At 71.3% G+C, this 56,369-nt stretch carries 53 protein-coding genes, 1 tRNA gene and 1 riboswitch (1 of these 55 running past the window's edge); of the genes, 22 read left to right on the top strand and 32 right to left on the bottom strand.

Annotation, left to right across the window (positions count from 1 at the left end):
- Nucleotides 1–219: 219 nt before the first annotated feature.
- Complete coding sequence (locus tag GWK25_RS27710) at nt 220–618, top strand: peptidoglycan-binding protein (RefSeq protein ID WP_215454025.1); 399 nt, start codon at nt 220–222, stop codon at nt 616–618.
- A 39-nt stretch (nt 619–657) separates the two neighbouring features.
- Nucleotides 658–1,512, top strand: a complete 855-nt coding sequence (locus tag GWK25_RS27715; protein WP_215454027.1) for a peptidoglycan recognition family protein — start codon at nt 658–660, stop codon at nt 1,510–1,512.
- 91 nt (nt 1,513–1,603) lie between these two features.
- Here GWK25_RS27715 and GWK25_RS27720 read toward each other — a convergent pair whose 3' ends face one another.
- The 3 genes from GWK25_RS27720 to GWK25_RS27730 all read right to left on the bottom strand — a co-directional run bounded on the left by GWK25_RS27720 (nt 1,604) and on the right by GWK25_RS27730 (nt 3,827).
- Nucleotides 1,604–2,593, bottom strand: a complete 990-nt coding sequence (locus GWK25_RS27720) for an NAD(P)-dependent alcohol dehydrogenase (RefSeq protein ID WP_215454031.1) — start codon at nt 2,591–2,593, stop codon at nt 1,604–1,606.
- Nucleotides 2,594–2,739: 146 nt separating this feature from the next.
- Entirely contained in the window at nt 2,740–3,438 is a 699-nt protein-coding gene (locus GWK25_RS27725; protein WP_374200642.1) for a TetR/AcrR family transcriptional regulator C-terminal domain-containing protein, read from the bottom strand.
- Between the two features lie 315 nt (nt 3,439–3,753).
- Nucleotides 3,754–3,827 (bottom strand) — tRNA-Pro (locus tag GWK25_RS27730).
- 169 nt (nt 3,828–3,996) lie between these two features.
- Between GWK25_RS27730 and GWK25_RS27735 the strand changes: the two genes are divergently transcribed.
- Both GWK25_RS27735 and GWK25_RS27740 read left to right on the top strand, forming a co-directional pair.
- Nucleotides 3,997–4,686 (top strand): transketolase, encoded by a 690-nt coding sequence (locus GWK25_RS27735; protein WP_215454033.1) that lies wholly within the window; start codon nt 3,997–3,999, stop codon nt 4,684–4,686.
- An 89-nt stretch (nt 4,687–4,775) separates the two neighbouring features.
- Entirely contained in the window at nt 4,776–5,681 is a 906-nt protein-coding gene (locus GWK25_RS27740) for a transketolase family protein (protein ID WP_215454035.1), read from the top strand.
- Nucleotides 5,682–5,704: 23 nt separating this feature from the next.
- Here the strand turns inward: GWK25_RS27740 and GWK25_RS27745 are convergent, their stop codons facing one another.
- From GWK25_RS27745 to GWK25_RS27800, 12 genes are all read right to left on the bottom strand, one after another.
- A complete protein-coding gene (locus tag GWK25_RS27745; RefSeq protein ID WP_215454037.1) occupies nt 5,705–6,064 on the bottom strand; it encodes an MmcQ/YjbR family DNA-binding protein in 360 nt (119 codons plus the stop codon).
- 30 nt (nt 6,065–6,094) lie between these two features.
- Nucleotides 6,095–6,727 (bottom strand): GNAT family N-acetyltransferase, encoded by a 633-nt coding sequence (locus GWK25_RS27750; protein ID WP_215454039.1) that lies wholly within the window; start codon nt 6,725–6,727, stop codon nt 6,095–6,097.
- Entirely contained in the window at nt 6,724–7,314 is a 591-nt protein-coding gene (locus GWK25_RS27755; protein ID WP_215454041.1) for a helix-turn-helix domain-containing protein, read from the bottom strand. The genes GWK25_RS27750 and GWK25_RS27755 overlap by 4 nt, the downstream gene beginning before the upstream one ends.
- Before the next feature lie 65 nt (nt 7,315–7,379).
- Nucleotides 7,380–8,279, bottom strand: coding sequence for a LysR family transcriptional regulator (locus GWK25_RS27760; protein ID WP_184902062.1), 900 nt, complete (start codon nt 8,277–8,279; stop codon nt 7,380–7,382).
- A 45-nt stretch (nt 8,280–8,324) separates the two neighbouring features.
- Nucleotides 8,325–9,524, bottom strand: coding sequence for a glycine C-acetyltransferase (locus GWK25_RS27765; protein ID WP_215454043.1), 1,200 nt, complete (start codon nt 9,522–9,524; stop codon nt 8,325–8,327).
- Between the two features lie 51 nt (nt 9,525–9,575).
- Nucleotides 9,576–10,604: an L-threonine 3-dehydrogenase gene (gene tdh, locus GWK25_RS27770; protein WP_215454045.1), complete on the bottom strand. Its 1,029-nt coding sequence runs from the start codon at nt 10,602–10,604 to the stop codon at nt 9,576–9,578.
- Between the two features lie 216 nt (nt 10,605–10,820).
- Nucleotides 10,821–11,378 (bottom strand): GAF domain-containing protein, encoded by a 558-nt coding sequence (locus GWK25_RS27775; RefSeq protein WP_215454047.1) that lies wholly within the window; start codon nt 11,376–11,378, stop codon nt 10,821–10,823.
- Complete coding sequence (locus tag GWK25_RS27780) at nt 11,375–11,974, bottom strand: ATP/GTP-binding protein (protein ID WP_045556838.1); 600 nt, start codon at nt 11,972–11,974, stop codon at nt 11,375–11,377. Before GWK25_RS27780 ends, GWK25_RS27775 begins: the two co-directional genes overlap by 4 nt.
- A complete protein-coding gene (locus GWK25_RS27785; RefSeq protein WP_045556837.1) occupies nt 11,952–12,323 on the bottom strand; it encodes a DUF742 domain-containing protein in 372 nt (123 codons plus the stop codon). The genes GWK25_RS27780 and GWK25_RS27785 overlap by 23 nt, the downstream gene beginning before the upstream one ends.
- A 2-nt stretch (nt 12,324–12,325) precedes the next feature.
- Entirely contained in the window at nt 12,326–12,757 is a 432-nt protein-coding gene (locus GWK25_RS27790) for a roadblock/LC7 domain-containing protein (protein WP_184902050.1), read from the bottom strand.
- An 89-nt stretch (nt 12,758–12,846) separates the two neighbouring features.
- Entirely contained in the window at nt 12,847–15,129 is a 2,283-nt protein-coding gene (locus tag GWK25_RS27795; RefSeq protein WP_215454050.1) for an ATP-binding protein, read from the bottom strand.
- Between the two features lie 386 nt (nt 15,130–15,515).
- The gene (locus GWK25_RS27800; RefSeq protein WP_215454052.1) at nt 15,516–16,694 is read right to left on the bottom strand and encodes an MBL fold metallo-hydrolase; all 1,179 of its coding nucleotides are present in this window, start codon (nt 16,692–16,694) and stop codon (nt 15,516–15,518) included.
- 131 nt (nt 16,695–16,825) lie between these two features.
- On the opposite strand from GWK25_RS27800, the gene GWK25_RS27805 reads away from it, so the two are divergent.
- On the top strand, nt 16,826–18,007 hold the full coding sequence (locus GWK25_RS27805) for a Glu/Leu/Phe/Val dehydrogenase dimerization domain-containing protein (RefSeq protein WP_215454054.1): 1,182 nt from the start codon (nt 16,826–16,828) through the stop codon (nt 18,005–18,007).
- Between the two features lie 67 nt (nt 18,008–18,074).
- Nucleotides 18,075–18,695, top strand: a complete 621-nt coding sequence (locus GWK25_RS27810) for a TetR/AcrR family transcriptional regulator (RefSeq protein ID WP_215454056.1) — start codon at nt 18,075–18,077, stop codon at nt 18,693–18,695.
- Nucleotides 18,696–19,063: 368 nt separating this feature from the next.
- Here GWK25_RS27810 and wrbA read toward each other — a convergent pair whose 3' ends face one another.
- Both wrbA and GWK25_RS27820 read right to left on the bottom strand, forming a co-directional pair.
- Nucleotides 19,064–19,669, bottom strand: a complete 606-nt coding sequence (gene wrbA, locus GWK25_RS27815) for an NAD(P)H:quinone oxidoreductase (RefSeq protein ID WP_215454058.1) — start codon at nt 19,667–19,669, stop codon at nt 19,064–19,066.
- Between the two features lie 93 nt (nt 19,670–19,762).
- A complete protein-coding gene (locus tag GWK25_RS27820) occupies nt 19,763–21,262 on the bottom strand; it encodes an aldehyde dehydrogenase family protein (protein WP_215454060.1) in 1,500 nt (499 codons plus the stop codon).
- A gap of 140 nt (nt 21,263–21,402) precedes the next feature.
- Between GWK25_RS27820 and GWK25_RS27825 the strand changes: the two genes are divergently transcribed.
- Entirely contained in the window at nt 21,403–22,110 is a 708-nt protein-coding gene (locus GWK25_RS27825) for an IclR family transcriptional regulator (protein WP_215454062.1), read from the top strand.
- A gap of 27 nt (nt 22,111–22,137) precedes the next feature.
- Here GWK25_RS27825 and GWK25_RS27830 read toward each other — a convergent pair whose 3' ends face one another.
- The 3 genes from GWK25_RS27830 to GWK25_RS27840 all read right to left on the bottom strand — a co-directional run bounded on the left by GWK25_RS27830 (nt 22,138) and on the right by GWK25_RS27840 (nt 26,569).
- Entirely contained in the window at nt 22,138–24,051 is a 1,914-nt protein-coding gene (locus GWK25_RS27830; protein WP_215454064.1) for a primary-amine oxidase, read from the bottom strand.
- A 68-nt stretch (nt 24,052–24,119) separates the two neighbouring features.
- A complete protein-coding gene (locus tag GWK25_RS27835; RefSeq protein WP_215454066.1) occupies nt 24,120–25,598 on the bottom strand; it encodes an APC family permease in 1,479 nt (492 codons plus the stop codon).
- A 182-nt stretch (nt 25,599–25,780) separates the two neighbouring features.
- A complete protein-coding gene (locus tag GWK25_RS27840) occupies nt 25,781–26,569 on the bottom strand; it encodes an IclR family transcriptional regulator (protein WP_215454068.1) in 789 nt (262 codons plus the stop codon).
- A 115-nt stretch (nt 26,570–26,684) separates the two neighbouring features.
- Between GWK25_RS27840 and GWK25_RS27845 the strand changes: the two genes are divergently transcribed.
- The 10 genes from GWK25_RS27845 to GWK25_RS27890 all read left to right on the top strand — a co-directional run bounded on the left by GWK25_RS27845 (nt 26,685) and on the right by GWK25_RS27890 (nt 36,466).
- Nucleotides 26,685–28,274 carry an acetolactate synthase large subunit gene (locus GWK25_RS27845; protein WP_251829065.1) on the top strand — a complete coding sequence of 530 codons (1,590 nt, stop codon included), beginning with the start codon at nt 26,685–26,687 and terminating at the stop codon, nt 28,272–28,274.
- A gap of 11 nt (nt 28,275–28,285) precedes the next feature.
- Complete coding sequence (locus tag GWK25_RS27850) at nt 28,286–29,806, top strand: aldehyde dehydrogenase (RefSeq protein ID WP_215454069.1); 1,521 nt, start codon at nt 28,286–28,288, stop codon at nt 29,804–29,806.
- Nucleotides 29,807–30,023: 217 nt separating this feature from the next.
- Complete coding sequence (locus GWK25_RS27855; protein WP_215454070.1) at nt 30,024–30,818, top strand: SDR family NAD(P)-dependent oxidoreductase; 795 nt, start codon at nt 30,024–30,026, stop codon at nt 30,816–30,818.
- 91 nt (nt 30,819–30,909) lie between these two features.
- Entirely contained in the window at nt 30,910–31,932 is a 1,023-nt protein-coding gene (locus GWK25_RS27860) for a glycoside hydrolase (protein WP_215454071.1), read from the top strand.
- 2 nt (nt 31,933–31,934) lie between these two features.
- A complete protein-coding gene (locus GWK25_RS27865; protein ID WP_215454072.1) occupies nt 31,935–32,462 on the top strand; it encodes a VOC family protein in 528 nt (175 codons plus the stop codon).
- A gap of 82 nt (nt 32,463–32,544) precedes the next feature.
- Nucleotides 32,545–33,147 carry an amino acid synthesis family protein gene (locus GWK25_RS27870; RefSeq protein ID WP_215454073.1) on the top strand — a complete coding sequence of 201 codons (603 nt, stop codon included), beginning with the start codon at nt 32,545–32,547 and terminating at the stop codon, nt 33,145–33,147.
- Between the two features lies 1 nt (nt 33,148).
- On the top strand, nt 33,149–34,021 hold the full coding sequence (locus GWK25_RS27875; protein ID WP_215454075.1) for an alpha/beta fold hydrolase: 873 nt from the start codon (nt 33,149–33,151) through the stop codon (nt 34,019–34,021).
- A complete protein-coding gene (locus GWK25_RS27880) occupies nt 34,018–35,700 on the top strand; it encodes a bifunctional 3-(3-hydroxy-phenyl)propionate/3-hydroxycinnamic acid hydroxylase (protein WP_215454076.1) in 1,683 nt (560 codons plus the stop codon). The genes GWK25_RS27875 and GWK25_RS27880 overlap by 4 nt, the downstream gene beginning before the upstream one ends.
- Nucleotides 35,697–36,035 (top strand): NIPSNAP family protein, encoded by a 339-nt coding sequence (locus tag GWK25_RS27885; RefSeq protein ID WP_215454077.1) that lies wholly within the window; start codon nt 35,697–35,699, stop codon nt 36,033–36,035. Before GWK25_RS27880 ends, GWK25_RS27885 begins: the two co-directional genes overlap by 4 nt.
- Nucleotides 36,032–36,466 (top strand): carboxymuconolactone decarboxylase family protein, encoded by a 435-nt coding sequence (locus GWK25_RS27890; protein WP_215454078.1) that lies wholly within the window; start codon nt 36,032–36,034, stop codon nt 36,464–36,466. The genes GWK25_RS27885 and GWK25_RS27890 overlap by 4 nt, the downstream gene beginning before the upstream one ends.
- 63 nt (nt 36,467–36,529) lie before the next feature.
- Here GWK25_RS27890 and GWK25_RS27895 read toward each other — a convergent pair whose 3' ends face one another.
- Complete coding sequence (locus GWK25_RS27895; RefSeq protein WP_215454079.1) at nt 36,530–38,020, bottom strand: APC family permease; 1,491 nt, start codon at nt 38,018–38,020, stop codon at nt 36,530–36,532.
- A 369-nt stretch (nt 38,021–38,389) separates the two neighbouring features.
- Here GWK25_RS27895 and GWK25_RS27900 point away from each other — a divergent pair, with 369 nt between their 5' ends.
- The 4 genes from GWK25_RS27900 to GWK25_RS27915 all read left to right on the top strand — a co-directional run bounded on the left by GWK25_RS27900 (nt 38,390) and on the right by GWK25_RS27915 (nt 42,601).
- Nucleotides 38,390–39,376, top strand: coding sequence for a helix-turn-helix domain-containing protein (locus GWK25_RS27900; protein ID WP_215454080.1), 987 nt, complete (start codon nt 38,390–38,392; stop codon nt 39,374–39,376).
- A 182-nt stretch (nt 39,377–39,558) separates the two neighbouring features.
- Nucleotides 39,559–41,487, top strand: a complete 1,929-nt coding sequence (locus GWK25_RS27905; RefSeq protein WP_215454081.1) for a primary-amine oxidase — start codon at nt 39,559–39,561, stop codon at nt 41,485–41,487.
- Complete coding sequence (locus GWK25_RS27910) at nt 41,480–41,965, top strand: hypothetical protein (protein WP_215454083.1); 486 nt, start codon at nt 41,480–41,482, stop codon at nt 41,963–41,965. The genes GWK25_RS27905 and GWK25_RS27910 overlap by 8 nt, the downstream gene beginning before the upstream one ends.
- Nucleotides 41,966–42,016: 51 nt before the next feature.
- Nucleotides 42,017–42,601, top strand: a complete 585-nt coding sequence (locus tag GWK25_RS27915; RefSeq protein WP_215454085.1) for a TetR/AcrR family transcriptional regulator — start codon at nt 42,017–42,019, stop codon at nt 42,599–42,601.
- 351 nt (nt 42,602–42,952) lie between these two features.
- On the opposite strand, the gene GWK25_RS27920 is transcribed toward GWK25_RS27915, so the two are convergent.
- The 3 genes from GWK25_RS27920 to GWK25_RS27930 form a co-directional block, all read right to left on the bottom strand.
- Entirely contained in the window at nt 42,953–43,738 is a 786-nt protein-coding gene (locus GWK25_RS27920; protein ID WP_215457633.1) for an SGNH/GDSL hydrolase family protein, read from the bottom strand.
- A gap of 333 nt (nt 43,739–44,071) precedes the next feature.
- On the bottom strand, nt 44,072–45,106 hold the full coding sequence (locus GWK25_RS27925; protein WP_215454086.1) for a M23 family metallopeptidase: 1,035 nt from the start codon (nt 45,104–45,106) through the stop codon (nt 44,072–44,074).
- 4 nt (nt 45,107–45,110) lie between these two features.
- Nucleotides 45,111–45,269: riboswitch (cyclic di-AMP (ydaO/yuaA leader) on the bottom strand.
- Between the two features lie 302 nt (nt 45,270–45,571).
- Nucleotides 45,572–47,647, bottom strand: a complete 2,076-nt coding sequence (locus tag GWK25_RS27930) for an alpha-galactosidase (RefSeq protein WP_215454087.1) — start codon at nt 47,645–47,647, stop codon at nt 45,572–45,574.
- A 256-nt stretch (nt 47,648–47,903) separates the two neighbouring features.
- Here GWK25_RS27930 and GWK25_RS27935 point away from each other — a divergent pair, with 256 nt between their 5' ends.
- Entirely contained in the window at nt 47,904–48,701 is a 798-nt protein-coding gene (locus GWK25_RS27935; RefSeq protein ID WP_215454088.1) for a tyrosine-protein phosphatase, read from the top strand.
- A gap of 26 nt (nt 48,702–48,727) precedes the next feature.
- Here GWK25_RS27935 and GWK25_RS27940 read toward each other — a convergent pair whose 3' ends face one another.
- The 8 genes from GWK25_RS27940 to shc form a co-directional block, all read right to left on the bottom strand.
- Nucleotides 48,728–48,850 (bottom strand): DUF6126 family protein, encoded by a 123-nt coding sequence (locus tag GWK25_RS27940; RefSeq protein ID WP_184902031.1) that lies wholly within the window; start codon nt 48,848–48,850, stop codon nt 48,728–48,730.
- Entirely contained in the window at nt 48,847–49,479 is a 633-nt protein-coding gene (locus GWK25_RS27945; RefSeq protein ID WP_215454089.1) for a helix-turn-helix domain-containing protein, read from the bottom strand. Before GWK25_RS27945 ends, GWK25_RS27940 begins: the two co-directional genes overlap by 4 nt.
- Before the next feature lie 115 nt (nt 49,480–49,594).
- The gene (locus tag GWK25_RS27950; protein ID WP_215454090.1) at nt 49,595–51,004 is read right to left on the bottom strand and encodes an aspartate aminotransferase family protein; all 1,410 of its coding nucleotides are present in this window, start codon (nt 51,002–51,004) and stop codon (nt 49,595–49,597) included.
- Nucleotides 51,001–52,974 carry a 1-deoxy-D-xylulose-5-phosphate synthase gene (gene dxs, locus GWK25_RS27955; RefSeq protein WP_215454091.1) on the bottom strand — a complete coding sequence of 658 codons (1,974 nt, stop codon included), beginning with the start codon at nt 52,972–52,974 and terminating at the stop codon, nt 51,001–51,003. The genes GWK25_RS27950 and dxs overlap by 4 nt, the downstream gene beginning before the upstream one ends.
- Nucleotides 52,975–53,014: 40 nt before the next feature.
- Nucleotides 53,015–54,172 (bottom strand): flavodoxin-dependent (E)-4-hydroxy-3-methylbut-2-enyl-diphosphate synthase, encoded by a 1,158-nt coding sequence (ispG, locus tag GWK25_RS27960; RefSeq protein ID WP_215454092.1) that lies wholly within the window; start codon nt 54,170–54,172, stop codon nt 53,015–53,017.
- Nucleotides 54,173–54,176: 4 nt separating this feature from the next.
- Entirely contained in the window at nt 54,177–55,208 is a 1,032-nt protein-coding gene (gene hpnH, locus GWK25_RS27965) for an adenosyl-hopene transferase HpnH (protein ID WP_215454094.1), read from the bottom strand.
- Between the two features lie 5 nt (nt 55,209–55,213).
- On the bottom strand, nt 55,214–55,858 hold the full coding sequence (locus tag GWK25_RS27970; RefSeq protein WP_215454095.1) for a 1-hydroxy-2-methyl-2-butenyl 4-diphosphate reductase: 645 nt from the start codon (nt 55,856–55,858) through the stop codon (nt 55,214–55,216).
- Nucleotides 55,858–56,369, bottom strand: the 3' portion of a protein-coding gene (gene shc / locus GWK25_RS27975) for a squalene--hopene cyclase (protein WP_215454096.1). Its footprint extends 1,483 nt past the window's final position; only the last 512 of its 1,995 coding nucleotides appear in the window; the start codon falls outside the window, past its right edge; its stop codon occupies nt 55,858–55,860. The genes GWK25_RS27970 and shc overlap by 1 nt, the downstream gene beginning before the upstream one ends.

The following is a 56,369-nucleotide window of genomic DNA, read 5'->3' on the forward strand; positions in this document are numbered from 1 at the left end:
GATCACCACCGCGCGCCGGACACCGCGTCGTTGCACCCCTCCCCTCCCCTCGCCGGAGACTTGGAACGGTAGCCTCCGCTTATTCGTCCGACACCCACTCCCGCCTGCGTCTTTTCGGCAGGGTCGAACGAGCGTGACAGCCGTCGCGCACCACCGGCACCATCGAGTCACACCGGAACGACTCCGTATGCGCATACCGACGTCTGGAGTGACATCCGTATGAGAAGCAACAGGATCGCGGTGGTCGTCGCCGCCACGGCCGTGCTGCTGGCCGGCGGGATCGACGGGGTCCGGGCCGCGAGTGCCGCGCCCACGGCCGCCGATCACTGCGGCGGCTACTGGGACACGAGCTGGCCCCCTCCGGAGATCGTCCAGGGCGATGTCGACACGACGAGCCCCTCCGCGGTCATGCTCGGGCAGTGCTATCTGAACCTCTCCATGTCGGGCGACAACCTGACGGTCGACGGCCGGTTCGGACCGAACACGCGCCTGGCGACCGTACGTTTCCAGCAGTGCGCCGGCGTCGACGACGACGGAGCCATAGGCCCGGTCACCTGGCCCCTGCTCCGCTCCTGGGCGAACAGCTCGGGCTATGTCTGCGACCTCGACCTGCCCTGACCCCCACTCGCCGGCCACCGCCGCTCCGGAAGGACAGCCATGCATCCGAGGCACACGTCTTCGTACGACTCCACCGACTCCACCGACTCCCCCGGCTCCATCAACTCCCCAGCCTCCTCCGCCTCGCCCGCCGCTCCCGCCTCCTTCGGCGCGTTACGCAGGCGCGCCCTCCTGGGGGCCCTCGGCGCCGTCGCCGTGACGGGAGCCGTCTCCCGCCCGGCCGCGGCGGCGGGCTCCCCGACGGCCGGCTCCCCGTCTGCCACCTCCCGCTCCGCCGCCTATGTCCTGCTGTCCCGGCAGGCCTGGGGCGCGGACGAGAGTCTGCGCTTCGGCGCGGACGGCAACGAGACCTGGCCTCCCGACTACCACCCGGTGCAGACCCTGTCCGTGCACCACACCGGCAGCGCGAACGGCGAGGCCAACCCCGCGGCCCGGGTCCGCACGATCTACCGCGACCAGACGGTCGGTCAGGGCTGGGGCGACATCGGCTACCACTATCTGATCGACGCGGCCGGACGGGTCTACGAAGGACGGTGGTCCGGCACCGACGGGGACCCGGCGCACAACGCGGCGGGACGGCTGGTCACCGGCGCACACATCAGCACGTACAACACGGGGAACGTCGGGATCGCCCTGCTGGGGACGTTCAGCACCGTCGCGCCCACAGCCGCCGCGCGCGGCGCGCTGGTCCAGCTGCTGGCGGAACTCGCCACACGGCACTCCATCAACCCCCTTCAGCAGAAGGTGGTCTACGTCAACCCGGTCAACGGCGCCATCTGGGACGGGCCCGCCATCTCCGGCCACCGCGACTGGGCGGCCACCGACTGCCCCGGCGGCGTACTGCACTCCCAGCTACCGTCGATCCGCGCGGACGTGGCGGCCCTGATGGGGTGACTCGACCGACCCGCTCGCACGATCGACCCGTTCGCACGGCCGGTCGGCCGGTCGGTCGGCCGGTCGGTCGGTCGGTCGGTCGAGGGGGCGCTCACCGCACGGTGATCACCGCCTTTCCCCGGGCGTGGCCCCGCTCCACATGACGTACGCCCTCGGCCGTGTCGGCCAGGGAGTACGTCCGGCCGACGACCGGGGTGAGTTCACCGTTCCCGATGAGCGCGGTGACGGCGAGCAGGTCGTCGTGGACCGGTCCGGACGGGGGCGAGGGCAGGATGGGCCGAAGCCGTCGGCGGGTGAAAAGGTCGGTCACGCCGAGGCGCAGCATGGAGCCCATCGCCCCGAACACATGGCCGGGCGAGCCGCCGCCGTTGGCGACCAGGGTCCCGGCAGGCGTGAGCGCCCGGCGCAGACGCCCGAGTGGGTGGTATCCCACGTTGTCCAGGATCACGTCGTACCGCGTACGTGCGCCGGTGAAGTCCTCCCGGGCGTAGTCGACGGCGTGCGCGGCGCCCAGCGAGCGCACGAGATCGATGTTGCGGGCGCTGCACACCCCGGTCACCTCGGCGCCCAGGGCGACGGCGATCTGTACGGCGAACGTACCCACGCCACCGCCCGCCCCGTTGACCAGCACCCGCTGCCCGGCCCGCACCCGTCCCACGGTCCGGATGCCGCGCAGGGCTGTCACCGCCCCCATCGGTACGGCCGCGGCCTGCTCGAACGTGAGATTCGCGGGCTTGCGCACCAGGAAGTCCGCCCGGGTGCACGCGAATTCGGCGAAGGAGCCGGAGCAGAATCCCATGACCTCGTCGCCGGGTCGGAGCCCGTGCCCGCCGTCACCGACCGCCTCGACCACGCCCGCGGCGTCGATCCCGGCCACCCGGCACTTCGGCCGTGTCAGCCCGACGACCCCCGACAGCCGCGCCACGTAAGGGTCGCCGCGCAGCATGTGCCAGTCGTACGGGTTGAGCGCGGCGGCGCGTATCCGCACCGAGACCCCGTCGGCTCCGACCTCCGGACGGTCGATGTCCGCCAGTCGCAGGACGTCGGGCGGGCCGAACCGCTCCTGGACGATCGCCTTCATCGGTCTCCCCCTCACCTCGCCACCATCGGGTGTACGGCGTACACCCCTTCAGGGCAAAGTAGGTGTACGCCGTACACCCGTCAAGGGGAGCGGTTCAGTCGGACTCGCGGCAAGCCCCGTGGCAATTCAGGGCGTTCATCGACCGATCAGCGCGCGCCGAGGAGTCGTTCCAGTCCGTCCAGCGTCAGGTCCAGCGCGAACTCGAACTCGAACTGGTCGTCACAGCCCGAGCCGACGACCGAATCACGGTCGTGGGCGACCGCCGCGGCCAGCGCGGTGATGTGCGGGTAGCGCGCGGCCATCTCCTCGGGCGGAAGGGCGTCCGGGTCGGGCTCGCGGCCGGAGGAGTCCTCGAACAACTCCTGGGAGAAACCCAGCAAGCGGCTGCCCATGACGTGCATCGCATGATGCGTCAGGTCGATCGGGAAGCCCCCGGCCCGAAAGATCCCGATCATCGAGTCCAGATACCCCATGACCGCGGGCGTGGGAGTGGTCCGCGCCTTGATGCGCGACTCGATCACCTCGGGCGCCCACGGGTGGCGCAGCAGCATACGGCGGGCCGAGAGGACCCGGCCTCGGATGGCGGTCTTCCAGTCGACGCCGGCGACCGGCGGGTCGATCTCGGCGACGAGGACGTCGATCATGCCGTCCAGCAACTCGTTCTTGTTCGCCACGTGCTTGTACAGCGCCATGGGCACGACGCCGAGCGCCTGGGCGATCTTGCGCATGCTCAGCGCATCGACCCCGCCCTGGTCGGCCAGGGCGACGGCGGCACCCAGAACGCGCCCCCTGCTCAAAGGCGCTCGCGACTGTGCGGCGGAGCCCGCCGGCGTGCTCGTCTCCACGATCCCCTCTCATACGGGCGAGGTCGCCGCCCGGAGGCCCACCGCCTTCCTTCGCCGACGGTACAGCGCCTCACCCTCACCGACGGATGATTTTCCGATGGTCCGCACCGGCGCGATCCGCTACCACCAGACCGTCCACCGCGGCTTCGGTTTCGGCTTCACCTGGTCGGCGGGCTTCCCGGTGGCGCATCGCACAGATCCTGGCCGCCATGCGCTGCCGGAGCGCTCGTGGGTGCTTCCGGCCGTCGCGCGACATGCGGAAGGGGCTGTACCGGATCACTCCGGTACAGCCCCTCCATCTACGACTCTCTCGAGTCGGGACGACAGGATTTGAACCTGCGACCCCTTGACCCCCAGTCAAGTGCGCTACCAAGCTGCGCCACGTCCCGGTGCCCGTCTGACCTGGGGTTTCCCCTGGCTGAACGTGCACGGAAACAATACCGCACTCGGGCCGGTGGTCGCGCACGCGTTTTTCGCCGTGAGGGAGGGGAGGCACCCCCGCACCCCCGGCTGCCACGCCTTGACCTGAAGCTTGGTTGAGGTTGCAGGCTCTTCCTCATGACGACGACGTACGGATTCACGGAGCTGCCCGAGCTGATGGGGCTGATGACGGGTGCCGAGAAGCACGGACCGGCGGCCACCTCCACGCTGGACGTACTGTGGGTGCTCTACGACCGGGTGCTGCGGGTGGGGCCGGGGCGGCTGGAGGACCCGGACCGGGACCGGTTCCTGCTGTCGAAGGGGCACGGGCCGATGGCGTACTACGCGGTACTCGCCGCGAAGGGCTTCCTGCCGGTCGACTGGCTGCCCGGCTTCGGTTCCTACGACTCTCCGCTCGGCCACCACCCGGACCGGATGCTGGTGCCGGGCGCGGAGATCGGCAGCGGGTCGCTCGGGCACGGCCTGCCGATCGCGGTCGGGACGACGCTCGGGCTGCGGGCCCAGGGACGGGTCGACCCGTCGGTGTGGGTGCTGATCGGGGACGCGGAGCTGGACGAGGGCAGCAATCACGAGGCGATCGCGTACGCCGGTCCCGCCGGGCTCGACCGGCTGCACACGGTCGTGATCGACAACTCCTCCGCCAGTCACGCGCTGCCCGGCGGGATCGCCGCGCGGTTCGAGGCGGCGGGCTGGTCCGCCGAGACCGTGGACGGGCGCGACCACGAGGCGCTGCACGCCGCCTTCACCGCACCGCACCCGGGGCGGCCCCGAGTCGTGGTGGCCCGTGTCGAGCCGAAGAACGCCTAGCTCAAGGCACGACCGCGAACCGGGCTCACACCCCTCAGCCCGTCCCGGCCTCACAGTTCCGCAACCACCCTGGAAGGACGCACGACCTCATGGACACCATGCGTGATCGCCTCGCACCCGTCGTCTCCGGCCTGCTCGACGAGGACCCCCGGGTCGCGGTGGTCCTCGCCGAGATCGGCCGGGACGGCTTCATGGAGGCCGCGCGCCGACATCCGGACCGGGTGATCAACGTCGGCATCCGGGAGCAACTGCTGATCGGCGCGGGCGCGGGCCTGGCGCTGGCCGGGATGCGGCCCGTGCTGCACACCTTCGCGAGCTTCCTCGTGGAACGGCCCTTCGAGCAGGTGAAGCTGGATCTGGGGCACCAGGACGTGGGCGCGGTGCTGGTCAGCGCCGCCGCGTCCTACGACTGGCCCGCGGGCGGCTTCACCCACATGGCACCGGGCGACGTGGCCGTCCTGGACACGCTCGACGGCTGGACCGTGCACGTACCGGGGCACCCCGACGAGGCCGAGACGCTGATCCGGCACGCGGTCGGCGCGGGCGAGGGCAAGGACGACAAGGTCTACGTACGGCTGTCCGCGCAGTCCAACGAGTCGGCGCTCGCGGTGGACGGACAGCGGTTCCGCACCGTGCGGGAGGGGCGCCGCGGGGTCGTCGTCGCCGTCGGGCCCATGCTCGACGCCGTCCTCGCGGCGACCGAAGGGCTCGATACGACGGTGCTGTACGCGTCGACCGTGCGCCCGTTCGACTCGGCCGCGTTGCGCCGGGCCACCGAGGCGGCGGGCGCGGACGTCGTCCTCGTCGAGCCCTATCTGGCGGGCACGTCGACGGCTGCCGCCAACGACGCGCTCGCCCATGTGCCGCACCGGGTGCTCGGGCTGGGGGTGGGCCGGCGAGAGCTGCGCCGCTACGGGCAGCTCGACGAGCACGTGGCCGCGCACGGGTTGGACGCGGCCTCGCTGCGGGAGCGGATCACGGGGTTCCTGCGGTAGCGGGACGGGCGGGCCCCGGCCCCTCAGTCGGCGGCCGGGAGCCCCAACTCGGGGTGGGCGTCGAGGAGTCGGGGCGGTGCCGACTGGCGCCAGGAGTCGGCGAGGACATCGCGCAGCTCGGCCTCGTCCTCCAGGGCGGACAGGCGCACCCGCACCCAGGCGAACCCGGCCTCGTGGTCGGCGATCCAGAACTTGCCGGGCTCGGCGAGGACCAGCTCGTCCCGCTCGACCTTGGGGCAGCGCACGGCCATGGACGTCTCGTCCTCCGGCAGCGTCGCGAACATCTTCCCCGCCACCCGGAACGTGGGCATGCTCCAGGCGATCTTCTCCGTACTGTCGGGCAGGGAGAGGGCGACTCGTCGTACGTCTTCAGCATCGGGCATGGAACGCACGGTAGCGGTGACCACTGACACTCACCGAGGGGAGGGGACGCCCTCGGACTCGGCCCCTGTCCGGACCCCCGTCCGGGTCCCTGCCCCGACTCCTGCGCCGGTCTCCACCCCCGCGTCTGCCCCTGCCCCCGCCTCCGCCCGCAGCCGCTTGTAGTAGATCGACGTCGGCCGCAACGCCCCGTGCGGGTCCGCCGCGTAGTCGGGGATCGTGCCGATCCGGGTCCAGCCGGCCCCGCCGTAGAGGCGCTCGGCGGGGCTGTCGGTCTCGGTGTCCAGGTGGAGCAGGGTGACACCCGAGTCGGCGGCGGTGCGCTCGGCGGTCTCGAGGAGCTCCCGCCCGAGGCCCCGGCCCCGGGCGTCCCGGTGCACCATCAGCTTGACCACCTCGGCGCGGTGGCGACTGTTGGGCTTGTCGGGGAGGGCAAGACCGACCGTGCCGACCACGCGTCCGCCGTCGTGCGCCACCCACACGGCGAGCCGGCCCGCCGACACCTCGTCGGCACGCCGCTCCCACCAGCCGACGGCCGTCGCACGGTCCAACGGCGCGAGAAAGCCGATCGAGGCCCCGCCGTCCACGGTGTCCACCATCAGGTCCGCCAACCCGTCGACCAGCGAACGTAGTTGGGCACCGTCAACCCGTGTGATCGCACTCATGGCCGCACCACCACCAGCGCGTACCGCACGTCCTCGGGTCCCGGGCATCGGAACCGCGTCGACCCCCACACCCGCATCCGGAGACAGTCCCCGGCGGTCAGCCGGTGTTCGACGTCCTGGTCGGTGACCCGCAGGGTGCCGTCCAGGACCCAGATGTGCTGTTCGAGGCCGGGCACGGGCGGCCCGTCGTAGGCGATGTCGGCACCTGCCGCGAGCCGCCCCTCCACGAGTTCGCCGCGCATCCCGGCCGTCGGCGGCGACACGGACCGCCGTACGAATCCGGAGGCGCCGTCCTCCCAGACGGCCTGGTCCGCCGCACGCACGACGGAGACCGGTTCGGACTCGACCTCGCTGAGCAGCTGGGACATCGTCCGGCCGTACACCTGGCAGAGGCGGTTCAGGAGAGCGGCCGTGGGGCTGGTCTCCGCCCGCTCGGCCCGGGAGAGGGTCGAGCGGCTGATCCCGCTGCGGTCCGCCAACTCCCCCAGCGACCAACCCTGTTCGGCCCGTAGTTCGGCCAGACGGGCGGCCAGACGAAGGTCCACCGGGTCCGGTCCCGCGCCTTCCCCGCCTCTTCCGTTTCCCATATTCGGAATGCTATCCCGAATATGGGAAACACGGCGGCTCTACTGCGCTCCACCTCACCGGCTCCTCACCCGGCCGCCTCCCCCAGCGCCTCCAGCACCGGCCGGATCAGCGGGTGCCCCTCCGCGCCACGGCGCACGGCGGCGAAGACCCGGCGGGTGGGGGCCACGCCGTCGACGGGGCGTACGACGACACCCGTGAGGTCCGTGCCGCGCAGGGCCGAGCGGGGCACCAGGGCGACGCCCGCGTCGGCGGAGGCGAGGGCGACCACGGCGCGGAAGTCGTCGGAGGAGTGCTCGAGACGGGGTTGGAAGCCGGCGTTCTCGCAGGCCAGGACGACGACGTCATGACACGGGTTGCCGGGGTAGGGGCCGATCCAGGGGTCCTTGGCCAGTTCGGCCAGCGGCACCTCGGCCGAGTCGGCGAGACGGTGCCCCACGGGCACGACCGCGTCGAACGGCTCGGCGTACAGCGCGACGTGCGTCAGGCGGGGGTCGTCGGCGGCCGGCGCGCCCCGGTACTCGACGGCCACGGCGATGTCGACCTGCCGGTCCAGGACCATCGGCAGGCTCGCGTCACCCTCGGCGTCCTGGACGCGCAGGCTGATGCCGGGCGCGGACACGGCGAGACGGGCCAGCGCGGGTGCCACGACCTGGGCGATCCCGGTGGCGAAGGAGGCGACGGTGACGGTGCCGGCCTCTCCCGAGCTGTACGCGGCCAGTTCCGCCGCCGCCAGTTCCAGCCGGGCGAGCACGGCGTTGGTGTGGCCGAGCAGGATCTCGCCGGCCGGGGTCAGCCGTACGCCCTTGGCACCCCGTTCGACCAGACGGTGTCCCGTCTCCTGTTCCAGGGCCGTGAGCTGCTGGGAGACGGCGGAGGGAGTCAGGTACAGCGCGGCGGCAGCCGCCGTCACCGTACGGTGGTCGGCCACCGCACGAAGGATGTGGAGCCGCCGCGCTTCGATCATGGGATCGATTCTCTCAAATGCCCGCTTTCCCCCGAGCCGCTCCGCTCAGACCTCCAGCTCCGCCCGTGCCGCCACGAACGCGTCCACCGCCCGGTGCACGTCCGCCGTCGAGTGCGCGGCGGAGAGCTGGACACGGATGCGGGCCTGCCCCTGCGGCACGACCGGGTAGGAGAAGCCGATCACGTAGACGCCACGTTCCAGGAGCAGCTCGGCCAGGCGGCCCGCCTTCGCCGCGTCGCCGATCATGACGGGGGCGATGGGGTGGTCACCGGGGAGGATGTCGAAGCCCTCGTCCGTCATGCGGCGGCGGAACAGCGCCGTGTTCTCGGCGAGACGGACGCGCAGGTCGTCGGCCGACTCAAGGAGGTCGAGCACCTTCAGGGAGGCCGCCGCGATCACCGGCGCGAGGGTGTTGGAGAAGAGGTACGGGCGGGAGCGCTGGCGCAGCAGGGCGACGATCTCGGCGCGGGCGGCGACGTAGCCTCCGGAGGCGCCGCCGAGGGCCTTGCCGAGGGTGCCGGTGATGATGTCGACGCGGTCCATGACGCCGTGCAGCTCGGGGGTGCCGCGGCCGCCGGGACCGGTGAAGCCGACGGCGTGGGAGTCGTCGACCATGACCATGGCGCCGTGGCGGTCGGCGAGGTCGCAGATCTCGCGGAGCGGGGCCACATAGCCGTCCATGGAGAACACGCCGTCGGTGACGATCAGCTTCCGGCGGGCGCCGCCCTCGGTGGCCTCCTTCAACTGCCGTTCCAGGTCGGCCAGATCACGGTTGGCGTAGCGGAAGCGGCGGGCCTTGGAGAGCCGGATGCCGTCGATGATCGAGGCGTGGTTGAGGGCGTCGGAGATCACCGCGTCCTCGGGACCGAGCAGGGTCTCGAAGACGCCGCCGTTGGCGTCGAAGCAGGAGGAGTAGAGGATCGTGTCCTCCTGGCCGAGGAACGCCGACAGCCGCGCCTCCAGCTCCTTGTGCACCTCCTGGGTGCCGCAGATGAAGCGTACGGAGGCCATGCCGTAGCCCCAGCGGTCGAGGGCCTCGTGGGCGGCGGCGATCACCTCGGGATGGTCGGCGAGGCCGAGGTAGTTGTTGGCGCAGAAGTTGAGGACCTCGCCGGGACGACCGCCGGCGGTGACCGCCACGGTCGCCGACTGCGGGGTGCCGATGACCCGCTCGGGCTTGTGCAGCCCAGCGGCACGGATCTCGTCGAGGGTGGTGCGCAGGTCGTCGCGCACGGAGTCGAACATCGTGAACTCCTAGAAGAATCAGGTGACTTGCGTGGTCCGGAAGCCGGTGACTCACGCAGTCCAATCAAGGATGACCTTGCCGCCGGCGCCGCTCGCCGCGTCCGCGAACGCCGCCTCGTGGTCGCGGTAGCCGTAGCGGCCGGTGATGACGGGGGCCAGATCGAGGCCGCCCTCCAGGAGGACCGTCATCGCGTACCAGGTCTCGAACATCTCGCGGCCGTAGATCCCCTTGATGGTGATCATGGAGGTGACGACACGGGCCCAGTCGACGGCGAACTCCTCGGCCGGCAGTCCGAGCATGGCGATCCGGCCGCCGTGCGTCATGTTGGCGATCATGTCGCGCATCGCGGCGGGGTTGCCGGACATCTCCAGACCTATGTCGAAGCCCTCCCGCAGACCGAGAGCCCGCTGTCCGTCGGCGATGGTCGACTCCCGCACGTCGAGCGCGAGGCTGACCCCGATCTTGCGGGCGAGTTCCAGCCGGTCCTCGCTGACGTCCGTGACCACGACATGGCGGGCGCCTGCGTGCCGGGCGACGGCGGCGGCCATCAGGCCGATGGGGCCCGCCCCGGTGATCAGGACGTCCTCGCCGACCAGCGGGAACGAGAGCGCGGTGTGCACCGCGTTGCCGAACGGGTCGAAGATCGCGGCGACGTCGAGGTCGACGGGAACGCGGTGCACCCAGACGTTGGTCGCGGGCAGGGCCACGTACTCGGCGAACGCCCCGTCGCGTCCGACGCCGAGGCCGACGGTGGCGCGGCACAGATGGCGGCGGCCGGCGAGACAGTTGCGGCACTTGCCGCACACCAGGTGACCCTCGCCGCTGACCCGGTCGCCGACCCGGATGTCGGTGACGGCACCGCCCGTCTCCACGACCTCACCGACGAACTCGTGGCCGGCCACGAGCGGGGTGCGGATGGTCTGCCGGGCCCAGCCGTCCCAGGACCGGATGTGCAGGTCGGTGCCGCAGATCCCGGTCCGCAGGACCTTGATCAGGACGTCACCGGGGCCGATCTCGGGCTCCGGGACGTCGACGAGCCACAGACCGGGCTCCGCCTTCTCCTTGACCAGCGCCTTCAACGCTACGGCTCCTGTGGGTGCGCCCCCGGTGCGGCCCATGACGAACGGACCCGTACCGGGGAGAGGGGTGGAATCGCCGATCAATCTGCCGCACACCCGCACGCCGGGTCCATCGAGCTTTTCTTAAGCTCCGCCGCAGCTTTCCTTCACACCCGCGGCGGCGATCCGCCGTGGACCGCGCCACCGATCCGCCATGAAGTGCCCTCCTCCGGGGCGTTACGGAAACGCCTCCCGTCCCTCGATCCGGGCGGCGAGTTCCGCGGCCATCGTCTTGATGGTCTCCAGACCCGCCCTGCCCCAGGGGCGCGGCTGGACGTCCATGACGCAGACCGTGCCGAGGGCGATGCCCGTACGGTCGAGGAGAGGGGCGCCGAGGTAGGTACGGATGCCGTGGTCGTCGACGACCGGGTTGCCGGCGAACTTCGGGTACTCGCGGACGTCTTCGAGGACGAGCCCCTTGCGGCGCACCACCACATAGGGGCAGAACCCGTGGTCGCGGGCGAGACGACGATCGACGCCGAGCACCGTGGTGTCCGCCGTGGGCTCCGCCGACACATGCAGCCCGGCGAAGAACTGCCGTTCCTCGTCGATGAAGTTGACCGTCGCGTACGGCACCGCGGCGACCTCCGCGAGCCGGTCCGCGAAGGCGTCGAACTCCGGTTCGGCGTACGCGCCGAGCCCCAGCATCCGCAGCCGCGCCACGCGCTCGGGGGCGCCGGGGTCGTCGGGGGTGAGCAGGAGCCGTCCTACGGGACGCGGCGGGTCGTACGTCACGTGTGGGCTCCGTGGCTCGGCAGCTGCGCCGGGGTGTGGGCGAGGAGGTGCCGGACGAGGGTGAGCAGGGTCTGGACGCCCGAGCTGGAGATCCGGGCGTCGCAGCAGACGACGGGGATCTCCGGGTCGAGGTCGAGGGCCGCGCGCACCTCATCGGCGTCGTAGCGGTAGGAGCCGTCGAACTCGTTGATGGCGACGATGAAGCCGAGGCCGCGCTGCTCGAAGAAGTCGACGGCGGCGAAGCAGTCCTCCAGGCGGCGCGTGTCGGCGAGGATGACCGCGCCGAGGGCGCCCTCGGAGAGTTCGTCCCACATGAACCAGAAGCGCTGCTGTCCGGGGGTGCCGAACAGATAGAGCACATGGCGCGGGTCCAGGGTGATGCGGCCGAAGTCCATCGCGACGGTCGTCTCGACCTTGTTCTCGATGCCGTCGAGATTGTCGGTGGCGGCGCTCACGGTGGTGAGCAGTTCCTCCGTGCTCAGCGGCGCGATCTCGCTCACCGCGCCGACGAAGGTCGTCTTGCCGACCCCGAACCCTCCCGCCACCAGGATTTTGAGTGCGGTGGGGAAGGGGTCAGAGCTGTCGTCGTAGTCCATCGAGCACTGCCTCCAGAAGAGACCGGTCTGTCGGGTTGTGGTGGAAAACCGGGGGCTTGGTGGTGAGGGCTCCGCAGTCGACGAGGTCGGACAGCAGCACCTTGGTGACCGTCGCCGGCAACGTGAGGTGGGCGGCGATCTCGGCGACCGAGACGGGTGCCCGGCACAGGTCGAGTGCGGTCGCGTGCTCGGGGCCCAGATAGCCGAGGGGGGTCGCCCCGGTGGCCATCACCTGTGAGAGGAGATCGAGCGCGGTGGTCGGCCGGGTCCGGCCGTTGATGACGGTGTAGGGGCGCACCAGACGCCCGGCGGCGTCGTCGTACAGGGGTCCGTCGCCGGCCGCGGGCACGGTCAAGGCCTCATCGCGGAGGGTTCGACGGCTTGCCGGGGCTGGGTGACCAGGTACGGGCGGACGCTCTTGACCAGCATCGCCATCTCGTAGCCGAGGACGGCGGCATCGGCCTCGCGTCCGGCGAGCACCGCAAGGCAGGTACCGGAGCCGGCGGTGGAGACGAACAGCAGGGTCGAGGCGAGTTCGACGACGACCTGGCGGACGTCGCCGCCGTCGCCGAAGCGGACGCCCGCGCTGCGTCCGAGGGAGTACAGGCCGGAGGCCAGGGCCGCCATGTGGTCGGCGCTGTCCGGGTCGAGGCCGTGGACCGACTTCACCAGCCCGTCGCAGGAGAGCAGCACCGCGCTCGTGGTGTGCGGTACGCGCTGGACGAGGCCGCTCATCAGCCAGTCGAGGTCGGATACATGGCCGGTCGGCGCATCGCTCGCCATGGTGGATCGACTCCTTGGGGTGCGTTGGTCTGCGGGAGCGCAGGGGGTGGGGACCGTGGTGGGGGTGGTGAGGGCGGTGAGGGCGGTGGTCATCCGGCCGGTGTGCTCCCGTCCTGCCGGGGTGTGAGGTCGTGTGCCGCGTCGAGGGCGGACGGCGGTACGGCTATGGGGGCGCCGCCCCTGGGGTGTCCGCCCAGGGGTTGCGCGGCGTCCTTGTGGGGTGCGTCCATGTGGGCCAGCTCCATGTGGAGTGCGTCGGCGCCGCCCGTGCCGCCGTGCGGTGCCGGGGCCGGGTAGCCGGTGTTCGAGCCTGTGCGTGGCTGTCCCGTGTCGTCGATACGGGACGCGGCGTCCGGGGCGGGCGGTGAGAAGTCCGCGGGGGACGCGAGATCGGCCGGGGTGGCGATGTCCACGCGGGAAGCGAAGTCGGCGCGGGACGTGCTGTCCGCGCGGGAACCGAAGTCGGTGGGAGAGGCGATGTCCACCTGCGGCGTGTCCAGGGTGGAGGTGTCCCAGTCGGAGCTCTCCATCTGGCGTGCCTCGGCGAGTCCGATGCCGCGCTGGAAGGCGGCCATCAGCCCGGGGTCGTGGCCGATGTAGTGGTCGGGGTCCTGGCGGGACGTGGGCGCGGGGCCGCCGCGCAGCTGGGGCACGATGTGCTGCTGGGCGCGACGGCGGGGTAGCTGGGGCTTGCCCATGGTCCCGCGGACGGCGCCGCCGACCCGTGGGGTCGGGGGTGTGCCGGCGTTGTCCGCGACCGTCCGCCGGTCGTCGGGGCGGATGCCGGGCACGGCCTCGGCCGGGTTGGGCCGGTCCTCGCGGGCGCCGCGCACCGGCAGCGGGGTCGGTCCGGTGCCGCCCCTGCCCGAGCCCTGGCGGGCGCCGCCCCGGCCGGGGCCCTGCTGCCGGGGCACGGTGGCGCGTGCGGGACTCGGCGCCGCGCGGTGGCCGGGTTCGGGACGTGCGGGCCCCGCGGGGGCCGGGCGGCCGGACCGGTCGTGCGCGTCGGCGGCGCGGGCGGGGCCGCCGGCCGTCGGACGGTCGGCGGGGCCGGGTGCGGACGCCCGCTGGGACGGGGCGGCGGGCGCCTGGTGGGGCCCGGCGGGCCTGCGGGTGCCGGTGCTCTGCTCGGGGACGGCGTGGGTGTGCGGCAGGCCGTCGGGTTCGCCGCCGAGGAGGCCCTGCGGGACGACGAACGCGGCCTGGACGCCGCCGTAGATGTTGCTCTGGAGGCGGACCTGGATGCCGTGGCGGCGAGCGAGCTGGGAGACGACGAAGAGTCCGATGCGGCCGTCCTGGAGCAGGCTGGCGACGTTGACCTGGTCGGGGTCGGCGAGCAGGGCGTTCATCTTGTTCTGCTCGGTGACGGGCATGCCGAGACCGCGGTCCTCGACCTCGACGGCGAGGCCGGAGGTGACGAGGTTGGCGCGGAGCAGGACCTGGGTGTGCGGGGCGGAGAAGACCGTGGCGTTCTCGACGAGTTCGGCGAGGAGGTGGATGACGTCGGCGACGGCGTGCCCGCGCAGGGTGCCGTCGACGGGGGGCACCAGCTTGACCCGGGAGTACTGCTCGACCTCGGCGATCGCGGAGCGCAGCACCTCGGTCATGGAGACCGGGTTGCTCCACTGGCGGCGGGAGACGGCGCCGCCGAGGACGGCGAGGTTCTCGGCGTGGCGGCGGATGCGGGTGGCGAGGTGGTCGACGTGGAAGAGGCCCTTGAGCAGGTCCGGGTCCTCGATCTCGTTCTCCAGGTCGTCGAGGATGGAGATCTCGCGCTGGACGAGGGACTGGAGCCGGCGGGCCAGGTTCACGAAGACTTCGAGCTTCTGTTCGCTGCCGGCGTGGCTGGAGAGCTGGGAGGCCTGGACGACGGCGGTGACGGCGCTGTCGTGGGCGCGGGCGAGGTCGGCGGCGAGCGGCTCGAAGTCGTCGGCGCCGGCGGCGGTTCGGATGCGGGGCCCGCGCGCGGGCGGCTGGTCGCCGCGCCGGAGGGCGTCGACCAGGGAGCGCAGGTCGTCCTCGCCCTTGCTGCTGGCCTGACGCAGGGCGTCCAGCCGTTCGCGCACGGACTTGGCGGTGCGCCCGGCGGCCACGGCGCCGATCGCGATGCCGGCGAGGGCCACGGCGGCGGCTCCGGCGAGGACCGCCCACAGCGTGAGGCTCGGGCGGGCGCCGCCGGCGCGGAAGGTGAAAAGGACGGCGGCGCAGGCGCTGAGGGCGACCGCGGTGGGGGGCAGGACCGCGAGGCGCACCAGTTGTGGCCGTATGTGGATCTCGGGCAGCGAGGGGACGGCGGCGCGGGGGGCCGATCGCCCGTGCCGCCCGCCCTCACGGCGGTCTGCGCGGGCGGCCGGTGCGCGAAGGTGAGACATCAGCGTCCTCGTACTGGTCCGTCTGGGTGTGGGGGGTGCCGCGTCCGGGCGACTCAGGCGTGCGCCCTCGCGTGTCGGTCGCGAGAGTCGAAGAATTCGGCACAGCGTCGTCCGACGGCAACTCACAGTAGTCGCCAACGCGTCATGTGCGGTGCGCAGTTGACAAAGACCGCCGTAATGCGTCCCGCTCTGGTATGAGGCTTCGTGCGAAAGTCCGATAATTCTTCGGACGCTCGTTCTTGTTGGATTCCTTTTCCGCTCGAATTTCGATCAGATTCGCTCAGAACGGGTCGGCATTAGATGCAGAGGGCCGGGGAGCACTGTGCTCCCCGGCCCTCTGCATCCGTCGAAAAATCACCCTGTCGGGAGAATTCCCGACCGGATTCTCAGCCCTCCGCCACCAGGTCGAGCCGCTCCCCCACCGGGGGCCACGCGGCCCAGCCGCCGACCGGCTGCTGGGAGACCGCGCGCCACCACGGATCCACCGGCGGGGTGCTCTTCGGCTCGAACGGCTCCCCCGGCCGCGGCGCGGCCATCGTGACCCCCGCGCCGTGGGTGGCCCACATCATGCGCTCGCCCGGCTCGGCCCAGGCATGCATCGCCAGGTTGAACGTCGCCCAGTGGATCGGCATCATCACCCCGCCGGGCTCGCCGCCCTGCAGGTCGAGGTGGGTTTGCAGCCCCTCGTCGGGGGTCATGTGGATGTCGGGCCAGTACTCCGAATAGGCACCGACCTGGATCATGGTGAGGTCGAACGGGCCGTGCGCGGCGCCGATGTCCTTGAAGCCCTCGAAGTACCCGGTGTCGCCGCTGTGGTAGATCCGGTGCTCGTCACCGGCGACGACCCAGGAGGCCCAGAGCGTGTGCTGGGTGTTGCGCAGGCCCCTGCCGCAGAAGTGCCGCGCCGGGGTCGCGGTCAGGGTGAGGCCGCCGACCTTCGTGTCCTCGTGCCAGTCCAGCTCGCGGATCCGGTCCGCGGAGACACCCCAGTGCTCCAGGTGGGCACCGACGCCGAGGGGCACGGCGAAGAGCGTGTCCGTGCCCGCCAGTTCCTTGATCGAGGGCATGTCCAGGTGGTCGTAGTGGTCGTGCGAGATGACGACGACGTCGACCGGGCCGAGCGCGGCGAGCGGCACGGGCACGGGGTGCAGCCGCTTGGGCCCGGCGAAGGCGAACGGGGAGCAGCGCTCACCCCACACCGGGTCGAAGAGCACCCGGTGGCCGTCGATCTCGGCGAGCACGCTGGAATGTCCCATCCAGGTGGTCCGCAGTCCGCTCGCCGGGGGCCTGGCCAGGTCGGCGAGGGTCGTGGAGTGCACGGGGATCAGCCCCGCCGGGGCCCGCCGCACCCTCTCGTCCTTGCGGAAGTAGCTCTTCGCCATTTCCACGGCGGCGCCCCCGGAGGGGCGGACCTGGGCGCCCTCGGGGTTCACGAAGACCCCGTTCGCGAAATGCGGGGATCTGCGGATCCGCTCCCATCGGGCGCCGCTCGGATCCGCGCCGAAGGCGGCGGGCCGCACTGCGCGCAGCCCCGAACTCAGAGAACGGGATCCGGAACCGGACACGGCACCTCCAGGTGGATTCGCTCAGGCATCCCATTATGGTCCGCCCCTTCGACCGCGCCGGGTCCGACCGTCCCCGCGCGATGCAATACTGACCAACTATTCAGTAGATCTTTTTGTTCCCGGGGAGCCCCATGACCATCAGCCCTTTCATGTCGCTCACCTGGACCGACCACGTCACGGGCCGGCGGGGCTTTCTGGTCGTGGACCGGCTGGTGCGCGGGGTCTGCAGCGGTGGCCTGCGGATGCGCCCCGGCTGCACGCTGGACGAGGTCGCCGGGCTCGCCCGCGGCATGACCATGAAGGAGGCGCTGCACTACGCCCCCGAGGGCCGGTACGTCCCGCTCGGCGGCGCCAAGGGCGGCATCGACTGTGATCCCCGGGACCCCGAGGCCTACGGCGTTCTGGTGCGCTACCTGCGCGCGATGCGCCCGTACATCGAGAGCTTCTGGACCACGGGCGAGGACCTCGGTCTCGCCCAGGACCTGGTGGACCGCGCGGCCGGCGAGGCGGGCCTGGTGTCGACGGTCCAGGCGGTGTACCCCCTCCTGGACGACGAGGGATCGGCCCGGCGACGCCTCGCGGACGCCTTCGCCGTCCAGGTGGACGGCATCGGCCTCGACGAACTGGTGGGCGGCTGCGGTGTCGCGGAGTCCGTGCTCACCGCCCTGGACCGGACCGGTACGCCGTACGCCGGGACCCGGGTCGCCGTGCAGGGCCTGGGCACCATGGGCGGCGCCACCGCCCGCTTCCTCGCCCGCGCCGGCCTCACGGTCGTCGCGGTCGCCGACATCAAGGGCACCGTCACCAACCCCGCCGGACTGGACGTCGAGGCCCTGCTCGCCGCACGCGACCCGTACGGCACGATCGACCGCGCCGCGCTGCGGCCCGGCGACCGGGAGACGCCCGCCGACGCCTGGGTGGCCACCGAGGCCGACGTGCTCGTCCCCGCGGCCGTCTCCTACGCGATCGACACCACCAACCACCACCTCGTCACCGCCCGGCTGATCGTCGAGGCGGCCAACATGCCCGTGCTGCCCGAGGCCGAGGAGGCGCTCACCTCCCGCGGTGTCACCGTGCTGCCCGACGTCGTGGTCAACTCCGGTACGAACGCCTGGTGGTGGTGGACCCTCTTCGGTGACATCGGCCCCACCGCCGACGAGGCGTTCACGCACACCCGCCGTTCCATGCGCGCCCTCGTCGACCTGATGCTCACCCGGGCCGAGACCGAGGGCACCACGCCCCGCGCCGCCGCGCACGCCATCGCCGCCGACCGCCTCCCGACGATCACGGACCGCTTCGGCTGGCACCGCTGACGTCCCGCCCGCGCCGGGGTGGCTCGAAGCCTGCGGCGCCGCTCGGGGGCCTGGGTAGGGTTGCCACGTGGGCAGAGTGCGGTTGAGCGTGGCCGAGCGGCGTGCGGAGCTGCTGCGGGCCGCCATCGAACAGATCGAGGAGCGGGGCGTCGCGGCGGTACGGATCGCCGACGTGGCCGCCGTCCTCGGGGTGAGCAACGCCCTCGTCCTCTACCACTTCTCCTCGAAGGAACGCCTGGTGGCCGAGGCCTTCCGCCATGCCGCCGAGGACGACCTGGCCCACCTCCGCAAGCTCCTGGGCCGCCGCACCACGGCCCTGCGTCGCCTCAGGGCGGCCGTACGCTGGTACGCCCCCACCGGCCAGGCCAAGGGCTGGCGCCTGTGGATCGAGGGGTGGGCCGTTTCCCTGCGCGACCCCGCCCTGCGCGAGGTCACCCGCGATCTGGACCGCCAGTGGAAGGCGGCGCTCACCGAGGTCATCGAGGCCGGTGTGGCCGCCGAGGAGTTCCACTGCCCGGACCCCACGGCGTCCGCCCTCCGGCTCACCGCCCTCCTGGACGGCCTGGCGGTGCAGATGACGGCCTACGAAGGAGCGGTCTCCCGCGCCAGGGCCCAGGAATGGGCCGACCGGGCCTTGGCCCACGAACTGGGCCTGGACCCCGGCTCATTGACGACGGCGACCCGCTGAACACGGCGAACACCCGCGCCCCGCAAGGGGCCCGGGGAACTGCGCGGGGAACCACAACGGACAGAACGCCGCCCACGGAGCCCGAAGGAACGTGCCGCACAGGGCTTCAACAGGTCGACCGAGAGCCATACTCGACCATGAGGGGCCGGCCCGCGACGGCCCGGCTTGGGGAAAGGCAGCAATCCGGTTCGACAGCCGCTCACCGGACGGCACCGTCAACATGTCCCGGCACAGCCAGTGAGGGGCCACACAGCGTTGCAGGCGCTGTCGGGCCGGGGCAGCCGTGGCCGGGGAGCGGCTGCGCCTTCCGCAGCGGGGCGGGCCCCGCCGCGGAAGGTCGGCCCACCGCCCGGGGGCCGTGGGCGGGGTCAGCCCGCCAGTAGGGTCGTGAACCGGGCCAGCCGGGCGCCCTGGAAGCGGGCGCAGGCCAGCGCCGTCTCGTCCGGGAGAATCGAGGGGAAGCCGGCGGGCCATGACGTTCCGTACGGGTTGCCGCCCGACGCGTAGACGGCGTCGTCCGTGTAGCCGAGCGGGACGATGACCGCGCCCCAGTGGTAGAAGACGTTGTTCAGGGACAGGATCGTCGACTCCTGGCCGCCATGCCGCTCCGCCGAGGAGACGAAGGCCGTCACCGGCTTGTCCGCCAGCTTCCCCTCCTGCCAGAGACTTCCGGCGGTGTCGATGAACTGCTTCAGCTGCGCCGCAGGAGCGCCGTACCGCGTAGGGGTGCCGAAGGCGTATCCGTCGGCCCACTCCAGATCGGCGAGCTCGGCCACCTCAACGGTCGACTCCGTCTCCCGGTGATGCGCCGACCAGTCCGGATTCGCCGCGATCGCCTCGTCGGGCGCGAGTTCGGCGACCCTGCGCAGTCGCACCTCGGCACCCGACGACTCGGCGCCTTCGGCCACCGCTCGCGCGAGCCGATGCACGGACCCCGTCGCACTGTAGTAAACGACCAAGACATGAGCTGACACGGAGAACCCCTCCTGGATGCAGTGGACGACCAACAGGGCGGTCGACGGTGACAGGGCGGACGGTCAGGGGAAGGCGCGCGGAGGAGCGCGCTCTCACTTGTCGGGCGTGTACGAGAGGACGGCCGTGACCGTCTTCTCCTCGGTGTTGGCCTCGATGCCGGCCCAGCCCAGTTCCCGCCCCTGGCCACTGAGCCGGGAACCGCCCCAGGGCACGCGGGGGTCGAGCGGCGCCCAGCCGTTGATCGCGACGGCACCCGCCTTCACCCTACGAGCGACCACATGGGCCCGGCTGACATCGGCGGTCCACAGGGTGGCGGCCAGCGCGTAGTCGCTGTCGTTGGCCATGGTGATCGCGTCGGACTCCGTGTCGAACGGGATCACGGCGCCCACGGGCCCGAAGATCTCCCTCCGGGCGATCGTCATGGTGTTGTCCACGTCGGCGAACAGGGTCGGCTCGACGAAGAAGCCCCTGGCGTGCGGCCGGCCGCCCCCGGTGATCAGGCGGGCGCCCTCGTCGACCCCGGCCGCGATGTACTCGGAGACCCTGCCCAGCTGCCGGGCGTTGATCAGCGCGCCCATCGTGGTGCCCTCGTCGAACGGGTCGCCGACCTTGGTGGCACGGGCCCGCGCCACCAGGCGCTCCAGGAACTCGTCGTACACGGAACGAGCGACCAGGATGCGGCTGCCCGCCGCGCACACCTCGCCCTGGTTGGCGAAGATGCCGACCGTCACCCCTTGCGCGGCCTCGTCGAGATCCGCGTCGGCGAAGACGATCTGGGGACTCTTTCCGCCGAGTTCCAGGGTCGTGCGCCGGAACCCCTTCGCGGCGGCCAGAGCCACCTTGTGTCCCGTCTCGGGGCTGCCGGTGAAGGAGATCTTGTCCACGCCGGGGTGGTCGATGAGCGCCTGCCCCGTCACCGCGCCGAGTCCGGGAAGGACGCTGAACGCCCCGGCCGGGAAGCCTGCCTCCTCGATCAGCGACGCGAGGAGGAGGGAGGTGAGGGGCGCGTCCTCCGGAGGCTTGAGGACGACGGCGCAGCCCGCGGCGAGCGCGGGCGCGATCTTCCACGCCCCGATCATCGTCGGTGAATTCCAGGGCGTGATGGCCGCGACGACCCCGACCGGCTCGCGGACGGTGTAGCTGTGCGTGGGCCGTCCCATGTAGGAGGACGTCGGGACGGAGCGGCCCTCCACCTTGTCCGCCCAGCCGGCGAAGTACCGGAACGTCTGGATCGTCTGGGGGAGGTCGATCGCCCGCGGTTCGAAACCGGGCTTGCCGATGTCCAGCGACTCCAGCGTCGCGAACTCCTCGCTCCGGGCCTCGATCAGGTCGGCCAGGCGGTGCAGCAGGACCGCCCTGACGCTTCCTTCGGTCCTCCCCCACTCTCCCTCGTCCATCGCGGTCCGAGCGTGCGACACGGCCCGTTCCACTTCACGGGCCCCCGCCGCGGCCACGGTGGTGAGCCGACGTTCGGTGACCGGGTCGATCACGTCGAAGGTTTCGGTGCTCTGACTGCTGTCCCATCGCCCGGCGAGGTAGGGCTCCGTGGGAACGGTGGTGACCAGCCGTTCGGCCTCTGCGCGCATGAGCATGTACGATTACCGTTCTATGAGGACGATATTCGAAACCATAGGGAGAGGGTGACGCCGGGTCAAGGGGTCGGCGTCACCGGGCTGTTCCCGGCGCCGTGACATGATGTGCGGCACTCGGTAGCAGGAGGAGAGAGAAGATCGTGGCGGCGACCGGCGGGGAAACGTCCCTGACTCTTGACCGCGGGCTGACGGTGCTGTCGCTGCTCGCACGCAACGCCGACGGCCTCACGGCGGCGGAGCTCGCCGAGCAGCTGACGATCGCCCGGGCGGCCGTCTACCGTCTTCTGCGCACGCTGGAGGCGCACAACCTCGTCGCCCGCCTCGGCACCCGGTACATCCTCGGATTCGGTGTGGCCGAACTGGCCGGACAGCTCAAACCACGGCTGCAGGCCACCGTCCTGCCGATCCTGCGACGGCTCAGCGAGCAGACCAACAGCACGGCGCTGCTGAGCGTCGCCGACGGCGACCAGGCCCTGATCCTGCTGACGGCGGAACCGCCGAACTCGACCATGCACCTCGCCATGCGGGAGGGTGCCCGGCACGCCCTGACCGTCGGCGCGGACGGCATCGCCATCCTCGCCGGCCGGCCGGACTCCGGGGCGGACACCGAGCACGTCCGCGAGGCCCGCCGCCGGGGCTACGCGGTCAGCGTGGGCTCGATCCAGGAGGGCGCGATCGGCATCGCCGCCCCCATCCGGGTCTCGGACTGGTCGACGGCGAGCCTCGGAGTGGTGCAGCTCGGTCTCAAGCTCGTCGACGACCGGGTCCCGCATCTGGTGACGGAGGCGGCCGGGACCGCCGCGACGCAACTGGTCGGCACAGCCGGCCCCGAGGCCGTCGGGCGCTGACACCCCCCGACCCCGCGGCCGCCCCGGTCAGTGGCAGTGCGTCCTCCCGCGCCCCGGCGGGGGCGGTACGTCCAGCGAGGGGTTGCGGTCGAAGAATCCGACCGGCTTCAGCGCGAATCCGACGTAGTCGCAGGGCATGATGGGCCAGTCCTCCGGGCGAGGCAGGTGCGAGGTGCCGAAGGTGTGCCACAACACCACGTCCGTGTCGACGAGATCACGCTCCTGCCGGATCCAGGTGCCGATGCCGTCACCGGGGTGCTGGTTGGGGTAGTCGCCGGCCGCGTGCAGTTCGTCGGGGCTGTACCGGGTCACCCACAGATGCGCCCGCGCGAACTCGGCGCGCCGCGCCAGATCGCTCTCGGGGGCGGCCAGCAGGGTCGGCCCCACGAAGGGCACCAGCTTGTAGGCGACCGGCTCGTCGAAGCGGTTGCGTACGCCGGGGTTGGTGATCTTCCAGGTGCGTGCGGTGAGCGGGTCGCACATCCGGCGTCCGTCGCGTTCGTTGGTGATCTCGGTCCGGCGGGCGACGATCGCGTTTCCGTACGGGTTGTCCGGCCCCATCGGCTGCCCCACCGCGTCGACCTCCACCACCGTGTTGCGTGGCCCGTCGACCTCCATGTCCAGGCGCATGTTGAACAGGTGCTGGTGGTTGGGCGCGTCCAGCTGGGGCGCCACGAGCGTGCCGTAGGCGGGTTTCTCGCCGGGGGCGACGGCCCGGGTCTGCACGATACCGGTCAGCTTGGCCTCGAACTGGATCGTCCCGTCGAGGTAGAAGTACCAGAAGAAGCCGTACTCGTAGTTGCCGATCGTGTGGATCGACGACACGACCAGCCGCCGGGAACGCCTGACCTCCGCCTGCGGGACGTAGCGGAAGTCCCAGTGCTTCCAGAGGATTCCGTAGTCCTCCTCGTGCAGACAGATGGCGTTGGTGACGGTGTGCGCGGTGCCCGACTCGTCGGAGAGCACGGCGTCGAGATACCGGATCTCGCCGAGGCAGTCGCAGCCCAGACTCAGCGAACCGACCGTCTTGCCCAGGCTGTACTCACCCGCGTCGAAGACGTTCCGGAAGAAGAAGTCGTCGCTGGTGTCGCCGTAGGGCACCACCATCTCGCTGATGCCGGCCCGGTGCAGGATCGGGCGTCGGCGCCCGTCGTCCTGGTAGGAGACATCGCTGATGACGAGTCCCTCCACCACGTCGATGTGGGCGTGCAGCCGCCACCGCTGCCACTCGATCACATGGCCGGACACCGTGAAGGAGGGGCCTTCGGGCTGGGTGATCTCGATGGGGCGGAGGTCGTCGCGCAACGGACCGACACTGGCCGGGTCGTAGTTCCCGCTCTCCGGCGGAAGCGGCAGCGGATCCCCCTCCTGGATGGCCGCCACCGAACGGGCGTCGCAGTCGATGACGAAGACGAGGTTCCCGACGGGCCTGGCGTAGCCGTTGTCCTCGGTGAAGTGGCGAACGTACGCGGTCGCCCGGATCACTCGTCGTCGTGCGTCCACCCCCTCGATCGGCAACGTGCCGGTCGACCAGGGGTCGAACTGCACCTGCGAGAGATCCTCGACACCGTGCCGCACCAGGGCCTCCACCGCGGCCTGGTCGTTCTTGATGATCTCGTCGAGTGCCATCAGCTCGTCGATCATGATGGGGGGCTGCCTGCCGGGGAGATGTTCCCAGGAGACCAGGCTGTCGTCGGTGAGATCGACCCGCGCCTCGAACATGGCGCCGGCCTCGGGGTCGTAGACGACGAGGAAGGCCACCCGGGGGATCGGCTGCGCGGGGTCGTACTCCCGTACCTGTTGCTTGTCGGGAAGGTCCAGCCGGATCAGCGGGAACCTGATCGCGGTCCGCTCCGCCTGAGCGGCGCGCACCACGCCGACCGCCTGCTCCGTCTCCTTGGAGCTGAGCGGATCGTACGGGTGCGACGTCGTGGTGGTCACTGCCGTTCCTCCTGCCGGTCGGGGGGTTGGATGCGGGGGATGGGGCGGGGTGGCGGATACGGGCGCCGTCATCCTGTGGTCACCTCACTCGATCTGCGCGCCGGCTCGTCGGCGACGCCTCCCTGCCGGGAGGACCTTCCGTGGATGAAGAAGGACCACGCCGCGCCGAGTGCCACCCAGACGAGAAGGGCCCAGGGGACGGTGTCGAGAGGGCTCTGCGCCTTGTAGACGGCGCCGAACACCGCGCCTGCCGCCACCAGGGCCCCGACGCTGCCGGCGACGAGGAGCTTGGCACGGTTGACGTACGGCCACAGGCCCTTCACGCCGAGTGCGGCGACGATCATGTACATCAGCGCGAGGCCGGTACCGCCGAAGCCGGCCATCCAGGTGAACGCCGGCGACCACTGCGGTTGCAGGACACCGGGCTGAGCGGTCTCTCGCGGGAAGATGCCGTCGCCGACACGGACGGCGACGATGGTCACACAAGCGAACACACCCAACAGGGCGCAGCCCCATACGGGGGTGAAGAACCGGCGATGCAACTTCGCCAGCTCCGAGGGCAGTCGGCCGCTGCGGGCCATGGAGAGCATCCCCCTGCTGGACGCGACGCCGACACCGATCGCCACCGCGAGAACGTCGAAGATGATCAGGATCCCCATGAAGGTCCCGAAGCCGTCGGACCCGTACTCCTTGCCGGAGGCCAGGGCCTCCAGCGGGAAGACGCTGTCCTTCCACGCCTGCGCGTCGAGGCCGAAGCCCAGAGCCTGCGCGTACGCCACGATCAGGTAGTAGACCCCGACGATGCTGATCGACCACATGACCGCGCGGGGCACGTGGCGCTTGGGGTTCTCGGTCTCCTCGGCCAGGTTGGCGGCCGACTCGAACCCGATGAACATGTTGATGCCGTAGAGCACGCCGTAGAGGAGGTCCAGACCTCCCACGGAGAACGGGTCGAAGGGTTCGGCGGACAGGCCCTGGCTGCTGCCGCCGACCCGGAAGACGATGACCAGGGAGAACACAAGGACGACGACCATGGTGACCAGGGCGAGGAAGAGCTGCGCCCGGATGGACACCTGGACGCCGACCACGAGAAGGGCGACGACGAGCGCGGCGTAGCCCAGCGACAGGGGCCACCACGGCACGTCGACGGAGAGCGAGTTGAGGAGCCAGGTCTGGGTGAGTCCGCCCAGCACGAGGAAGGTCGACGCCCCCAGCACCATCATGGCGCCGTAGTAGAGCCATCCGGCGACCACGCCGACGCGCTGGCCGGCGCTGTCGCTCACGTACTCGTAGAGCGAACCGCACAGATGGATCCGCTTCGCGTACTGGGCTATGACCCATCCGACTCCACAGATGCCGATGCCGGCGATGGCGATCGCGACGGGGGTGGCGACGCCGGCGCCGCGCCCCGTGGCCGACAGGCCGACGACCAGGGGCAGCAGAGCCGCGACCGAGAAGACCGGCCCCATGAAGCCGATGGATTGAGTGAGGACGCCGATCAACGACAGGCGGCCGTGAGCCAGGGTGATGCGATCAGGGCTTGTCATCCCGATCAGCCTCCAGTTTTCACCACTGTGCGATATTCGTACATGGTGTACGTTTGTTGGTAGCACATGGTGTGGTGGCTGGTGGTGGGTGTCAAGGCCCGCCGGACACAAAGGAGGCCGCCCCCGCCGAACTGTTGCGACGGGGGCGGCCGTTGACCGAGAAGAAGGAGCCGGGCGGCGGCCTACCGCGGCCCGAGCAGGAACGCCCGGGCGGCGTGCGCGGCGGAAACCACGTCCGGCGTGGCCTCGTCGACGCGGTCCTGGCGGTGCGAGACGAACATGACGCAGGCGTCCAGCACGTCCCCTCCCCGGGCCAGCGGCGCCGCGACCGCGTGGGCACCCGGCTCGACCGCGCCATGACTCGTGACCCAGCCCCGGCGGCGCGCATCCCGTACCGCCTCCGGGTCGTCGTCGGCGGGGGCCCGCCCGGCGCGGATCGCACACGGCGCGGCCCCGCGGTCCAGCGGCTGACGGGAGCCCTTGCGGTAGGCGAGGTGGTAGTCGGCGTTCCGAGGGACAGCCGTGGCTACGGCGACGACGCAGTCCGGTTCCGGGAAGAACAGGATCGCCGTACCGCCGTAGCGGTCGGCGAGTTGCTGCAGCAGCGGCTGGACGAACTCCGCGAGGGTGGGCCGGGAGGAGCCCGCGAGCGTATGGAGTTCCCCGCCGGGCACGTACGCGCCGTCCGCGCTCCTCGCCAGGAACCCCTCGGCGGCCAGCGTGCCCGCGAGGCGATGGACGACGGTCCGGTGCAGCCCCGTCCGGGCGGCTATCTCGGCGACCGTCAGTCCGCGGGGCTGGTGGGCGACGGCCCGCAGGACGGCGAGGCCCCGGACGAGCGTCTGCGACGGCGGCTGACTGGGCCTCTTGACCGCCTCCCCGCCCTCCTCGCCCTGTCCGTGCGCACTGCTTCCCGTGCCGTTCGCGGCCTCTGCCCGCACCCCGCGTACCACCTTCCTGGTTCCGCTCACGCGTTCAGCGTAGGCCACGGGTCCGCCGACCCCGGGGCTTGACGCCGGGCTCCTCCCCTGCCAATGCTGTGCACTATACGCACGGACGGTGCGCATAGTGCACGGAGGAAAGTCCATGAACCACGCCACGACCGTCTGGCAGGCGAACCGGTTCGGCGTCATGACCGGGGCGGAGGCCCTGGTCGAGACCTCGCTCGCCGCCGGAGTGGACGTCTGCTTCGCCAATCCGGGAACCACCGAGATGCCGCTGGTCGCCGCGTTGGACTCGGTCCCCGGCACCCGCGCGGTGCTCGGGCTCTTCGAGGGCGTCTGCACCGGAGCCGCCGACGGCTACGCCCGGATCGCCGGCCGGCCGGCGATGACGCTGCTCCATCTGGGCCCCGGTTTCGCCAACGGCATCGCCAACCTGCACAACGCGCGCCGGGCCCACTCCCCCGTCTTCAACGTCGTCGGGGACCACGCCAGTTGGCATCTCGCCCATGACGCGCCCCTGACCTCGGACATCGTCTCGCTGGCGCGCCCCGTCTCCGGCTGGGTCGGCACCGCCGCCTCCGGTGCGGGTCTGGCCGAACTGACGGCCCGCGCCATCGGGGCCGCCGGCGCCCCGCCCGGCTGCGGGGCCACCCTCATCGCCCCCGCCGACCTCCAGCAGGAGGTCCTGGAGGGCCCGGTGGACGTCGAGTTGCCCGGCACACCGCGCCGACGGGAGGTGGCGGCCGAGGTCGTCGACGCCCTTGCCAAGCGGCTGCGGGCCGGAGAGCGCGCCGTCCTCCTGCTGGGCGGGACGGCGCTCGACGAGCGCGGGCAGCGGGCGGCCGCGCGGATCGCCGCCGCCACCGGGGCGGTGCTGTACAGCGAGACCTTCCCGGCCGCCGCCGAGCGCGGCGGCGGTCTCCCGGACCTCGACCGCCTGCCCTACTTCCCGGAGAGGGCGGTCGAGGCTCTCGCCGGGGCTCAACTCGTCCTGCTGGCAGGGGCCTTGGAACCCGTGTCGTACTTCGGCTACGAAGGGATCCCGAGCCTGCTCGCTCCCCCCGGCACCGTGGAGGTGCTGAGCACACCGGAGGAGGACGGCGCGCACGCGCTGGAGGTCCTCGCGGACGCCCTGGGAGCGCCCGAACCGCCGTCACCCGCCCGGCCGGACGACGCGGGGCTCCCGGACGGAGAGCTGACGCCGCGGTCGGTCGGCCGCATCGTCTCGGCGTTGCTCCCTGAACACGCCGTCGTCTCCGTCGAGGGCGGCACCTGCGGCTACCCCTTCTTCACCGCCTCGTCGCACGCCGCCCGGCACACCACCCTCACCAACACCGGCGGGGCCATCGGCCAGGGCCTGCCCGCCGCCGTCGGCGCCGCGATCGCCGCGCCCGGCCGCAAGGTCGTCGCCCTCCAGTCCGACGGGAGCGCGCAGTACACGATCCAGGCGCTGTGGACGATGGCCCGGGAGCAGCTGCCCGTGGTCACCCTCATCGCGTCCAACCGCGTCTACAACGTGCTGCGCACCGAACTCGACCGGCACGGCCAGAGCAGTCCCGGTCCCAACGCGATGGCGCTCACCAGCCTGGACGCGCCGGCCTTCGACTGGCCCTCGCTGGCCCGCGCCTACGGCGTACCCGGCACCCGGGTCGAGACGGGCGAGGCACTGCGGCGCGCGCTCGGCCGCGCGCTCGCCTCCGACGGTCCCCAGCTCATCGAGATGGCCCTGTGAGAGGAGCCGCCATGCACAGCACAGCAGACCCGGTCGCGGACGCGGCGGGGGCGGTCGACCGCTTCCTCGCCGAGCCGCGGACCATGCTCATCGGCGGCCGCTGGGTCGGCGCCCTCTCCGGCGACTCGTTCGCCACTGTCGATCCCGCCACCGGCACCGTGCTCACGACCGTTCCCGACGGCGAGGCCGCCGACGTCGACCGGGCCGTCACGGCGGCGCGCCGCGCGTTCGGCGACCCCGGCTGGCGGCGAATGAGCCCGCTGGAGCGGGGCGTGCTGCTGAACCGGGTCGCCGACGTCATCGAGGCGCACGCGGACGAACTCGCCCTGCTGGAGTCGCGCGACAACGGCAAGCCGGTCTCCGTGGCACGCGCGGTGGACGTGGGCACCAGCGTGAAGCTGTTCCGCTACTTCGCGGGCTGGCCGAGCAAGCTGGAGGGCAGCACGATCCCCGTGTCGCCGCGCGGTGGACTGCGCGTGCTGAACTACACCACGCGGCAACCGGTGGGCGTGGCGGGACTGATCGTGCCGTGGAACTTCCCCGTGTCGATGGCGTGCTGGAAGCTGGCGCCCGCGCTGGCCACCGGCTGCACGGTCGTCCTGAAGCCCGCCGAGGAGACCCCGCTGTCCACGCTGCGGCTCGCCGAGCTGCTCCAGGAGGCGGGGGTGCCGGACGGTGTCGTCAACGTCGTCACCGGGCGTGGTGCCTCGGCGGGTGCCGCCCTCGCCGCACACGACGGGGTCGACAAGATCGCTTTCACCGGGTCCACGGAGACGGGCCGCGCCATCGTCCGCGCCGCCGCGGGGAACCTGAAGAAGGTCTCCCTCGAACTCGGTGGGAAATCCCCCAACATCGTGCTGCCCGACGCCGACCCCGAGGCCGTCGCCGAAGCCGCCGCGCAGGCCGTCTTCTTCAACCAGGGACAGGTCTGCACGGCCGGCTCCCGGCTGTACGTACACCGCAAGATCTTCGACGACGTACTGGACGCGGTGGCCGAGCGCGCCCGCGGCATCGTCGTCGGGCCCGGCAGCGACCCGGCCACCGAGATGGGTCCGCTGGTCTCCGCGCGCCACCACGAGCGGGTCACCGGGTTCATCGCCGCCGGCCGGGAGCAGGGGGCACGGCTCGCCGCGGGCGGTGGGCGGCCCGGACTCGACGCGCCGTACGACGCGGGCTACTTCGTCGAACCGACGGTGTTCGTGGCGCCCGACGACGGTCTGCGCATCGTCAGGGAGGAGATCTTCGGCCCCGTGCTCGCGGCGATGAGCTGGGACGACGTGGACGACCTGGTCGAGCGGGCCAACGACTCGCCCTTCGGGCTGTCGGCCGGCATCTGGACGTCCGACCTGGGTCACGCGCACCGCATCGCCGACGAACTACAGGCGGGCACCGTGTGGATCAACTGCTACAACCTCACGGATCCCGCGTCGCCCTTCGGCGGCTTCAAACAGTCCGGCTGGGGCCGCGAAATGGGCCGGACCGTGCTCGACCACTACACCGAGATCAAGAGCGTCTGGGTCAACCTGGGCTGAGGCCGAGGTCCACTCCCGGGCGGGCAGCCGCGGTCGCGCCGCACAGCGCGCCCCTCGACGCCACAGGCGCGCAATTCCGCATTCCCCTTGGCACCGCAGGCACTCGGCTGCGGGTGCCCCTCGGCGCAGCGTCCCCCCCTGACGTCGCGTGCCGTCTCGCTTCCACACCCCCTCGTCGTCGTACCCCCATGTCCCGATCACCCCTGTGGAGCCATGCATGGACCTCGAACTGGATGGCAGGACCGCCATCGTCACCGGCGGCAGCCTCGGTATCGGCCGGGCCACCGCTCGCGCGCTCGCCGCGGAGGGTGCGACCGTCGTCGTCACCGCCCGTCGGCTGCCCCTGCTGGAACGCGCCGCCAAGGAGCTGGAGGCGGAGACCGGCAGCCGGGTCGTCCCGCTCGTGTCGGACACCGATGACACCGAGTCCGTGCGCGCCATGGTGCGGCGCGTGGCCGACGAGTTCGGACGCGTCGACATCCTCGTCAACGGCGCGGCGGCCCCGTCCGGGCTGGTGCGCAACGCGGTCGAGGAGGCCGACCCGGAGCTGCTGCTCGCCGACCTCAACACCAAGGTCGTCGGCTACTTCCGCTGCGCGCAGGCCGTCACCCCGCACATGAAGGCGAACGGCTACGGCCGGATCATCAACATCGGCGGGCTGACCGGCCGTTCCAGCCACGCGCTCTCCGGAATGCGCAATCTCGCCGTCGTCCACCTCACGAAGGTGCTCTCCGACCAGCTCGGCCCGTCCGGCGTCACCGTCAACACGCTGCACCCCGGTGTGGTGGAGACCGAGCACATCCACGAGCTGTACGAGAAGGAGGCCGCCAAGCGCGGCATCACCGCGGCCGAGGTCGAGGCGGACTTCGTCGCCCGCACACCGATCCGCCGGGTCCTGGAGGCGGACGAGATCGCCCAGGCCGTCTGCTTCCTCGCCTCCCCCAGGGCCGCCGCGATCACCGGGGAGTCGCTCGGCATGGACGGCGGCCTCACCCGCGGCATCTTCCTCTGACAGCCCCCGGACGTCTCCACCACAGTCCCCGCGCCCCTCAACACCCCTCACACACCCCCTCGTTCCGCAGCTCCGAAAGGAAGAACCCCACATGGAAGGCACCATCCTGGTCGCCACCGCAGGCCAGGGCATCCTGCGCTCCTCCGACGACGGCGCCACCTGGTCCCGGCTCGGACTCGGGCAGGCCCTGGAGTTCGACGCCGTCGTCCGCTGCCTGGCCGTCCACCCCGAACAGCCCGAGGTCGTCTTCGCCGGCGCCGACGCGGGACTCGTGCGCAGCGGTGACGCCGGGGTCACCTGGCACCGTGTCGACTCACCGATGAACGACCGGACCATCTGGTCGCTGGCGATCGACCCCACCCACCCGGACACGATGCTCGTCGGGACCGGCGCCCCCTCACGGGCCGCCATGTTCCGCACCACGGACAGCGGGGCGAGCTGGGAGCAACTGCCGCCCGAGATCCCGGAGTTCTGCGCCGGCGTCAACCGTCCCCGCATCCTGACCTGCGTCGTCGACCGCCATGAGCCGAAGAACATGTGGTTCGGTGTCGAGGAGGGCGGCCTGTGGCGCAGCGGCGACCGGGGCGACTCCTGGGAGCGGATCGACGGCACCCCGGCCTCCCTGCCCCAGGGGGTGACCAACTCGGACGTGCACTGTGTCGTCGTCCTCGAAGGCCCGCCGAAGACGATCGTCGTCGCGGTCGTCAACGCGCTGTTCGTGAGCCACGACGACGGGGCCACCTGGACCCGCACCGACTCCCGCGAGACGTTCGGCATCTACTACACCCGGCTGGTCAAGCAGCTCCCCGGCACCGACGACCTGCTGCTCGGCATCGGCGACGGCACCCCCGGCACCACCACCCGGATCCTGCGCTCCGAGGACCTGGGGCGCAGCTGGCAGGACACCGTCCTCGACACGCCCGCCAACTCGACCGTCTGGGCCTTCGGCACCCACCCCGCCGACCCGGAACTGGTCTTCGCGGGCACGAAGTACGGCCATCTCCTGCGCTCCACGGACGCCGGGCGCAACTGGCGCAAGGAGTGGCGCGAGTTCAGCGAGATCACCGATGTGACCTGGACCCCCGCCGTAGCGCCCACCACGGAAGGACACTGAGCATGGAGCCCGACGAGCGTGTACTGGCCCCGCACGAGGAGCCCACGCCGATCCCCGCCGACCCGCGTGACGTCGTACGGCCGCGGGTGCGCCGGACCCATCTGTCGCTGTTCGTCCGCGACCCGGAGGCCTCGGCCGCGTGGTACGAGGACGTCCTCGGCATGGAGGTCACCGCGCGCGGCCCGCAGTGGGTGTTCCTGTCCTTCGGGCGCAAGCACCACGACATCGCCCTCATCCGCGCCGAGGAGGGCGCGGTCGTCGGAGGCGTCGGTCTCCAGCACTACGGGCTGGAGGTGGAGGGCGACCTCGACGAGTGGCGGCGGCTGTACGGGATGCTCCTGGCCAAGGACGTGCCCGTGGTGAAGACCACCGATCACAAGATCGGCTTCGGTCTGTACTTCACCGACCCGGACGGCAACCGCTTCGAGTTCTTCCACGAGACGGTCACCGACGACGAGGAGGGCAAGCGCGTCCTCGGCCTGTACGGCGCCCCCAGCGAACCGGTGGATATCGAACCGCTCCGCGGCTGACCCCGCCGTGCCTCACTCGCCCCGCCGTCCCCCACTCATGCCCTCATCCCCTCCCCCCTTGACCGCCCCGGAGGAAAGACCCATGCCCCAGCCCAACTTCGCCGGGTACCACATCCGCAAGTGGTTCACCCAGACCGAGGACACCCTCGCCAACGAGACCGGTGTCCTCGCTGACGGCGACCCCGTCCGCAAGATCGTGATCGCGGCGGCGGTCCACAACCCCTACGCCGGGCGGTTCAGCCAGGACCTCGGCGACGTCGTGGCCGATTCACCGAAGCTGGGTGAGGAGTTCGGCCGGCGCGCCCTGGAGGCGGCCGGCGGCCTCGCGATCCAGAGCTACGGGAAGGCGTGCCTGGTGGGCACGGCCGGCGAGTACGAGCACGGCAACGCCTTCCTCACCGCGGTCTTCGCGGACCCGGTGCGCGAGGCGGTCGGCGGCGGGAAGGCGTGGGTGCCGTCGACGGGCAAGCGGGGCGGGCCCGGCACGGTCCTCGACGTTCCGCTGGCCCACAAGGACGCGCTGTACGTCCGCTCGCACTACGACACCATCACGGTGAGCTTCTCCGACGCCCCGAACCCGGACGAGGTCGTCGTCGTGTTCGCGTTCGCCACCCGCGGCCGGCTGCACGCGCGGCTGGGCGGTATCCGCGCCGACGAGGTCCGGGGCCAGGACGGGCTGCGCTGAGATGGCCGCCGACACCACCTCCGGCGGGCGGGACCGGTTCCTCACCCTCAACGGACTGCGCGCCCACTACGTGGAGTGGGGCGACGAGGACCGGCCCGCGATCGTCATGCTGCACGGACTGCGCAGCTACGCCCGGACGTTCGAGCCGCTGGCCGGGCGGCTCCGGGACCGGTACCGCGTCCTGGCCCTCGACGCGCGCGGGCGGGGCGACAGCGACTGGGACCCGAACGGCGCGTACCACACGGAGTCCTACGTCGCCGATCTGGAGAAGTTCACCGACCTCCTCGGCCTGGACGGATTCGTGCTGCTCGGCCACTCCATGGGCGGCGCCACCACGTACGTCTACGCGGCACGCCACCCCGAGCGGGTGCGTGCGGCGGTCGTCGAGGACATCGGCCCCGGCTCCTCGCTGTCCGGTGCGGGCGCCGAGCGCATCAGAAGGGAAGTGGCCGAGACCCCGCGTGACTTCCCCGACCAGGAGGCGGCCCGCCGGTACTGGCGGAGCATCCGGCCGCACATCTCCGAAGAGGCCCTCGAATCCAGACTGCGGCACACCCTCACACCGGACCAACAGGGGCGCTGGCGCTGGAAGTTCGACCTGGCGGGCATCGCTGCGGCCCGCCTGGACCCGAATCCGGCCCGCCAGGTCGACCTGTGGCCCTACGTCGAGGCACTGCGCTGCCCCACCCTGGTCGTCCGCGGCGGGGAGTCCGACTTCCTCCCCGCCGCCACGGCGGTGGCGATGACGCACCGCAACCCGCGGATCCGGCTGGTGGAGGTCCCGGGCGCGGGCCATTACGTGCACGACGACGCCCCGGAGCCCTTCCACCACCATTTCACCCGATTCCTCAGGAGCGCGGAGGCCGTGCGATGACCGAACCCGTCGTGCACCGCGCCCAGGTGGCCGTCGTCGGCGCCGGACCCGTCGGTGTGACAGTCGCCAACTACCTGGGCCGCTACGGAGTGCGCACCCTGCTGATCGACCGCAGCGAGGACATCGTCGACTATCCCCGCGCGGTCGGCATGGACGACGAGTGCCTGCGCAGTTTCCAGGGCATCGGGCTCGCCGAGGAGATGCTCGGTGACATGATCCAGAACGTGCCGCTGAAGATGTTCGCCGCGAACGGACACTGCCTGGCCGACATCCGGCCGGACACCAAGGAGTTCGGCTGGCCCCGGCGGAACATCTTCATGCAGCAACTCGCCGAACGCACCTTGCGCGAGGGTCTCACCCGCTATCCGCGCGTGCGGTCCCTGCTGGGGCATGAGCTGGTGCGTCTGGAGCAGGACGGCACCGAGGCCCGGCTCCACGTCGTCGGGCCCGACGGACAACGGGGGCTGGTGCACGCCGACTACGTGGTCGCCGCCGACGGCGGCCGCAGTACCGTGCGCGAGCAGCTGGGCATCCCGTTGAGCGGGGACACCCACCCGCGCAAGTGGGTGGTCATCGAGTGCGACAACGATCCGCTCGACGCCCCGTACACGGGGCTGCACGGCGACCCGAAGCGCCCCTACGTCTGCCTGGACCTGCCGTACAACTACCGCCGCTGGGAGTTCATGCTGTTCCCCGGCGAGGACGCCGAGGCCATGCTGCGGCCGGAGAAGGTGCACGAGCTGCTGTCCGGGCACGTGCCCGACCCCACGGCGCTCCACATCATCCGGGCCCGCGTGTACACGCATCACTCGCGGGTGGCCGACCGGTTCGTGGACGGCCGGGTCTGTCTGGTGGGCGACGCCGCCCATCTCATGCCGCCGTGGGCGGGGCAGGGCATGAACACGGGAATCCGGGACGCGACCAACATCGCGTGGAAGCTGGCCGCCGTCGTCAGCGGTCGCGCCCATCCGCGGATCCTCGCCACCTACGACACCGAGCGGCGTGAGCACGCCCACGCGATGGTGAAGCTGTCGGACGCCATCGGCCGGTTCCTCTCGCCGACGAACACCACGGTGGCCCGGGCGCGCGACACGCTGGTGCGGGGCCTCACCGTCGCACCGCCGGTGCGCAGCTGGCTGGTGCACATGAGGTTCAAGCCCGTCCCCCGGTACACCGAGGGCATCATGCTGCACGGCCGACGGGCGGGGCGGCGGAACTCCCCGGTGGGCCGGATGTTCGTCCAGCCGAGGGTGGAGACCGCCGACGGGCGGGTCGTCCCGCTGGACGAGACCCTCGGCGAGTGGTTCGCCCTCATCGGCTACGGCACCGATCCGCTCGTCCATCTGGATCCCGACAGCCGTACCTTCTGGGACCGGATCGGCACGCGGTACCTCACGGTGGTCGAGTCCCGTTCGGGCCGGTCCCGTACCGAGCGGCGCACGTCGGCGACGGACTCGGTGACGGTGGAGGACGTCGACGGCACCCTGCGGGACTGGTTCGCCGCGCACGAGGGCGGTGTCGCCGTTGTCCGGCCGGACCGGTATCTCGCGGCCCTGGCCGTGCCCCGTGACCTCGGGGCGGTGACCGACGCGTTCGAGCGGCTGATCGCGCCGTCGCGGGCCGCGGAGTCCAAGGACGCCTGGCGTTCGGTGCCCGTCCCGGAGGGAGAGGCCTCGTGATCGTCGAGCAGCGGGACTACCTGCTCAAGCCGGGCGCGGCGGCGCACTACGTGCGGCTGTGGGAGGAGTACGGCCGAGAGCCCCAGTTGCGGATCCTCGGCAACCTCCTCGGCTGCTGGACCACCGAGGTCGGCGATCTCAACACGCTGGTCTACCTCTGGGGCTTCGAGAGCCTGGAGGACCGCGCCAAGAGACGCGCCGCGCTGGCGGAGGACGACGAGTTCGCGTCGTTCCGCGGCCGGGTGCGGGAGCTGCTCGTCCGGCAGACCAACCGGATTCTCGTCCCCGCCACCGAGTACGTCCCTGTGTGCCCGTCCGGGGGAGGCCGGGGATGACCGCCGATCCGGCCCCCTCCGCGGCCGCGCAGGAGTATGTCGACGCCATGGCCCGCGACCGCGGGTACGTCCTCGACTACCACAAGGTCATGGCGCGGTACGACCTCGACGTCCTGCGGGCGGCGAACGAGCTGGTCCGGGCGGCCTATCTGGCGCCCCGCAGTCTGGACCGCCGCACCAAGGAACTGCTGTTCATCCTCAGCCTGACCGTGATGCGCGCGGACCGGCATCACATCCAGAGCCACATCCGGGTGGCTCTCGACCTCGGGGTCACCCCGCGGGAGATCCTTGAGGCGATCGAGATCGCCCTGCCGGAGGCCGGCATCGTCGCCTTCCAGGCCGGGCTGGAGGCCTGGCGGGAGACGGTCGGCGCCGTCGGCATCGAACCGAACTCCGTCGACGGGGAGGGCGGTTCGGGCTCGGTGGAGTGAGTGGCTCGGCACGGCGAGAAGGGGCGGTCTCCAGGAGACCGCCCCTTTCGGGTGCCGGAGTCCTCACAGGGACGAGGGCACCTCGGGCGGCGCCGGCTCCGTCTCCCGCCCGTCCGTCCGGCGCCCGCCGCCGAGACGGCCGCCCCGCACGGCACCCAGGACGAGCCCGCCGACGAACACCAGCAGGACACCCAGCTCCAGAAGCAGGGCGGTGCCGCCGGAGGCGCTGATCAGGGTGGGGAAGTTGGCGATGGCCATGACCATGACGCCGAGCAGCAGCAGGACCGAGAGGCTCGGCGCGATCAGTGTGTGCCAGGGGCGGGTGTCCAGGCGGGTCCGCCGGAAGAAGGTCACGACGGAGAGCGAGGTGAGGATGTACAGCACCAGCAGCGACAGCACCGCCACTCCCCCGCCCCAGGTGAGCAGGGTGACGACCGGATCGGCGCCGGCCACGGCGAACGGCACGACCATGCAGAGGGCGAGGACGGTCTGCGTCAGTCCGGCGATGTGGGGCGCCCCGTGCCGGTTGGTGTGCGACAGCCGTGCGGGCAGGACGCCGGTGGAGCCGAGCGAGTGGAGGTAGCGGTTGATCGCGTTGTGGAACGCGAGGATGCCCGCGAGGAGTGACGAGGCGAGCAGGACGGCCATGGTGTCGGTGGCCCACGGGCCGAGGGTGTCGGTCACGGGCGCCAGGACCACCGAGGTGGCGTCGCCGTCGCGCAGGGCGGCGCGTGCCACGTCCTGCACCCTGTCCGCGCCGTGGTGGCTGACGACCATCCAGGAGACGAAGCTGAAGAACACCGAGATGACGACGACGGAGAGGTAGGTGGCCCTCGGCACGGTGCGGGTGGGGTTCCTGGCCTCCTCCGCGTAGATGGCCGCGGACTCGAAGCCGATCATCGAGGCGATGGCGAAGGTCAGGGCCACGCCGGGCGCCCCGGCGAGGAACGCGGACGGCGCGAAGCTACCGGTGAGGTTCAGCCCTTGGGGGCCTCCGCCGGTGACGAACTCGTGGATCGCGAACGCCACGAGCAGGGAGCTCTCGGCGACGACGAGGAACGCCAGCAGCTTGGCGCCGAGTTCGATGTTGAGCGAGCCCAGGATCTGCACGAGGGCCATCGTCGCCACCGCCCAGAGCCACCAGGGCAGAGCGATGGAGAGGTACTGCACGGCCAGGCCCTTGACGACGACGCCGTACAGGCCGTACATGCCCGCCTGGGTGGCGCCGTAGCAGAGCAGGGCGGTCTGGGAGGCGCCGACTCCGACGGTCCCGCCGAGCCCGCGTGTCACATAGGTGTAGAAGGCTCCCGCGTCCGTGACGTGCCGGCTCATCGTGATGAACCCGACGGCGAAGACGGCGATGACGGCACCGACGACGAGGTACGCGGCGGGCGCCCCGCCGCCGTTGCCGAGGCCGAGCGGCACCGGCAGGGTGCCGACGATGCCGGTGAGGGGGGCCTGCGCGGACAGGACGAAGAAGAGGATGCCGGTTACACCGACCGCACCACGGCGTAGGTGCGTGCGGTGTCCCGCATCGCGTGGCTGCTGGGACAAGGGGACTCCTTGATCAGTACGGAGCGCGCCGGCGGGGAACACGGCACGGGACCCGGACAGGGGACGCCGCAGGGAAAGGGGGCGTCAGGCTGAGGACGGGCGCGTTCGCGCCGGGACCGTGTCGGATCCTGGTGACCGCCGTCCGGATGTGATGGGGGACACTGTCCTGCCATCGGGCCGTGGGAGGGTGCGCGGCCGTGCACGCGCTTTCGCCACTGCATGCACGGAGCGGAACCGAGGGGGTACGGACAGCGCTCCGTCGGCCCGCCCGGCTCCGCCGGTCCGCCCCGGGCGGACGGGAACGATCTTCCGGTCAAGGGGAGTTGCCGATACGGTGGCGGAGCAGCAACGACCGGATGGAGCGCGTCCATGCGAACCGTCGTGACGACCGAGCAGGTCTCCCCGGACGAGCGGTTCGACTTCTGGGTCGAGGAGATGGCCCGTCTGATGGTCGCGCCGCTGGACACCACGCGGACGGCCACCGATGTCTTCCACGGCACGGCCGCCACCGGCCGGGTCGGCGCGCTGCGGCTGAGTGCGCTGAGCGCGGGACCGCTGCGGGTGCGGCGTACCGAGTCGTCGGCCGCGCGCCACGAGGAGGACTTCTACAAGCTGGCCCTCCAGGTCTCGGGCTCCGCGGTGATCGAGCAGGACGGCGTGCGGAGCCGGCTCGCACCGGGTGACCTGGCGCTGTGCGACACCTCGCGCGCGTACGGCTTCACGTACGAGAGCCCCTTCAGCACGGTGCTGGTGCTGGTGCCGCGCCCGCTGATCCCGCTGCGACCGGAGACCCTGCGTGCGGTGACGGGCCGGCGGATGGCTCCGGACCAGGGGGTGGGCGCGGTCGTGGCGCCGTTCCTGCGGTCGCTGACCGAGCAGAGCGCTCACTGTGCGGGGCCCGAGGTGTCGCGGCTGGCGGACGGAGCGGTGTCCCTGGTCACGGCGCTGCTGTGCGAGCGGCTCAACCGGGCTGCGCCGGTGGCACCCCATCTGGCGACCATGCTGCGCATCCGCGACTACATCGAGCGCCATCTCGCCGACCCTGACCTCACACCGGACGTGATCGCCGGGGCGCACGGCATCTCGCGGCGCTATCTCTTCAAGCTGTTCGCGCAGGAGGAGACGACGGTCGCCGGCTGGATCCGCACCCGGCGGCTGGAGCAGTGCGCCCGTGACCTCTCCGACCCGGCGACCCGGGACCAGCCGGTGGCCGCTATCGCCGCCCGCTGGGGACTCCTCGACGGCCGTCACTTCGCCCGCGTCTTCAAGGCGGTCTACGGCGAGACCCCGCGGGACTACCGGCGACGGGCCGGACGGGGTCAGGCGCCGGTGCGGCCCGCGCGCCTGGGCGGCTGACGGTGCCGCGTCGCCCCGGTTCCGCCGCTCAGTGCACTGCGAGGTGGCGTTCCGTGCACGGGCTCGGCTGAGCACGGTGCTCCGGGCGGGAAAGCCCCTGCCGGGCTCTGGACGGGACACGGGCCACGCGTTTTTCATCTACGCACGTTGAAAAAACGGCGGCCTCCCCCGGAAGGAACGCGATGACCTCCCCTGCCCCTCACCCCCTCGCACCGCTCACCCCGAGTGAGATCACCGCGGCCCGCGCGATCCTCGCCGAAGCCGGCCTGCTGACCGACACCAGCCGCTTCGCGTACCTCGGCCTGGAAGAGCCGGAGAAGGACCTCCTGATGGCGCACGCCCCGGGCGATCCCGTCGACCGTCGTGTGCGGGTCATGCTGCACGACACGGCGGGGGCGCCCGCGCATGACGTCGTGCTCTCGCTGACCCGCCGCACGATCGACTCCGACCACCCGCTCGATGCCGTCAAGGACGGGCAACTCCCCATCCTGGAGGAGGAGTTCGATCTGATCGAGGAGATCGTGGCCGCCGACGAGGGATGGCGGGCGGCCCTCGCCCGGCGCGGCCTCGACGGGGCGCTGGTACGGGTCGCCCCGCTCTCCGCGGGGGTGTACGCGGACGAATACCCCGAGGAGGCCGGACGCCGTGTCCTGCGGGGCCTCGCCTTCGTCCAGAAGAACCCGGAGGACTATGCCTGGGGGAATCCGGTCGACGGTCTCGTCGTCTACGTCGACGTGCTGAACAAGGCCGTCGACCGGATCATCGACCTCGACCCGGTGCCGCTGCCCGATGTGTCCGTCGACTTCGGCGACCCGGCGGTCACCGGCCGCCGCACCAGCCAGAAGCCCATCGAGATCACCCAGCCCGAGGGGCCGAGCTTCACCCTCGACGGCAACCTCCTGGAGTGGGAGAACTGGTCCCTGCGGATCGGCTTCGACGCCCGCGAGGGCCTGGTCCTCCACCAGATCGCTTTCCACGACGGCGACAAGGGGCGCGACCGTCCCGTCATCCACCGCGCCTCAATCGCCGAGATGGTCGTCCCCTACGCCGACCCGTCGCCGGTGCGCTCCTGGCAGAACTACTTCGACACCGGTGAGTTCCTGATCGGCCGCATGGCGAACGCCCTCGAACTGGGCTGTGACTGCCTGGGCGACATCACCTACCTGGACGCCGTCATCGCCGACGACACGGGCGCGCCGCGCACCCTGCGCAACGCGATCTGTCTGCACGAGGAGGACCACGGCATCCTCTGGAAGCACACCGACCTGTGGACCGGCCGCGCGGAGACCCGCCGTCAGCGCCGGATGGTGCTCTCCTTCTTCACCACCATCGGCAACTACGACTACGGCTTCTACTGGTACCTCTACCTCGACGGCGCCATCGAGTTCGAGGCGAAGGCCACCGGCATCGTCTTCCCCTCCGCCTACCCCGGCCCCGGCCACCCGTACGCCTCCGAGATCGCCCCGGGGCTCGGCGCCCCGTACCACCAGCACCTGTTCTGCGCCCGCCTGGACATGGCCGTCGACGGCCCGGCGAACCGGGTGGAGGAGATCGACGCCGTCCGGGTACCGATGGGACCGGACAACCCGCGGGGCAACGCGTTCACCTTCCGGCACACACCGCTGCGCACCGAGTCGGAGGCCCAGCGGGACGCCGACCCCGCCGTCGGCCGGGTGTGGCACATCTCGAACCCCGAGTCTCTCAACGCCCTGGGCACGCCCGTCGGGTACACCCTCCACCCGGAGGGCAGGCCGACCCTGCTCGCCGACCCGGGCTCGTCCATCGCCGCCCGCGCGACCTTCGCCACCCGGCATCTGTGGGTCACCGCCTACGATCCCGGCGAGCGCTACCCCGCCGGCGACTTCGTCAACCAGCATCCCGGCGGCGCGGGCCTGCCCGCCTACACGGCCGCGGACCGTTCCCTCGACGGCCGGTCGCTCGTCGTGTGGCACACCTTCGGCCTCACGCACGCCCCCCGCCCGGAGGACTGGCCGATCATGCCCGTCGACCGCACGGGCTTCAAGCTCACCCCGACGGGCTTCTTCGACCGCAACCCGACACTGGACGTCCCACCGGCCGCAGCCGTCTCCCACGGCTGCTGCGATGCATGAACTGCTTGCGGTGGCCGGTCTGGCGGCGGCGGTGGTCTGCCTGGCCGGTCATCTGCCAGGGCCGGTGCACGGTTGGGGGCCGCACGCCGCCGTCACGGTGGTGATGGCCGTGATGGTCCTGCCGGGCGAGCGGTCGGGCGGGGCGGCGCTCGCCGGTACCGCCGCCGTCGCGGCGGCCGCCGTGTGGCGGCTGTGCGCGGGGTGCCCGGGGCGCGGCAGAGCCGCCGAGACGGCCGACCTCGCGGCAATGGCACTGCTGACGGCGGCGCTGCCGTGGGGAACGGCCGTGCCGCACCACGGAACCGGTGCCGGAACGGGGGCCGGCGGGCTCGCGCTGCTCGTGGCCGCCTGCTGGGCGGTGACGCGGACGGGAACCGTGATGTTCTCTCAACTACGCGGTGGACACGGCCCGTCGGCGCGACGGCAGGACGCGGCGGCGGTCCTCATGGTCGCGGCGATGACCGCCATGGCATGGTGAAGCGGCACAGGCGGGCGCCGGTCCCGTCGGAGGAAGGGAGTCGGCGGGCTCATGCCGAAGATCGTCGACCATGACGCGCGCCGTCGTGAGATCGTCACGGCGGTGTGGGCGTTGATCGCCCGCGAGGGGCTCGACGCGGTCACGATGCGCGATCTCGCCGCCGAGGCGGGGTACGCCAACGGGGCCCTCGCCCCGTACTTCCGCGGCAAGGACGACATCCTGCTGGCGGCCTTCCAGTACGCGGTCGAGAGCACCGACGTGCGTGCCGCGCGGGCCATCGGCGACACCACCGGGCTCGTGGCGCTGCGCCGACTGTGCCACGAGATCATGCCGCTGGACGAGACACGGCTTCTGGAGGCCCGGGTCGTCGTCGCGTTCTGGGGCCGCGCCCTGCACGACCCGCGGATGGCGACCGTCCACGTCACCGCCGTGCACCGGTGGCGGCAGCGGATGACCGACTGTCTGGCCGAGGCCAGGGCGGCCGGCGAGATCCGGGGCGCCGCGCCGGACGAGCGGAGCGCCGACGCGCTGCTCGCGGTGCTGGCCGGTTTCCAGGTCAACGCGCTGCTCGTACCGCACACCGCGACGCCGGACCACCAACGGGCCGCCCTCGACAGCCTGCTGGCGTCCTTCTAGCGCCACGAAGGCCGCCCATTCATCTCATGAACCCGGATCATGAACCCGAAGGTCCGCCCGGGACCTGCATGTGGGGGCGTTCCTCGCCACCACCGCCCTGCGCGAGCGCGGCATCATTTCCGAGGATCGCCCGACGCGGCCAACCTCACGGCCCGAGCCTGGGCACAGTCCGGCAAGCAAGACGGAGAGGTATACGAGAGGAACCGGTGGTTGAGGCCTCCTGGGGGGTGTTCTGAAAGTCCTGTGCGGTGCCCGCACCGAACACCGCTCCTTGACGGGCGAACGTTGCCTGCCGCGGCACCAGGTTTCTCAGGCCACCGCTCGTCCCTCAAGCCACGAACTCGGCCGCCCTCAAGCCACCGTCTCGATCCGCAACCTGATGTCGTCCGGCGACAGCTGCCCCTTCGCCGTCACATGGTCCCCGGAGGACTCCCCCCGCAGCCGCCGGCCGATCCACGGCACCAGATACTCCCGCGCCCACTGGATGTTGTCCCGCCGCATCTCCAGCGTCCCGCGCGGCGGCAACGGCGGCCACGGCTGATCGGGATCCGCCGGAACCTCGACCCCCAGCACCTGCCCTGCCCGCAGAGCGACCCGCGTGTGGCCCTCCGGGGAGAGATGCAGCCGGTCCAGGTCCCAGGCCCGCCGGTCCTGCACCGTCTTCAGCGACCACAGGTCCAGCACGGGGCACCCGTACCGGTCGGCGATGGCCCGGACATGCAGGTTGTACGTGGCGATCTTGCCCCGCAGATGCTTCAGCACCGGCACGTCACGGGTGTCGAACCCGGTCGTCACCATGACCGTGCCGACGGCCGAGGTGAGCCTGACGACCGCCCGCTCGAACCGCTCCGCGACCTCGTCGGGATCGGTGCCCGGCCGGATGATGTCGTTGCCGCCCGCGCAGAAGGAGATCAGATCGGGGGCGAGTTCCAGCGCCCTCGGCACCTGGTCCTCCACGATCTGGTCGAGGAGCTTCCCCCGCACGGCCAGGTTGGTGTAGTCGAAGTCGCCCTCGGGCAACCGGTCCGCGAGAAGCACCGCGAAACGGTCGGCCCAGCCGACGAACCGCCCGTCGGGCCCGGGATCGCCGACGCCCTCGGTGAAGCTGTCCCCCAGCGCCACGTACGACCCGATCATTGCTCTGCTGCCCTTCGAATCGTCTGTCACATCGGGCCATGATTCACCTTCGGATGTGACCTACGCGACCGTAACAAGGGCTTGACGGACGGTGAGATAGACCACGTGTCAAGTGTCGGTCAACCCGGAATACCCGGGCCCCGTCAGTGGAGCCTCCACACCCCGAAGCCCTCGAACCGGAAGTCACTCCACTCCACCACCGCACAACACGGTGATCATGAAGCCGCCACGGCCCAAACCGCACGCGACGGTCGCACGCCCGCAGCCCCCGGGGAACGCCGAAGGCCGGACCCCGGTCAGGGGGTCCGGCCTTCGGCGGGCGCGGCGGCGGGATCAGATGCCGACGCCCTTCGAACGGAGGTACGCCAGCGGGTCGATGTCCGAGCCGTAGTTCGGGCTGGTGCGCATCTCGAAGTGGAGGTGCGGTCCGGTGACGTTGCCGGTCGCGCCCGAGAGGCCGATCTGCTGGCCGCCGCTCACGGCCTGGCCGGCGGAGACGGAGATCGAGGACAGGTGGGCGTACTGGGCGTAGTAGCCGTCGGCGAGCCTGATGACGACCTGGTTGCCGTACGCGCCGCCCCAGCCGGCCGAGACGACGGTGCCCGCGCCCACGGCCTTGAGGCTGGTCCCGGTCGGGGCCACGAAGTCGACACCCGTGTGGTAGCCGCTGGACCACATGCTGCCGGCGGTCTTGTACGCGGTACCGACGGTCGCGCTCAGGATGGGCCGGCTGAAGCCGGAGGCGTTGGACGTCGAGGACTGGCCGCTCCCCGTGGAGGTCGACGCCTGAGTGTCCTTCGACTCCTGCTTCGCCGCACCCGAGGACTTCGAGGACTCGGCGGGCTTGGAGGACTCGGCGGGCTTCGAGGACTCGGCGGGCTTCGAGGACTGCGACAGCTGCGGCTTGGAGGAGGAGCGCGACGTCTCGCTCGACGCGGCCCGCTCACCGATGGTGAGCTTCAGCCCCGGGTGGATGAGCGAGGGGTCGGAGCCGACCGCCTCGCGGTTGTCCGAGTACAGCCGCTTCCAGCCCCCCTCGACGTCCTGCTCGTCCGCGATCTTCGCAAGGTAGTCGCCGACCTTGACCGAGTAGGTCTTGGGAGCCGCCTTCTTGGTGGCGGTTCTCTCCGCCTGCGCGGCCTTCTCGGCCTGCTCGATCCGCGCGCCCGCCTCGGCCGCGGCTTTCTCGGCGGCGATCGTGGTCGCCTTCTCGGAGACACCGGAGACGGTGCCGCTCGGGGTCGCGGCGTGGGCGCCTGCGGCCCCGATCAACGGCAGCGCGAGCGCCGCGCCACCGGTCCCGGCGGCGGCGATCGAGCGGGTGAAGCGCTGGGACTTCGGACGGCGGTGCTTACCCTTCGCGGGCATGACGAATTCCTCTCCGGCGCCTGCGAGGTGAGCTGTCGGGTGCGGACTGGAGATGTCCGGCCGTGTTTGCGCACGGCTTTACCCCTAGCCGTTCCGGAGACCGGAACAGGCGGTGATTCCTGTGGGTCCCCCGCTCCTGCCGTGGATCGGGTCGGTACGCGGCTCCGGTCGGCGGCAGGATTGGGCGTCCGTCCGGATTGACGCCGAACGTAAGCGACTTGTGCCCACAGAAACAACCATGGGGACTTTCTGTGCGTCTTCCTCCCTGATCCTTACTTCAATCCGCCATCACGCTCCGTCAATGAACGGTCTAGCGCGTATTCCAACCTCCCTGGAAATCAGCGCGAATTACGTGGACATGACGGCAACGGAACGTCACGAATATGACGCTGCTCACGCGCTTACGGCCCAGTAGGCTTTATTCCGGGGCTTGTTGGAATTACAGCTCCATTTCGGACAGATCGCTCAAGTGCGACGCAGGCGGATAACCTTCGCATCGAAGTCGCCACGCAGCCCCGTCGGCAATCCATGGTGCGTCAGCACGGCACCTCGGTACGTTTCGCCCGTTTCGCGGCACTCGTACGTCGCCGCCGGGTCCAGCCCGCGCAGCCGGAGCGGGGCGAGCGGCTCTCCGTAGTGCTGGGCCTGGAGCAGCGCGAGGACGACCACCTCGTCATCCTGGACGTACTCCACGGCGCTCAGCCCTCCCGTCGGCGGCCGCAGTCGGTACAGGTCGCCCCGCTGCACGACCGGCCGGATCTCCTTGTACAGCTCCACCCACTCCCGGGCCTCGGCGAGCTCCGCCTCGCTCCACTCCGTGAGGTCGCCGCCCACGCCGAGCACACCCGCCATCGCGCTGACGAACCGGAACCGCAGCGAGCTGACCCGCCCGTTGAGCTGGTTGTTCGGGCTGTCGGTGACCCACGCGGCCATGCTCCGGGCGGGATGGATCTGGCTGAAGCCGTGCTGGATGGCGAGCCGGTCGAGCGGGTCGGTGTTGTCGGAGGTCCACACCTGGTCCGTCCGCGCCAGGACCCCGAGGTCGATCCGGCCGCCGCCACCCGAGCACGACTCGAACGCGACCCCCGGGTGCGCGGCCCGCAGCCGGTCCAGCAGGGCGTAGAAGGCGTGCACGTGCTCCACCCACAGCTTCTGCGGATAGGGCTCGCCGGGCCAGCCGGCGTCGGTGAAGCAGCGGTTGAAGTCCCACTTCACATAGTCGATCGGGGCGCTGGACAGGAGGGTGTCGAGCCGCTCCCAGAGGTATTCCTGGACGTCCTCGCGCGCGAGATTGAGTACGAGTTGATTACGCAGTTCCGTCCGCTTTCGCCCCGGTTGGAACTGTGCCCACTCGGGGTGCGCCCGGTACAGCTCACTGTCCGGGTTGACCATTTCCGGCTCGACCCAGATGCCGAACTGCATCCCGAGGGCGTGCACCTGCTCGGCGAGCGGCCCCAGCCCCTTCGGGAAACGGTCCGGATTGGGGGTCCAGTCGCCGAGGCCGGCCCGGTCGCTGGTCCGCGCCCCGAACCAGCCGTCGTCCACGACGAACAGCTCGACCCCGATCGCCGCGGCCCGCCGTGCGAGCGCCCCCTGCTGCTCCTCGGAGATGTCGAACTCCGTGGCCTCCCAGGAATTGAAGAGCACCGGCCGGTCCCGGTCCGCGTCCGGGATGACATACGCCCGCTGGTACGCGTGCCAGGCGCGGCTCGCCCCGCCGAAGCCGGAGTCGCTCCACAGGCCGGCGAAGACGGGCGTGGTGAACGTACCGCCCGTCTCCAACAGCAGCAGTCCGGACTCGTCGTAGCCGGCGCCGCCGGTGATCTGCACGCGGGCGTCCGGAAGTTGGGCCACAGCGATCCGCCAGGAACCCGACCAGCCGAGGGCACAGCCGTAGACCTCGCCGCGCTCCTCGGTGGCGTCGGTGTCGAGGGCGACCCAGGGCAGGTGCTGGTGCCCGGTGTGTCCGCGCCGGCTGCCGAGGACCTTCTCGCCGTAGGTGAGGTCGGCGCGCACGAGCCGGGACTCGGCCGCCCACCGCCCGTGCAGCTGGGAGAGACGCCAGGTGTCCTCCTCACGCCGGGGCAGCGTCCAGGTCGCCGAGTCGGCCCGCAGCAGCTCCGCCGCCGGGCCCTCGTTGACGAGGGTCACCCAGCGCTCGACCACGTCGTCGCGCATCCGGTAGTGCAGGGTGATCCGGAGTCCGTCGTCGGTGAAGCGCAGCCGCAGCTCGTCGCCGTCGGCCTCGTACTCCTGGAAGGTCCACTCGGTGCCGCGCCGCTTGTCCGTGCGCACGGAGAGCGCGGGGCGGGTGAAGCGAGGTCCGCCCTCGACGGGGTACTCCTCGTGTCCGTCGACCGGGGCCTCGAAGGGCCGGTACGGCAGCCGCTGCCGCGCGGCCAGCTCCTCGGCGTCCGCGAGGGTGATCGGGGGACCCCAGTGCAGGTGCAGCAACTCGTCGTTCTCGGTGAGCCGCAGGGCATAGCTGCTCCCTGGTCCGCTGAGAAGCCAGGTCCGGCCGTCAGTTCCGATGTCCAACATCAAGCCCTCACAGATTCGAACAGGTGCGATCGGGTTCCGACATCATCGCAGGTCGCCGCGGGCGCTCGACGGCGCCTGTGGACAAACGCCGAGACGTCGGCGCAGCGGCCTGTGGACAACCCCTCGGGGCTCCCGCGCGCGGCTGTGGACAACTCATTGCTGTACGCACCCATGTCGTATCGTCGAGTGCGCGCCTCGATGCCGAGTGCGCGGCCGTCGGCGGCCCGCGCGGACGGCCGGATGGGAGGGAGCCCCAGTGACGCAGCAGATCCCGTCGACCGAGCCCGAACTGACCGGAGTGCGCAATTTCCGCGATGTGGGCGGTCTGCCGACCGTGGACGGCCGTCGGGTGCGTCACGGGGTGCTGTTCCGTAGCGGCCACCTGGCGCACGCGACCGACGAGGACGCCGCGTTCCTGGCCTCCCTGGGCCTGCACACGGTCTTCGACTTCCGTAACGCGGCCGATCAGAAGCTGGAGGGCCCGGACGTCGAGCTGCCCGGCGTCCTCAATGTGAACCTGCCGCTGAGCGACCCGGCGGACGGTGCCGAGTTCTGGAAGATGGTCCGCGACGGTGACCTGGACCAGCTGCGGGAGCTGCTGGACGACGGCAAGGCGGCCGGCCGGATGATCGCCTCCTACCGGCGGATCATCAAGGACCGCACGGCCGAGCACTCCCGGGTGCTGCACGCGCTGGCCGAGGACAGCGTGCCCGCGCTGATGCACTGCGCGGCGGGCAAGGACCGCGCGGGCCTCTCCGTCGCCATCACACTGCTCGCGCTCGGTGTGGAACGCGAGGCCATCGTCGCCGACTACCTGGAGTCGAACGCCAAGCACCGCCGCTACAAGGTGCACCGCAGCAGCAGCGCCGCGAGCGCCTACTCCCCCGAGGTCATGCAGCTGCTGAGCCCGCTCTTCGACGCCCGCGCCGAGTACCTCCAGGCGGCCCTCGACACCGTCGAGGAGACCTGGGGGGACGTGGACACGTATCTGGAGCAGGGCCTTGAGGTCACCCCGGAGATCCGGGAGCGACTGCGCGAGCGCCTGCTCGACTAGGGCCTTGGCCCGCGGCCGGTGACTAGCTACTGGTTGGCGCCCACCTCGAACAGCAGATAGATGAAGGCCGCGAAGACATGGCCGACCGCGATGTAGATGATGAGCCGCACCCACAGGGCGCGGGGGAACTTCTCTTCCAGGTCGCTCATGGCGTCTCTCCGGAGATGGTCGGCCCGAGGCACAGCGCGGCGGTCGGGCTCTGCAGAAGGGTGTGGACGAACAGGAGGTCGGCGCCGTCGTGGTCGGCGGCGGCGATGCGGTGCGGGGTCAGCGAGTCGAAGTGCGCGCTGTCCCCCGGCTCCAGCAGATGCGCGGTGTCCCCGAGGCGCAGCCGCAGCCGCCCCTTGAGGACGTACAGCCACTCCTCGCCGGGATGCACCCGCACGATGTCGCCCTGCGAGCCGTGCGGCACATGGACACGCAACGCCTGCATCCCCCGCCCGGACGCGCCCGCCTGCCAGTACGTCCAGCCACCGGCCCGGGTGGGCTCCATGCCGGACGCCCGCACCACGGCGTCCCTTTCGGCGACGGTCTCGCCGAGCAGTTCGGAGACGGTCGTACCGTAGACGCGGGCCAGCGCGAGCAGCATCGGCAGTGAGGGCTGGCGCTGTCCGGTCTCCAGCCGGGAGAGGTGAGCGGGTGACAGCCCGGCGGCGCGGGCGGCGGCCTCCAGGGTGAGGGCGGCCCGGCGGCGCAGGCCCCGCAGCTGCGGGGCGACGGCGGGCAGTTCCGTGTCGACCGGGGGCTCGGTAGGGTGCGTACCCTCGGAGGGGCTCATGCCCTCCATTCAGCCGCAGCTTTGCCTCTGCGGCAAATTTCTTGCCTCAGAGGCAAACCCCGGGAGGACCGCACACCCGCCGCCCCAGTCCCCCAGCGCCCCAGTTCCCAGCGGTTCAGCGGTTGGCGACCGCCTGCTTCACCAGTGTCCTGCCGAAGTCCCACATCAGGCCGCCCCCGTTGTGCGCGTCGTCCATCACCTCCGTGAAGGCGGCGACGAACCGGTCCACCTCCCGTTCCCCGATGATCAGCGGCGGGATCAGCTTGATCACCTCCAGGTGATCGCCCGAGACCTGGGTGAGGATGCGGTGCCGTCGCAGCAGCGGTACGACGACCATCTGGGCGAAGAGGCCCTTGCGGGCCGCCTGGAGCATGGTCCAGCGGCCGCGCAGCTTGAGCGAGCTGGGCCTGCCGAACTCGATGCCGATCATCAGACCGCGACCGCGTACGTCGCTGAGCAACTCGTACTTGTCGACCAGGGCCGTGAGCCTGTTCTTCAGCCGTTCCCCCGTGGCCCGGGCGTTGGCCACGATCCGCTCGTTCTCCATGACCGAGAGGACGGCGAGCCCGGCGGCCATGGCCTGGGCGTTGGAGCCGAAGCTCGCGGAGTGGACGAGGACCCGGTCCATCGACGAGTAGACCTTCTTGAAGATCCAGTCCTTGGCGAGGGTCGCGCCGACGGGGACATAGCCGCCGGAGAGCGCCTTGGCCACACAGACCAGGTCGGGTTCGACGCCGTCCTCGTGCTGGTAGGCGTAGAAGTCCCCGGTGCGGCCGAGCCCGGTCTGCACCTCGTCGACGATCAGCAGCGCCTTGTGCCGGTGCAGCAGTTCCTGGGCGGCGCGCAGATAGCCGGGCGGCGCCTCGTAGACACCTTTGCCCTGGATGGGCTCGACGACGAGGGCGGCGACATCGCCCTTGCGCACCTCCCTCTCCAGCGCGTCGAGATCACCGAGCGGTACGGCCGTGTCGGGGAGCAGCGGTGCGAAGCCGTCCCGGAAGCCGTCCTCGCCGTTGACGGAGAGCGAGCCGGTGGTGAGTCCGTGGAAGGCGTGCTCGCAGTAGAGGACACGGGGTCTGCCGGTGGCGTACCGGGCGAACTTCAGCGCGGTCTCGACGGCCTCCGTGCCGCTGTTGCCGAAGAACACCCGGTCCAGGTGCGGGCTGTGGGTGAGCAGTCTCTCGGCGAGCAGGCCGGGCAGCGGCTGGCAGTCGAAGCGGGTCAGGTCGGCGAGCCCCGCATCGAGCACGTCGTGCAGGGCCTTGCGGACCACGGGGTGGTGACGGCCGAGCCCCATCACCCCGAACCCGGCGAGCATGTCGAGGTGGTCGGCCCCGTCCGCGTCCCAGAAGTACGCGCCCTCGGCCCGCTCGTAGACCTTGTCGAAGCCGATGGTGTGCAGCATGCGCGGGAGTTGGTGGTTGAGGTACCGGGCGTGGAGTTCGTAGCGCTCGGCGCCGCGCTCGGCGAGGAGTGCGCCGAGGTCGAACTCCTCGGTGCCCGGCACTGGTTCGAGGGTGGTCATTCCGGTTTCTCCTCGGCGGGTTCGGCCTTCGGCGGGGCGTGCTCGGCGAAGTCGTCCCGGGCGGCCAGCGACGCGCTGATCCGGCCGGCGATCTCGACCGGCGTCAGCCCTATGTCCGCCAGTACCTCCGCGCGTTTGGCGTGCGGGAGGAACTGCTCCGGGATGCCGAACCGCCGTACGGGTACGTCGACCTCGGCGTCCCCCAGGGCGAGGGCGACCGCCGAACCGACGCCGGCGGCCCGGCTGTTGTCCTCCACCACCGCCACCAGGCGGTGCTCGTCGGCGAGCCACGGCAGCGCGGGATCGACGGGCTTGACCCAGCGCGGGTCGACGACGGTGCAGCCGATGCCCCGTGTCCGGAGCAGTTCGGCGGCCTGGAGACACACCGACGCCATCACACCGACGGCGACGAGCAGCACCTGCGGGCGCGCCGAGGACTCGGCGGCCCCCTCGGACGGGGAGCGGCTCTCCCCGGACGGGGAGCGGTACAGCACGTCCATGCCGCCCACCCGTTCCAGGGACGGGATCTCGGGCCCCACCGACTCCTTCGGGAACCGGATCAGGGTGGGGGCGTCGTCCACGGCCACCGCTTCCCGCAGCTGTGCGCGCAGTTGCCCGGCGTCGCGGGGCGCGGCGATCCGCAGCCCGGGTACGACCTGGAGGACGGACATGTCCCACATGCCGTTGTGCGACGCGCCGTCCACGCCGGTCACCCCGGCCCGGTCCAGGACGAAGGTGACCCCGCACCGGTGCAGGGCCACGTCCATCAGCAGTTGGTCGAAGGCCCGGTTGAGGAAGGTCGCGTAGACGGCCACCACCGGGTGCAGCCCGCCCGTCGCCAGTCCGGCGGCCGAGACGGCGGCGTGCTGCTCGGCGATGCCGACGTCCCACACCCGGTCGGGGAACTTCTCCGCGAACCTGCCGAGGCCCACCGGGTGCAGCATGGCGGCCGTGATCGCCACGACATCCTCGCGCTCGTCCCCGATCCGCACGATCTCGTCGCCGAAGACCGACGTCCAGGACGGCCCCCCGGCGGGGGTCAGCGGTTCGCAGGTCAGCGGGTCCATCACGCCGACGGTGTGGAAGTGGTCCTCCTCGTTCGCGAGGGCGGGCTCGTAGCCGCGGCCCTTCTGCGTCAGGCAGTGCACCAGGACGGGCCCGTGGAAGCGTTTGGCGCGGCGCAGCGCGGACTCGACCGCCCTGATGTCGTGTCCGTCGATCGGTCCGACGTACTTGAGGCCCAGGTCCTCGAACATGCCCTGCGGCGCGAACGCGTCCTTGAAGCCCTTCTTCGCCCCGTGCAGCGCCTCGTAGACCTCCCTGCCGACGAGGGGGGTGCGCAGCAGGACGTCCTTGCCCCAGGCGAGGAACTGCTCGTAGCCGTCGGTGGTGCGCAGGGTCGCGAGGTGGTTGGCGAGGCCGCCGATGGTGGGTGAGTAGGAGCGTTCGTTGTCGTTGACGACGATGATGAGCGGCCGGTCCTTGGCGGCGGCGATGTTGTTGAGTGCCTCCCAGGCCATACCGCCGGTCAGGGCGCCGTCGCCGATGACCGCGACGACATGCCCCTCCTCCCCCCGCACCTGGCGGGCCTTGGCGAGGCCGTCCGCCCACCCGAGGGCGGTGGAGGCGTGGCTGTTCTCGACGATGTCGTGCTCGGACTCCTCGCGCGAGGGGTATCCGGACAGGCCCCCCTTGCCGCGCAGCTTGGAAAAGTCCTGACGGCCCGTCAGTAGCTTGTGCACATAGCTCTGGTGGCCGGTGTCCCAGACGATGCGGTCCACGGGCGAGTCGAAGACCCGGTGAAGGGCGACGGACAGTTCCACCACCCCCAGGTTGGGCCCCAGGTGACCCCCGGTCCTGGCGACCGCGTGCACCAGGAACTCCCTGATCTCGTCGGCCAGTTCCCCGAGTTCCGCCTCGGTCAGCGCCTTCAGGTCGCGCGGTTGCCGGATGCTCTCCAGAATCGTCACGTCGGGCCCCCTCTCGGTCCGTGCTCTTCAGCCCGTGTCGTCAACTCACGGTGACCGCCGGTTCCCCCGACGCGACGCCGTCCTTCTCCATCTGCTCGGCGATCTTCATCGCCTCGTCGATGAGGGTCTCCACGATCTTCGACTCGGGCACGGTCTTGATGACCTCGCCCTTGACGAAGATCTGCCCCTTGCCGTTGCCGGAGGCGACCCCCAGGTCCGCCTCCCGCGCCTCCCCGGGTCCGTTGACGACGCAGCCCATGACCGCGACCCGCAACGGGACCTCCATACCTTCCAGACCTGCGGTGACCTCGTCCGCCAGCCGGTACACATCGACCTGTGCCCGCCCGCACGAGGGGCACGAGACGATCTCCAGCCGTCGTTGCCGCAGGTTCAGCGACTCCAGGATCTGGATGCCGACCTTGATCTCCTCGACCGGCGGGGCGCTCAGCGAGACCCGGATGGTGTCGCCGATCCCCTCGCTGAGCAGCGCCCCGAAGGCGACGGCGGACTTGACGGTCCCCTGGAAGGCGGGACCGGCCTCGGTCACGCCCAGGTGCAGGGGATAGTCGCACCGGGCGGCCAGCTGGCGGTACGCCTCGATCATCACGACGGGGTCGTTGTGCTTGACCGAGATCTTGATGTCCCGGAAGTCGTGCTCCTCGAACAGCGACGCCTCCCACAGCGCGGACTCCACCAGCGCCTCGGGCGTGGCCCTGCCGTACTTCTGGAGCAGCCTCCGGTCGAGCGAGCCCGCGTTGACCCCGATCCGGATCGGGGTGTCGTGGTCCTTCGCCGCCCGCGCGATCTCCTTGACCTTGTCGTCGAACTGCTTGATGTTGCCGGGGTTCACCCGTACCGCCGCGCAGCCGGCCTCGATCGCCGCGAAGACGTACTTCGGCTGGAAGTGGATGTCCGCGATCACGGGGATCTGCGACTTGCGGGCGATGGTGGCGAGGGCGTCCGCGTCGTCCTGTGTGGGACAGGCGACCCGGACGATCTGGCAGCCGGACGCGGTGAGTTCCGCGATCTGCTGCAGGGTGGCGCCGACGTCCGAGGTACGGGTCGTCGTCATCGACTGCACCGACACCGGTGCCCCGCCCCCGACGGCCACCGGGCCGACCTGGATCCCCCGCGAGAGACGGCGTTCCGCGATCGGCCGGACGGGCAACTCAGGGATGCCCAGCGACACTGCGGTCATCCCGTCACCCCTGGTTCGCGTGGTTCGAGGAGACGGTCTCGCGCAGGGCGCGCAGGGATTCCTTCAGCGATCCCATGGTGGCGAGGACGGCGGTCGGTTCGTAGCCGCAGTGCGCCATGCAGTTGGCGCAACGCGGGTCCTTGCCCCGGCCGTACGCGTCCCAGTCGGTGTCCTCGATCAGCTCCCGGTACGTCGTGACGTACCCGTCGCTCATCAGGTAGCAGGGACGCTGCCAGCCGAAGAGCGAGTAGTTGGGGATGGCCCACGCCGTGCACGGGAAGTCGACCTTGCCCTCCAGGAAGTCGAGGAACAGGGGCGAGTGGTTGAGCCGCCAGCGCCGCCGGTTGCCGCCGGAGAAGGCCTTCTTGAACAGTTCGCGGGTCTGCTCGACGCCGAGGAAGTGCTCCTGGTCGGGGGCCTTCTCGTAGGCGTAGGCGGGCGAGATCATCATCTCGTCGACCTTGAGGTCGTCGTTGAGGAAGTTCAGGACCTCGATGACGGTCTGCGGGGTGTCGGTGTTGAAGAACGTGGAGTTGGTGGTCACCCGGAAGCCGCGTCGCTTGGCCTCCTTGATGGCGGCCCCGGCCTCGTCGAACACTCCCTCCTTCGCCACGGACTCGTCGTGCCGCTCCCGCAGCCCGTCGATGTGCACCGCGAACGCGAAGTACGGCGAGGGCTTGAACTGGTCCATCTTCTTGCGCATGAGCAGGGCGTTGGTGCACAGGAAGACGTACTTCCGCCTTGCCACCAACTGACGCACGATCTCATCGATCTTCGGGTGCATCAGGGGCTCGCCACCGGCGATCGACACCATCGGCGCACCGGACTCCAGAACGGCGCCCACGGCCTGCGCCACCGGCATGCGCTGCTTCAGCACACCCGCCGGGTGCTGGATCTTGCCGCAGCCCTCGCACTTCAGATTGCAGGCGTAGAGCGGTTCCAGCTCGACGATCAGCGGGAACTTGTCCCGCTTGCGGAGCTTCTGTTCGGCGAGATACGTCGCCACCTTGATGGACTGGCGGAGCGGCATGGCCATCTGGCTCACCTCCTGGGGAGCAGCAAGGAACGGTGCCATTCGTAGTAAGCGGGGAGTACGGCACGAAGGACGCGGAAAGCTGATATTCCACCGCGTACCGTGCCGATCCGGACCAGTTCATGTTCTGGAGCGTCCACGACCACCCGGACGGCCGCAACCGGGCGTGCGCCCGATCTCAGGGCGCGATGGAGCGTGACCGCGGATTCCATGTCGACCGCGATCGCGCCGGTCGCGAACAGGTCCGACCGCTCCTGCCCCCGTACGACGTGGTCCGATCCGGTGAGCGGGCCGGTGTGGATCGTGCGCCCCGGCACGGCCCTCGCCAGCTCCTCGACCAGCAGTTCGGTGCCCACACAGGGGGTGACGGCGCCGTCGGGGCCACGGGTCTCCTCGGCGACGACCAGATCGCCGGGGTGCATGCCCGGGGCGAGCCCGGCGCAGAACCCGGTGGCCAGGACCGCCGCGTCGCGCAGCTCGGGGGCGGCGAGCAGCCGGGCGACGGACCGCTCGGCGGCCCTCGGCCCCATGCCGGTGCGCAGGACGGTGACCGGACCCCCGGCGCCGCCCCGGTCGCCGCTGCGCAGGGCGAGGTGCTCGATGCCGAGCGCGCAGGCGATCAGCAGCGGGACCGGGGCGGCGGGCGCGTCCATCAGCGGCCCTGGGCTGTGAGGACCGCCGGTTCGCCGTGGACGTACCGGCCGAGCGCGGTGAGCGGGAAGACCTGCCGGTAGAGGTGGTAGTTGATCGAGAAGTCCCAGGGGAAGCCGGTGCCGGTGAAGTACGGCTCGTCCCAGGAGCCGTCCTCCCCCTGGGTCCGGGCCAGCCACTCGACGCCGCGTTCGGTGGACTTGGCGTCCCGCTCCCCCGCCGCCAGCAGCGCGAGCAGCGCCCACGCGGTCTGGGAAGCGGTGGAGGCGCCCTTGCCGCCCCACTCGGCGGGGTCGGGGTAGGAGCGCAGGTCCTCGCCCCAGCCGCCGTCGTCGTTCTGCACCGTCTCCAGCCAGGCCACGGCCCGGCGGATCGCGGGGTGCGCGGCGGGCAGCCCGGCGCTCACCAGCGCGGGGACCACCGAGCCGGTGCCGTACACGTAGTTGACGCCCCAGCGCCCGAACCACGCGCCGTTCGGCTCCTGTTCGGCGAGCAGCCACTCGATGGCGCGCC

Origin of the sequence: Streptomyces sp. ATCC 21386 (genome assembly GCF_018728545.1) — a bacterium.
Taxonomy (GTDB): domain Bacteria; phylum Actinomycetota; class Actinomycetes; order Streptomycetales; family Streptomycetaceae; genus Streptomyces.

Excerpts from the sequence above, each read along its gene's own strand:
- GWK25_RS27710 (WP_215454025.1), top strand. The coding sequence starts at position 220 with ATGAGAAGCAACAGGATCGCGGTGGTCGTCGCCGCCACGGCCGTGCTG.
- GWK25_RS27715 (WP_215454027.1), top strand. The coding sequence starts at position 658 with ATGCATCCGAGGCACACGTCTTCGTACGACTCCACCGACTCCACCGAC.
- GWK25_RS27720 (WP_215454031.1), bottom strand. The coding sequence starts at position 2,593 with ATGAAGGCGATCGTCCAGGAGCGGTTCGGCCCGCCCGACGTCCTGCGA.
- GWK25_RS27735 (WP_215454033.1), top strand. The coding sequence starts at position 3,997 with ATGACGACGACGTACGGATTCACGGAGCTGCCCGAGCTGATGGGGCTG.
- GWK25_RS27740 (WP_215454035.1), top strand. The coding sequence starts at position 4,776 with ATGGACACCATGCGTGATCGCCTCGCACCCGTCGTCTCCGGCCTGCTC.
- GWK25_RS27745 (WP_215454037.1), bottom strand. The coding sequence starts at position 6,064 with ATGCCCGATGCTGAAGACGTACGACGAGTCGCCCTCTCCCTGCCCGAC.
- GWK25_RS27750 (WP_215454039.1), bottom strand. The coding sequence starts at position 6,727 with ATGAGTGCGATCACACGGGTTGACGGTGCCCAACTACGTTCGCTGGTC.
- GWK25_RS27755 (WP_215454041.1), bottom strand. The coding sequence starts at position 7,314 with ATGGGAAACGGAAGAGGCGGGGAAGGCGCGGGACCGGACCCGGTGGAC.
- GWK25_RS27760 (WP_184902062.1), bottom strand. The coding sequence starts at position 8,279 with ATGATCGAAGCGCGGCGGCTCCACATCCTTCGTGCGGTGGCCGACCAC.
- GWK25_RS27765 (WP_215454043.1), bottom strand. The coding sequence starts at position 9,524 with ATGTTCGACTCCGTGCGCGACGACCTGCGCACCACCCTCGACGAGATC.
- GWK25_RS27780 (WP_045556838.1), bottom strand. The coding sequence starts at position 11,974 with ATGGACTACGACGACAGCTCTGACCCCTTCCCCACCGCACTCAAAATC.
- GWK25_RS27790 (WP_184902050.1), bottom strand. The coding sequence starts at position 12,757 with ATGGCGAGCGATGCGCCGACCGGCCATGTATCCGACCTCGACTGGCTG.
- GWK25_RS27795 (WP_215454050.1), bottom strand. The coding sequence starts at position 15,129 with ATGTCTCACCTTCGCGCACCGGCCGCCCGCGCAGACCGCCGTGAGGGC.
- GWK25_RS27805 (WP_215454054.1), top strand. The coding sequence starts at position 16,826 with ATGACCATCAGCCCTTTCATGTCGCTCACCTGGACCGACCACGTCACG.
- GWK25_RS27820 (WP_215454060.1), bottom strand. The coding sequence starts at position 21,262 with ATGCTCATGCGCGCAGAGGCCGAACGGCTGGTCACCACCGTTCCCACG.
- GWK25_RS27835 (WP_215454066.1), bottom strand. The coding sequence starts at position 25,598 with ATGACAAGCCCTGATCGCATCACCCTGGCTCACGGCCGCCTGTCGTTG.
- GWK25_RS27845 (WP_251829065.1), top strand. The coding sequence starts at position 26,685 with ATGAACCACGCCACGACCGTCTGGCAGGCGAACCGGTTCGGCGTCATG.
- GWK25_RS27850 (WP_215454069.1), top strand. The coding sequence starts at position 28,286 with ATGCACAGCACAGCAGACCCGGTCGCGGACGCGGCGGGGGCGGTCGAC.
- GWK25_RS27855 (WP_215454070.1), top strand. The coding sequence starts at position 30,024 with ATGGACCTCGAACTGGATGGCAGGACCGCCATCGTCACCGGCGGCAGC.
- GWK25_RS27860 (WP_215454071.1), top strand. The coding sequence starts at position 30,910 with ATGGAAGGCACCATCCTGGTCGCCACCGCAGGCCAGGGCATCCTGCGC.
- GWK25_RS27865 (WP_215454072.1), top strand. The coding sequence starts at position 31,935 with ATGGAGCCCGACGAGCGTGTACTGGCCCCGCACGAGGAGCCCACGCCG.
- GWK25_RS27870 (WP_215454073.1), top strand. The coding sequence starts at position 32,545 with ATGCCCCAGCCCAACTTCGCCGGGTACCACATCCGCAAGTGGTTCACC.
- GWK25_RS27875 (WP_215454075.1), top strand. The coding sequence starts at position 33,149 with ATGGCCGCCGACACCACCTCCGGCGGGCGGGACCGGTTCCTCACCCTC.
- GWK25_RS27880 (WP_215454076.1), top strand. The coding sequence starts at position 34,018 with ATGACCGAACCCGTCGTGCACCGCGCCCAGGTGGCCGTCGTCGGCGCC.
- GWK25_RS27890 (WP_215454078.1), top strand. The coding sequence starts at position 36,032 with ATGACCGCCGATCCGGCCCCCTCCGCGGCCGCGCAGGAGTATGTCGAC.
- GWK25_RS27900 (WP_215454080.1), top strand. The coding sequence starts at position 38,390 with ATGCGAACCGTCGTGACGACCGAGCAGGTCTCCCCGGACGAGCGGTTC.
- GWK25_RS27905 (WP_215454081.1), top strand. The coding sequence starts at position 39,559 with ATGACCTCCCCTGCCCCTCACCCCCTCGCACCGCTCACCCCGAGTGAG.
- GWK25_RS27910 (WP_215454083.1), top strand. The coding sequence starts at position 41,480 with ATGCATGAACTGCTTGCGGTGGCCGGTCTGGCGGCGGCGGTGGTCTGC.
- GWK25_RS27915 (WP_215454085.1), top strand. The coding sequence starts at position 42,017 with ATGCCGAAGATCGTCGACCATGACGCGCGCCGTCGTGAGATCGTCACG.
- GWK25_RS27920 (WP_215457633.1), bottom strand. The coding sequence starts at position 43,738 with ATGATCGGGTCGTACGTGGCGCTGGGGGACAGCTTCACCGAGGGCGTC.
- GWK25_RS27925 (WP_215454086.1), bottom strand. The coding sequence starts at position 45,106 with ATGCCCGCGAAGGGTAAGCACCGCCGTCCGAAGTCCCAGCGCTTCACC.
- GWK25_RS27930 (WP_215454087.1), bottom strand. The coding sequence starts at position 47,647 with ATGTTGGACATCGGAACTGACGGCCGGACCTGGCTTCTCAGCGGACCA.
- GWK25_RS27940 (WP_184902031.1), bottom strand. The coding sequence starts at position 48,850 with ATGAGCGACCTGGAAGAGAAGTTCCCCCGCGCCCTGTGGGTGCGGCTC.
- GWK25_RS27945 (WP_215454089.1), bottom strand. The coding sequence starts at position 49,479 with ATGAGCCCCTCCGAGGGTACGCACCCTACCGAGCCCCCGGTCGACACG.
- GWK25_RS27950 (WP_215454090.1), bottom strand. The coding sequence starts at position 51,004 with ATGACCACCCTCGAACCAGTGCCGGGCACCGAGGAGTTCGACCTCGGC.
- ispG (WP_215454092.1), bottom strand. The coding sequence starts at position 54,172 with ATGACCGCAGTGTCGCTGGGCATCCCTGAGTTGCCCGTCCGGCCGATC.
- hpnH (WP_215454094.1), bottom strand. The coding sequence starts at position 55,208 with ATGGCCATGCCGCTCCGCCAGTCCATCAAGGTGGCGACGTATCTCGCC.
- GWK25_RS27970 (WP_215454095.1), bottom strand. The coding sequence starts at position 55,858 with ATGGACGCGCCCGCCGCCCCGGTCCCGCTGCTGATCGCCTGCGCGCTC.